The sequence below is a fragment of the Sphingomonas sp. Leaf198 genome (genome assembly GCF_001424005.1).
Taxonomy (GTDB): Bacteria; Pseudomonadota; Alphaproteobacteria; order Sphingomonadales; family Sphingomonadaceae; genus Sphingomonas.
In genome coordinates this window covers 461,374-519,044 of record NZ_LMPX01000001.1, presented here as the reverse complement: position 1 = coordinate 519,044, position 57,671 = coordinate 461,374, and the positions used below count along the sequence as shown (strand labels likewise).

Here is a 57,671-nt window from a genome sequence, read left to right as displayed (position 1 = left end):
AGACAGATCCGGACGTCTGCGCCCGCCGGCGCGCGGCTTGGCTGACCGATATCGAGGCCGATGCGGAATCGATCTCAGATCGCACCGCCCTAGTGCTCCACGATGTGATCGACATCGACCTGCGCGTCCTGGCGCACTGGATCGCCATCGCGGAGGCCCGGACGCTCGCCGCCGACCGATCAGCCGGCGCTGAGGACCTCGCGGAATGATCTCCCGCCGCACGATCCATGCGGTCGCCTCCATGCTGGCGGGAATCGCGATCGCGTTCTTCGTCACCAGCCACCCGGCCGCCGCCGGGATCGTGATCTCGATGGCCGTGATCCTGCTCGTCTGGAGCGTCGAGTCGATCCGTAACACTGCCACCACCCATCCGGAGAAGCGCCCATGAGCATCCGTTCGCCCCAGCCGGCCATTGGTTCGCTGAAGATCCAGCGCTCATACACGCCGCCCGCTCCGTACGTCGTCCAGATCCACGAGCACGACTGCAATTGCGCGGCATGCGCGCCGTATGTTGGACGCCGTGCGGATACGCTTTCTGCCGCCACGATCGGCAAGCTCATGATCGCCGGCATCGTCTGCGGCTTGGCGATAATCCTGACGATCGACCCGAACGGCGCGGTAGCCGCGTTGCGCGCGACGGTCGGGCTGATGTGATGAACGAGCGCCAGATCGACGTGTGCTTTTGGATCCTCGTTGGCTTTGCCGGCGGGCTTGTCGCTATCTGCTTGCTCCTGCTCGCGCTCTTCGCGTTCCTAAATTGGCAGCGCAAGGCAGTCTTCGCGGCGCAAGAGCGTCGATCGCCAGCCGACCGCCATTCTAGCGACGTCATGCCCTCGTGAAGCTGCCGCTCGTCGCTGGCAGGGGGAACGTATGACGTCGGCCGCCGCCCCCGAGCGCGTCGGCATCGCTGACGCCGTATTGATCACTGGCATGTCCCGCCGCACCCTGCAGGACCTCGCGCCATCAATCCCCGGCGCGAGCAAGCCGGCAGGGCGCTGGCTCTTCGCCGTCGCCGAACTCCGCGCTTGGGTCACACGTACAACGAAGAGGCCTTCATGCCGAAAAATCTATACGTCCGCGCGGGCATCTACTGGGCGCGCTTCAAGGTCCGCGGTGTCGAATACCGAGAAAGCCTACGAACGCGTTCTGAGCGGGTCGCGGTGAAGAGACTGGCGCTCTTACGTGAGCAGGTGGAGGACGAGTCCGTCTTCGGCGTCGCCGGCCCTGTAAGCTGGGCTGATGCCGTGGTGAGCTGGAGCCAGCGCATTTCCACAGCCGTCGGTGCTCAAACCTACACCCGCTACCTATGCAGCTTGCGCCAGGTCCGCGGGCACTTCGACCAGTTGTCAGTGCAGCAGATCTCGGCTGACATCTTGAAGGACCTCATCAAGGCGCGTCGACGTGCCGGGGTGAAGAACGCGACGATACGCCGCGATCTTACGGCGGTTTCAAGCGTGCTCGACAACGCGGCCGACGAGGGCTGGATCTCTGATAATCCGGCGGTCGGATTGAACCGACGTCGAATCGTGCCGGAGCGGATCGAGCGGATCGTCCTGCCTCAGGACGCCTCGATCGCGATGGTGTTCCCGCGCCTGGTCCCGCGTGTGCGTGACCTGTGCGAATTCACGCGCGAGACCGGCCTGCGCCTCGACGAGGTCACCGGTCTGCGCCACGCGTCGATCGACCGCAATGAGCGGACAATCACGGTTGAAAAGGGCAAGGGCGATAAGCTGCGCGTCGTGCCGCTGACGAAAATCGCCGAGGCAATCATCGATCGGCAGCCGCGTTACATCGGCAAGCCGTGGGTGTTCTGGAAGGACAAGGGACAGCGTCTGACGGAGGTATCGTCGCGCCTCGGCGATCTGACACGGCGAGTGGCACAGAAAGCGGCACGCGAAGAGGTGGAGTTCCACCGCTTCAGCCACCATGACTTTCGTCACCTGTTCGCCGTCGAATATCTTCGGTCGGGACGCGGCTCGATCTACGACCTACAGGGCGAGCTAGGCCACAGCACGATCACCGTGACCGAGCGCTATCTCGCGTTCCTGACACCTGACCAGGTGAAGAGCGCCAAGTCGGTGATGGCACAGCGCGGGGCACACTCCCCACGGTTCGAGGCCGCGAACGCTTGATGAAATCGCGCGTTTCTGCCCTTTTTGCGTCTTTCCCGGGAGTGGCACGCTACGTCTTCCTAAACCGTAGGCCGCGTGTTCAAATCTCGCCGGGGGCACCAGCTTTTCCGCGACCGTCATGTCCTTGCCGTCAAAGATGTTTATCCGGCTCTCGCATGCGTGCATGGAGGCGGGATGCTTTCGACCGTGATGCTCGCCGATGCCGTCACTCTGCAACCCGACTTCGTCGTCATCGACGTCGAGACCGCGTGTTCGCGGGTCAGCAGCATCTGCCAGATCGGCATCGTCGGATTCCGCGACGGCCGCGAGATATTCGACTACGAGACGCTGGTCGACCCGCGCGACGAATTCCACCGGTTCAACACGCGGATACACGGCATCGCCGAGCATCATGTCGTCGGCCAGCCGAGCTTCGCCGACGTCCATGCCATCGTCGATCGTCATCTGAGCGGCCGCACGACGGTTGCGCACTCGTATTTCGACAAGGGCGCGCTCGCAGCCGCCTGCCGGGTTCATGACCGCCCAGCGATCGAGACGGTATGGCTCGACAGCGTCCGCGTCGCCAAGCGCGCCTGGCCCGATCTGGAAAGCCACCGCCTCGGCCTGCTCGCGCAATATCTCGGCATCGCGCACAAGCATCACGACGCGCTCAGCGATGCGCGCGCGGCCGGCTGGGTGATCGTCAAGGCGATCGACCACACCGGAATCGCGCTCGACGAATGGCTCGCCCCGCCGCGCAAGCCCGGCCCCGCCCCCCGTCCAGCGCCGTCCGGACCGCTCGCTGGCGAGCGCATCGCGCTCCTCGGCGCGCCGCGCGACGGGGCGTCGGCGGAGCGGATCGCGGCGCTCGGCGGCCGGATCGTGTCTGCGGTCGGCAACACGACGACGCTGCTCGTGATCGCGGGGCGTGCGCCGTTCAGCTACTCGGTGCGCAACAGCGGTGCATATCGCCGGGCGGAACATTATCGGCGGCTCGGCGGCGCGATCCGGATCGTCTCCGACTTCGAACTCGGCGTTGCGGACGGGGTTGCCGGACCGACCGGCGCCTGACGATACACCATCGTCCCCAACAGGGAGATTGCTGCGCGGATGGCCCTTTACCTTGGCAACGTCCCGGCAACCTGCGACCGTCGCTCCAAACCAAAATGGAGGATGACATGCGGGCAGCGATGATGGCCATGGCAGGCGGAGCGGCGCTGGCGAGCGGCATGCTGGCGATACCGGCGTTCGCGCAACAGGCGCGCGTTGCGGAGGGCATGCTCGGCGGCACGCGTCTGGCGACTTCCCCGGCGGCGGCGGCGCCCCCCGTCGACGCATATCTCGGCATCCCCTACGCCACGCCGCCGATTGGTGCGCTCCGGTGGCAACCGCCCAAGCCCGCCGCCCATTGGAGCGGCGTGCGCAAGGCCGACGCGTTTGGCCCGCGCTGCATGCAACAGCCCCTGTTCGCCGACATGAAGTTTCGCTCGCCGCGGATCGATGAGGATTGCCTGACGCTCAACGTCTGGACGCCCGCCGGTACCAAGCCGGGCGCGAAGCTTCCCGTGCTGTTCTACATCCACGGCGGCGGCGCGATCGCCGGCGACGGCTCCGAACTGCGCTACGACGGTGCGGCGATGGCGCGTCAGGGGATCGTCGTCGTCACGATCAACTATCGCCTTGGCGTGTTCGGCTTCCTCGCGACCGGCGAGATGGCGGCGGAATCCCCGGCGCATGCCGCCGGAAATTACGGATTGCTCGATCAGGCGGCAGCGCTCGAATGGGTCCGGCGCAACGCCGCCGCGTTCGGCGGCGATCCCGCACGGATCACGATCGGCGGCGAAAGCGCAGGCTCGATGTCGGTCAGCGTGCTGATGACGTCGCCGCTGACCCGGACACGGTTCGCGCGCGCGATCGGCGAAAGCGGGGGCGTCCTGCCGCCGACGTTCCGACCGAAATCGCTCGCGACCGCCACGACGCAGGGCGAGGCGTTTGCGCGCGCTGCCGGAGCCCCCTCGCTAGCCGCGCTCCGTGCGATGCCCGCGGCGGATCTGCTCAAGGCGCAGGACCAGACGCACGCGGGTGCGGACTTCATCGTCGACGGGCTGTTCCTCACCGAACCGCCGATCGATACCTATACCGCTGGTCGTGCCGCCCGCGTGCCGTTGCTGGTCGGTTCGAATTCGCAGGAGGGTGCGTGGACCAGCATCCTGCGCGGTCAGGCGCCCACCGTCGCCAATTACCGCGCCGCGATCGGCACGCTCTACTCGGACCCGGACGCGCTGTTCGCGCTGTATCCGGCAGCATCCGACGCCGCGGTTCCCGCCGCCGCGACCGCGCTGGCGAGCGACGCGTTTCTCGGCGCATCGACGTGGCAATGGTTCGACCTGCATCGCCGCTCGCGACAGCCGACCTATTATTATTATTTCGCGCACCCGCGGCCGCGGGCGCTGCCGCCGCTGACCAATCCCGACGTCGCACCGCTGGGCGCGGTGCACAGCGCGGAGATCGAATATGCGCTGGGCAATCTCGATACCAACCCGGCCTATGCCTGGACTGCGGACGATCGCCGGATCTCCGCGGTCTTCCAGGGCTATTTCACCGCCTTCATCAAGACGGGCAATCCCAACGCCGCCGGGTTGCCACGCTGGTCGCCGGCCGTACCCGGCGCAGGACCGATCCAGCGGCAGACGATCGACGTGACCACCAGGTCGACGCCGTTCGAGGCGCAGGCGCGCTACGAGGCTGCGGTGCCGCTGCTCGAACGCCGCGCGCGCTGACCGGTCAGAGCCGGCCGAGGAAGACCGCACCCGGTACGGCGAGCTGCTGCCCGGTAGCGGACAGCCTGCCGTCCGGACCGATCGCGAAGATCGCCAGCGTCGCCGATCGTTCGTTGGCGACCACCATCCGCCGCGCGTCGTCGAGCAACAGGAAGAAACGCGGCCAGTCGCCACCGCTGGCGATGTGCTGGAGCAACGTCGGTACGCCCGCCGCATCGAGCGCGAACACGGCGATGCCATTCTGTCCGCGGTTCGAGACGTAGAGCCGCCGGCCGGTCGGGTCGATCGCGATATGCGCAGCCTGCGACGCGCCACGATAGCCCGCCGGCAGCGTCGACAGCCGTGACCGCGTGACGAAGCGGCCGTCCGCGCCCGCATCGAGCGTCATCAGCGTGTTGGACAGCTCACACACCACATAGGCGCGCGGCAATCTGGGGTGATGGACGAGGTGACGTGGCCCTGCGCCTGGATCCGCATGCCAGGCCGCGACCGGGCGAGCCAGCGTCCGCGCGGTCGGATCGAAGCGATAGGCGTAGAGCGTGTCCGTCCCCAGATCGATCGAGTGGAGCCACCGCCGGTCCGGGCTGAACCCGACCCAATGCGCGTGCGGCCCTTCCTGACGTGCCGTGTTGGGCCCCTTGCCGACATGGTCGAACAGCACCGGGTCGCCGGGCACGCCGGTCCGCGGATCGAGCCGATGGAATGCCACGCCGCCGCTGGAATAATTTGCGACCGCAAGGCAGCCGCTGGCGCGGTCGAACGCGATATAGCACGGGTCCGCACCCTTGGTGGGCGCGGTCCCGCGTTTCGCCCAGCCCGGCGCATACGCCGAAATCTCGCCCTGCGTCTGTTCGCGTACGAGAAAATAGGCACCGCCGGGGCCGCCTCCCACGCCGAACGACGCGTCGTCGATCCCGGGGATCGGCGCCTCGACCTGCCACCGGTCGCGATCGGGATCGTAGGCGATCGGGTAGAGGCCCTTGCCGCCCTCGCGCGCGTAGGTTCCTGCGATCAGCCGTATCGAGCGCTTCGCCGCCGCGGGTACCGCGATCGTCGCCGCCATCGCGGTCAGCGCGGATCGTCGCGTCATCGTCCAGTCGGTCATCGCAAACCCCTCACAGTCACCTGAACCCGAGCCAGTACAGCAAGCCGATGTTGACCGCGAGCAGCGGCAGTGCAGTCGGCACCTGCGCGCGGATGACGGCGTTCCTGTCCTTCAGTTCCAGCAACGCGGCGGGGACCAGATTGAAGTTCGCCGCCATCGGCGTCATCAGCGTGCCGCAGAACCCGCTGAGCATGCCGATCGCCGCGACCACCGCGGGGTCGCCGCCGTAATGCCGCACGAGCAGCGGGATGCCGATCGCCGCCGCCATCACCGGGAACGCCGCGAACGCGTTGCCCATGATCATCGTGAACAGCGCCATGCCGAGCGTATAGGCAAGCACCGCACCGATCAGACTCCCCTCGGGGATCGCGTGGCCGGCGAGACCGCCAACGACATCGCCGACGCCGGCAAGCGCAAACACCGCGCCAAGGCTCGCCAGCATCTGCGGGAGGACCGCAGCCCAGCCGATCGCGTCCATCAGCCTGACGCCCTCAGCAAGCGGTGTCGCGACGCGCGGGCGGAACCAGAGGTGCATCGCGACCAGCGCGATCAGGACGCCGCAGGTCAGCGCGACGAGCGTTGCCTGCTTCGGGTCGACGAGGCTCGGGACTGCGCGGAACAGGACCGTGCCGCCGAGTGCGGCAGCCGGGATGATCAGGGCGGGCAGAAATATCCGATTGCCGAGCCGGGCCGCCTCGGCACGCCGTTGGTCGAGCGTGGTGGTGGCCCGCCCGCCCCGCCCCATCGCACCCGAGCCGGCGATCGCGACGAGCGCCAGGACGATAACGCCGTTGCCGATATCGCCCAGCCGCCCGCCGAGCAGGAAGCTGATCGCGAGCACCGCATAGAACGCTGCGTTGCCGAACCGCTTCGAGTTGGCGCGATCGGTCGCGCTGAGGACACCGAACGCCGCGAACATCAGGCCGGCGACGCCGTAGATGACGCCCGTACCAATCACCGCGCGCGCACCAGTCGGCGGTCGAGAAGCCACAAGCGGAAGCCGTGGATCAGGAATGCGGCAATCGCGGTGGGTATAGCCCACATCGAGAGATGGAGCGGCTGGATGACGATGCCATAGCCCTCCAGCACGCCCTTCATCAGCAGGATCGAGCCGATCGCGATGAAGATATCCTCGCCGAAGAAAAGCCCGATATTATCCGTTGCCGCCGCCATCGCCGGAATGCGGTCGCCGCCGGGCGCGACACCCTGCGCTTCGGCGGCGGCTTCGGCCATCGGTGCGACCAGCGGGCGGACGCTCTGCGCCGGGCCGGCGATCGAGGTCAGGCCGAGCGCTGCGGTAAGCTGGCGGAACAGCAGGTACCCGATCAGCAGCCGCCCGACCGTCGCACCACGCAGCTTGCCGATCGCCAGCCTCGCGCGTTCCTGCAATCCGTGGCGTTCGAGCATCCCGATCACCGGGAGCACGATGTAGATCACGGTGACGTAGCGGTTCTCGTTGAACGCCTTCCCGAACGCGGCGAGGATCGCGAGCGGGGCGAGTCCAGCGGCAAGCCCGGTGACGAGCGCGGACACCGCGACGACGAGCAGCGGATTGAACCGCAGCAGGAAGCCGGCGACGATCACCGCGATGCCACACAGGACCAGCATCGTCGCTCAGTGCGCCTGCTTGGCGAGGTCGGCGTCGAACGCGGTCCGCGCCTTCGTGACGATCTTCGGCAACAGCGTCGGATCGACGAACGCGGCCGCATCGCCCGACTTACGGCGCTTGCCGCGCGCGATCACGTCGGCGAGTTCGGGATGCGACGGCAGGACGATATCGGCGTGCAGCGTGCCGAGCATCGCGATGCTGCGGCGGTAATCGCCGACGATCCCAGGATAGGCGCGGTTGCCGATCAGGCGGTTGCCCGCAACGCTGACGCTGCATGGGAAAACCACGTCGAGCGCGCGCGGCGTGGCGGGTAACCGCATCGTCCAGGTCGTGCAGCCGGGCGTGTGCCCCGGCGTAGCGCGTGCGGTCAGCGTGACGTTGCCGAGCGTGACCGTGTCGCCGTCACGCACGCCGCCGTCGACGTGCACCTTTGGAAAGCGAATGACCCCGTAGCTGGTCTCGCCCGGTGGGATTCCGGTTTCGAGCGCGCGGACATCGCGAGCGCCGGCGACGACGCGAGCACCGGTCGCACGCTTGAGCGCGGCCACACCGGCGGCGTGATCGAAATGCGCGTGGGTGACGAGGATCAGCTTTACATCCCGGAGACGGACGCCGGTCGCGGCGATGTTATGCGCAATCATGCCGGCATTTTCGGCGAGCGTGCCGTCGATCAGGATCGCGCCCGCATTCGTCTTGATCAGGTAGGCGGCGATCCCTTCGCTGCCGACATAGGTGATCGGCCCGGCGATCGGAAACGGCGCCTGGGGTCGCGTCCAGGCCGGGGGATCCGCTGCGCCGAGCAATAGCGGCGCAGCAATGATGACCGGAAGCACTACGGCCAGTGATCGGAACCAGTCGAATTTCATTCGAGTCCGCCCAACGTGGAACGCACGGCTACGGTTAGCAGCATGGTCGGACATCCGCTCGCGACGCCAGTGCCGCGCCGGTGCGATATCGAAAAACACGGCACCTTCGCATCTGTCGCCCGTACCCAAGTTTACCCATCGCAGAGTTGGATAGAGCGGATACTTCCGATTGGCCATCGCAACCGGCACGAGAAGACGGCAACGGACCTGTTGCCGGTACTTGAAAAGGCATTGCCGACCCGGCGACCCGGGCCGGCAATGCTAGAGCAATTAGGCCGCTTCGAGCGTTTTCTCAGGGTGCGCTTCCACCTGCTCGGCGGACCGCACCGCATCGATCTCGATCCGGCGCGGCTTCATCGCCTCGGGCACCACGCGCTGGAGATCGAGGCTGAGCAGCCCATCCTGGAACCGGGCGGTCCCGACCTCGATGAAGTCGGCGAGCTGGAACCGCCGCTCGAACGACCGCGCGGCGATGCCCCGATGCAGATACTGGGCCCCGTCCTTCTCGTCGGCCTTGCGTCCGGTGACGACGAGCTGGTTCTGCTGCGCGACGATCTCGATCTCGTCGGGACGGAACCCGGCGACGGCGAGAGTGATCCGATACCGGTCCTCGCCGTCGCGGATGATGTCGAATGGCGGATACCCTTCATCCTCGCGAAGCCCGGTTTCGAGCAGGTTGAACAGTCGGTCGAAGCCAACGGTCGACCGCCGATAGGGTGCGAAGTCAAACGTGTTTCTCATTTCCAAATCCTCCTGATGAAGCAATTTGGGCATGAGAAGCGTCGGAGGAGAGCCGACGCCCTCAATGTCCCGCCGGACCCGTTCGGCGTCCGGCAGCGGCAAAATATTTCGTACGAAATCGCGTTTCAAGAGGTTCGAGAACCAAAAAAAACGATCGATCCCGGTTCAGAAGAAAGGGGCGCTAATATTCCGGACGCGCAACCGCGGCATCATGAACCTGCGCGGGGTTACGGCGCCCCTCCTTATTCCCACTCGATCGTGCCGGGCGGCTTCGAGGTGTAGTCGTAGGTCACGCGGTTGATGCCCTTGACCTCGTTGATGATCCGGGTCGCGACGCGCGGCAGGAAGTCGCCGGGGAACTGGAACGCCTGCGCGGTCATGCCGTCGGTCGAGGTGACCGCGCGCAACGCCAGCACGTTGTCGTAGGTGCGGCCGTCGCCCATCACGCCGACGCTGCGGACCGGGAGCAGTACCGCGAACGCCTGCCAGATCGTGTCGTAGAGCCCCGCCGCGCGGATCTCCTCGAGATAGATCGCGTCGGCCTTGCGCAGGATGTCGCAGCGTTCCTTGGTGACTTCGCCCGGGATGCGGATCGCGAGGCCGGGTCCGGGGAACGGGTGACGGCCGACGAAAATCTCGGGGAGCCCGAGTTCGCGGCCGAGCACGCGGACCTCGTCCTTGAACAGTTCGCGCAACGGCTCGACGAGCTTCATGTTCATGCGCTCGGGCAGGCCACCGACATTGTGGTGGCTCTTGATCGTCACCGACGGGCCGCCGGTGAAGCTGACGCTCTCGATCACGTCCGGGTACAGCGTGCCCTGCGCGAGGAACTCCGCGCCGCCGAGCTTTTTCGCCTCGGTGTCGAACACGTCGATGAAGGTCTTGCCGATGAACTTGCGCTTCAGCTCGGGGTCGGTGATCCCGGCGAGGCCGCTGAGGAACAGCTCCTCGACGTTCACGTGGATCAGCGGGATGTTGTAGGCGCCGCGGAACAGGCTGACGACCTGCTCGCTCTCGCCGGCGCGCATCAGACCGTGGTCGACATAGACGCAGGTGAGCTGCTCGCCGATCGCCTCGTGGATCAGCACCGCGGCCACCGCCGAGTCCACGCCGCCGGACAGGCCACAGATGACGCGGCCCTTGCCGACCTGCCCGCGGATCTCGGCGATCTTGGTCTCGCGGAACTCGGCCATCGTCCAGTCGCCGCTGAGCCCGCAGACGTGGCGCGCGAAGTTGGCGATCAGCTTGCCGCCATCGGGGGTATGAACGACTTCCGGATGGAACTGGACGCCGTAGAAGCGCCGCGCCTCGTCGGCGACGATCGCATAGGGTGCGCCGGTCGAGGTGGCGACCGGGGTGAAACCGGGCGGGATCGCGTCGACCTTGTCGCCGTGGCTCATCCAGACCTGATGGCGCTCGCCCTCGGCCCAGAGGCCGTCGAACAGCGCGCAGTTGGACTTGACCTCGATGAAGGCGCTGCCGAACTCGCCGCCATCGCCCGAAACGATCACGTTGCCGCCGAGCTGCGCGGACATGACCTGCTGGCCGTAGCAGATGCCGAGGATCGGGATGCCCGCCTCGAAAAAGCGCTGCGGCACGCGCGGGGAATTCTCGGTGGTGACCGAGGCGGGGCCGCCGGAGAGGATGATGCCCTTGGGCTGCATCCGGTCGAACGCGGCCTCGGCGGACTGGAAGGGGGCGATCTCGCTATAGACGCCAGCCTCGCGCACGCGGCGGGCGATCAGCTGGGTTACCTGGCTGCCGAAATCGACGATGAGAATGCTGTCTGGGTGCTCCATGTCGGGCGCATAGCCGGATGAGCCCCGTAACGAAAGAGGCCGCGCCTCCCGGATGGGAAACGCGGCCTGCAATTCGACTAGTACGAGGCGAGGATTATGCCGCTTCGTTGTAATCCTCGTCGGACATCACCGGACCCGAATCCTGGCCCTTCGCCGAGACGTCGCGGTCGACGAACTCGATGACGGCCATCGGCGAGGCGTCCGACATGCGGATACCGGCCTTGATGACGCGCGTGTAGCCGCCATTGCGATCCGCATAACGGGTCGCGAGCGTGTCGAACAGCTTGATCAGCTGCGCATCGTCGAGCAGCTTGCCGTGCGCGAGACGACGGTTGGACAGGCCGCCCTTCTTCGCGAGCGTGATCAGCTTTTCGACGTAGGGACGCAGTTCCTTCGCCTTGGCGACGGTGGTGGTGATCTGCTCGTGCTTGATGAGCGCGGCGCTCATGTTGCGGAAGAGAGCAAGACGGTGGGCCGAGGTCCGCTGAAGCTTACGGCCGCCTACGCGATGGCGCATGTTTAATACCTTTTCGTTCGTTCAGGGGCCGTGTGAGGTACCCGGGAGCTGGTCGCCGTCGAGGCCGCGACCGATCGCCTTTCGTTCAAAGGTTAGGATAAGGTTACGCCTAGGACGCTTCCTTTGCCCTTCCCTTCATCTCCAGCCGGGTGGCGACCCGGCAAAGCCGTGTCGTCGAACGGGTCGGCCAAAACCGACCCGCCGGCCGGGCTGTTTGGTCTCCGGTGCAGCAGCGCTGCTCCGGTGCCAAATCAGCCCATGATTTCCTGCTCGAGCTTCTTGGCCATCTCTTCGATGTTCTCAGGTGGCCAGCCGGGGATTTCCATGCCCAGGCGAAGACCCATCGACGACAGCACTTCCTTGATCTCGTTCAAGGACTTGCGGCCGAAGTTAGGCGTACGCAGCATCTCGGCTTCGGTCTTGCCGACCAGATCGCCGATGTAGATGATGTTGTCGTTCTTGAGGCAGTTCGCAGACCGCACCGACAGTTCCAACTCGTCGACCTTCTTGAGAAGGTAACGGTTGATCTGCTGGGTATCGCCTGCGGGCTCCGCACCACCGGCAGCGGGGGCTGCCTGGCCGATCGGGGCCGACGAACGCGTGACCGACGAGTCGTCGAAGTGGACGAACAGCGCGAGCTGGTCCTGGAGGATGCGACCGGCATAGCCGACTGCATCTTCCGGGGTGATCGTGCCGTCGGTTTCGATCGTCAGCGTCAGCTTGTCGTAATCCAGGTCCTGACCGACGCGGGTCGGGTCGACCTTGTACGACACCTGACGTACCGGCGAGTACAGCGCATCGACCGGGATCAGACCGATCGGCGCATCGGCCGGGCGGTTTGCGGTCGCGGGCACATAACCCTTACCGATGTCGGCGGTCAGCTCCATGTTGAGCGTCGCACCCTCATCGAGGTGGCAGATCACAAGATCCTTGTTCATGATCTCGATGTCGCCCGAGACGGCGATGTCGCCGGCCTTGACTTCACCCGGACCCGTTGCCGAGAGCTGGAGGCGCTTCGGCCCCTCGCCCTGCATGCGGATCGCGATCTGCTTCACGTTGAGGACGATGTCGGTCACGTCCTCGCGGACGCCGGCCAGAGACGAGAACTCATGCAGCACGTTCTCGATCTTGATCGAGGTGACGGCCGCGCCCTGCAGCGACGAGAGCAACACGCGACGCAGCGCGTTGCCGAGCGTCAGGCCGAAGCCACGCTCGAGCGGCTCGGCGATGAAGGTCGCCTTGCGCTTGGTGTCGCCACCGGCCTTTTTCTCTAGGCCGCTGGGCTTCTTGAGTTCCTGCCAGTTCTTTGCGTTGACAGACACATGCTTCCCCTAATTTGGGGGCCGGCGAACGGGTGTGTCCGCCGACCAATAAAATACACCCGTGCGGCGCGATCAACCGCGCACGGGAGGCGGAGAATCAGACGCGACGACGCTTCGAAGGGCGCACGCCGTTGTGCGGGATCGAGGTCACGTCGCGGATCGACGTGATCTGGAAACCGACTGCCTGAAGCGCGCGCAGTGCCGATTCGCGACCCGAGCCGGGGCCCTTGACCTCGACTTCGATCGTGCGGACGCCGTGCTCGGCGGCCTTCTTGCCGGCGTCTTCCGCTGCGACCTGGGCCGCGTAAGGAGTCGACTTGCGCGAGCCCTTGAAGCCCATTGCGCCGGCCGACGACCACGAGATCGCGTTGCCCTGGGCATCGGTGATCGTGATCATGGTGTTGTTGAAGCTGGCATTCACGTGAGCGACGCCAGAGGTGATGTTCTTGCGCTCGCGCCGCTTAATGCGCTGAGGTTCGCGTGCCATGGTGTATTTCCTGACCTGTATCTGCGTGACGCCGGGCGGCCCGTTGGGACCAGCGCCGGCGGAGTAATCCATTGAAAAAGTGGATTACTTCTTCTTGCCGGCGATCGGCTTGGCCTTGCCCTTGCGGGTGCGCGCATTTGTATGCGTGCGCTGGCCGCGGACCGGGAGGCCCTTGCGATGACGCAGGCCGCGATAGCAGGCGAGATCCATCAGGCGCTTGATGTTCATCGAGGTCTGGCGGCGCAGATCGCCCTCGACGGTGTGATCGGCGTCGATCGTCTCGCGGATGTGCAGGACTTCCTGGTCGGTCAGGTCCTGGACGCGGGCGGTATCAGCGATGCCGAGCTTCGCGACGATTTCCTTGGCCTTGGTCGAACCGATGCCGTGAATATAGGTCAGCGCGATCACCACGCGCTTGTTGGTCGGGATATTAACACCCGCGATACGTGCCATGAACTTGGTTCTCCTGCTCCACGAGGTCCGGCATGGCTGCACAGACCCCATCTCTTAGCGATGAACCGAAACGCACGATAGCGACGAACGCAAACAAGCGCCGCCGGAACCGTCGTGTCGGGGAGAGTTCGAATAGGCGCGGGCGAACGCAGTGTCAAGCGAGCGGTTCCACGGCGGACGGTGCAGCGTGGCGCATCTTGAGCCAACGGCGGAACGACACGACCGTCCAGATCAGCTCGACCACGCCGAACGGCCACGCGCCCTGGAGGAAGCCGTAGATCGAACCGAGCACGCACCCGAATGCGAAGCCTAGCGTCCACCAGTGCGAACCGGCTTCCTTGGCGTAGCATAGCAGCGTGAAGGATACCGCGGCTAGGCCGAATAGGGAGAGGGAGTCCATTCGCAGCCTTGTGCCCGGAATGGGGCGACAATGCCAACGCCACGCCTGATCTTATGGCGACTCTTCGCACACCACTCTCCACGTACAACTGCCCAAGCACATCTAGCCGCCGCTCCATTGCTCAAACCCATCTGATGGGTTATTGGACGTGATGGTTGTAGTTCACCGTGCCCTTGGCTTTCGGTTCGTGATCTATACCCTGGATCACGAACCCGCGCATGTTCACATCACCGGCGCAGGACAGGCCAAGATCAATCTGCTCGGCGCGGATGGCAGGCCGGAGATGATCCAGAGCATCGGCATCAAGCGCGCCGACATCCGTCACCTGATGGCGGAGGCGACAGAGCATCAGGCGCGCTTTCTCGCGGAATGGGAGAAGATACATGGCTCAGAAGACTGACCCGAAGCTCGAAGCCCAGTTCGACGCGGCGGAAGCGCGCGGGCAGGACTTGATGACAACCGCGGTGCGGGCAGCAGAAGCCCGCTATGACCGCGCAACCGGTCGCGTGACGATCGATCTGACCAATGGTTGCGCCTATGCCTTTCCATCTCGGCTCGTCCAGGATCTGAACGGCGCGACCGACGATCAGCTTGCCGACGTCGAAGTCGATGGCCTTGGGTTCAATCTCCATTGGCCTGCGCTCGACGCCGACCTCTACGTGCCGGCGCTGGTGTCTGGCCTGTTCGGTACGCGGGACTGGATGACGCGCGAATTGGCGCGTCACGCGGGTCAGGCAACGTCGCCGGCCAAGGCAGCGGCGGCGCGGGCGAATGGCGCGAAGGGCGGACGCCCCCGCAAGGCCGCATAGAGCCTCGTTACTTCCGCCCGAACAGTTTCTCGATGTCGCCGTGCGCGAGCTTCACCCAGGTGGGGCGGCCGTGGTTGCATTGACCCGAGTGCGGGGTGACTTCCATTTCTCGGAGCAGCGCGTTCATTTCGGGGACCGACAGGACACGGCCGGCGCGGACGGAGCCGTGGCAGGCCATCGTGCCGGCTACCGCGTCGAGGCGCTCCTTTAGGGAGAGCGCTTCGTCGAACGCGGCGAGTTCGTCGGCTAGGTCTGTGACGAGGCCTTTGGGATCGCTTTGGCCGAGGAGTGCGGGGGTGGCGCGGACCAGCATTGCGTGTGGGCCGAAGCGTTCGAGGTCGAGGCCGAATTCGGAGAGTTCTTCGGCACGGGACTCGAGGCGGTCGCAGGCGGATTCGTCGAGTTCTACGACTTCGGGGATCAGCAGGGCTTGGCTGGCGATCGTGCCGCCGATCAGGGCTGCGCGCATGCGTTCGAGGACGAGGCGTTCGTGCGCTGCGTGCTGGTCGACCAAGACGAGACCGTCTTCGGCTTCGGCTACTATGTAGGTTTTTGCGACTTGGCCTCTTGCTACGCCCATCGGGAAAGCCGCGGTTTGCGGTGGGGGTGTCCATGCGGGTTCTGCGCGCGCCTGCGGGGGGGCGGCGAAGAAGGTGGGGCGGGCTTCGTTGACGGTGCTGTAGCTTCGGCTTTCCAGCGGGAGCGTGTGGGGCGTGCCCTCACCTTCCCATCCGCTTTGCGGACGGGCCCCTTCCTCCCCCCCCGGGGGAGAAGAGATGTTTTCCGGTTGCCACATCGACAAGGCGGACTCGCTGGCGCGTTGACTTCTGTGGCCGGCGGCGTCGAGCGCGCGGCGGAGGCCCGAGACGATGAGGCCTCTTACCATCGCGGGGTCGCGAAAGCGGACTTCGGTCTTGGCGGGGTGGACGTTGACGTCGACCTGGTCGGTGGGGATGTCGAGGAACAGCGCCACCACCGCGTGGCGGTCGCGCGGAAGCATCTCGGCATAGGCGCCGCGGATCGCACCCATCAGCAGGCGGTCCTTTACGGGCCGTCCGTTGACGAAAAGATACTGGTGGTCGGCGATTCCGCGATTGTAGGTCGGCAGGCTCGCGACGCCGCCGAGCACGAGCCCTTCGCGTTCCAGGTCGATCGCGACCGAATTGTCGGCGAGCGCGCGGTCGGTGAGCGTCGCCACCCTGCCCGGCCGGTCCTCGACCTGCATCGCCGACAGCGCGCGGCGGCCGTCATGTTCCAGCGTAAAGCCGATATCGGGCCGCGCCATCGCGAGCCGGCGGACGACGTCGAGGCAGGCGGCGTATTCGGCGCGAGGGGAGCGGAGGAACTTGCGGCGGGCGGGGACCCGCGCGAACAGGTCCTCGACCACCACGCGCGTGCCGGGCGGAAGCGCGGCGGGGCCTTCGCGCTCGACGCGGCCATTGTCGACGGTGCGCGCCCAGCCTTCGGCGCCGCGGATGCGACTTTCGATCGTCAGCCTCGCGACGCTCGCGATCGAGGGCAGCGCCTCGCCGCGAAAACCGAGCGTCACCACCGATTCGATGAACTCGTCGGGGAGCTTGGAGGTGGCGTGCCGTTCGAGTGCCAAGGCCATGTCGGCGGGGGTCATACCGCAGCCGTCGTCGGCGACTTCGATCCGCGACGTGCCGCCTTCCACGAGGAGAATCGCGATGCGCCCTGCCCCGGCGTCGATGGCGTTTTCGACTAACTCCTTCAACGCGCTGGCGGGTCTTTCCACCACTTCACCGGCGGCGATGCGATTGACCAGATGCTCGGGGAGACGCCGTATTGACATGGGTTTGCGTCTAGACCAAGCGACGGCATCCCGCGACCCGCAAACGCCACTTAAATAGTATAGGCACCCGGTGCTCGAAACCACCGGCGGGCTCCGCGAGATGATGTGTGTGCGCATGTTTTTGCTGGCGGTTCGCCCGTCCGGCGGACTGGATACGGGACCCTGATTGAATGGCCTTCTACTCGCGTTTCTTCAAGTTCATGTCGCACGACATGGCGATCGACCTCGGCACCGCGAACACCGTCGTCTACGTCCGTGGCCGCGGCATCGTCCTGAACGAGCCGTCGGTGGTCGCGGTCGAGACGATCAACGGGATCAAGCGCGTCAAGGCGGTCGGCGACGACGCCAAGATGATGATGGGCAAGACGCCGGGCAATATCGAGGCGATCCGGCCTTTGCGGGACGGCGTGATCGCGGACATCGACGTCGCCGAGCAGATGATCAAGTATTTCATCCAGAAGGTCCACGGCCCGCGCAAATTCGCGCGCTGGCCCGAGATCGTGATCTGCGTGCCGTCGGGCTCGACCAAGGTCGAGCGCCGCGCGATCCGCGATGCCGCGTCGAACGCGGGCGCATCACAGGTATGGCTGATCGAGGAGCCGATGGCGGCGGCGATCGGCGCGGACATGCCGGTCACCGAGCCGATCGGTTCGATGGTCGTCGACATCGGCGGCGGCACGACCGAAGTCGCGGTGCTGTCGCTGCGTGGTCTCGCCTACACCACCTCGGTACGCGTCGGCGGCGACAAGATGGACGAGGCGATCGTCTCGTACGTCCGCCGCAACCATAACCTGCTGATCGGCGAAGCGACCGCGGAGCGGATCAAGAAGGAGGTCGGGATCGCCAAGCCGCCGGTTGACGGCATCGGCATGATCATCCAGATCAAGGGCCGCGATCTCGTCAACGGCGTGCCCAAGGAGATCCAGATCAACCAGGGCCAGATCGCCGAAGCTCTGAGCGAGCCGGTCGCGACGATCGTCGAGGGCGTCCGCGTCGCGCTCGAGAACACTGCGCCCGAACTGGCCGCGGATATCGTCGACCAGGGCATCGTGCTGACCGGTGGCGGCGCGTTGCTCCAGGGGCTGGACGAAGTGCTGCGCGACGAGACCGGGCTGCCGGTGACGGTCGCCGAGGACCCGCTGACCTGCGTCGCGCTCGGCACCGGTCGCGCGCTCGAGGATCCGTTGTTCCGCGGCGTGCTGATGAGCGGTTAACGATCTGTTTTTGCTTTAAGACACGCGGACACGAAATCGCGTCGTCCGAGTCGCGGGGGATCTGGCCCTCGCGGTTCGGCGGCGCCCGAGACAGGGGGACAGGCGCATGGCGCCAGCCCGCGACCGGCGCACGGGGTTTTCCCGGCGTCGGCAATATGGTGTGTTCATGGGCTATGTGCTCGCCGTCGCCGGTGCGGTGGTGGGCCTGGTGCTGCTCGTCGCGTCGACGTTCAATCCGCCCGCGTTTTCCGCGCTGCGGATGGGCGTCGCGGGGGTGACGACGCCGGTCTCGACCGGGCTCGCCACGGTCGGCTCGTCGGTCTCGGGTATCCCCGATGCGGTCGGCAACTATTTCTTCGTGAAGCAGGAGAACGTCGCACTCCGCGCCGATCGCGAGCGGACGCGGGCGCTGCTGATGCGCGCGCGGACCATCGCGTATGACAATCGCCGGTTGCGCTCGTTGCTGGCGATCCGCGATCGCTCGCCCGATCCGGTCGTGACCGCACGGCTGGTGAGTTCGAGCGCGTCGAGCGGGCGGCGCTTCGCACTGCTCAACGCCGGCCGCTGGAGCGGCGTGCTGCCCGGCATGCCGGTGCGCGGTCCCGATGGCCTGATCGGGCGCGTCGTCGAGACCGGGCCGAATGCGGCGCGCGTCCTGTTGCTCAGCGACGGCGACAGCATCGTGCCCGTCCGCCGCACGCGCGACGGGATGCCCGCAATCGCGGCGGGGCGCGGCGACGGGATGATCGACATCCGCTCGGTCAACGCCACCAACGTCCGGTTCAACGCGGGCGACCTGTTCGTGACGACCGGCACCGGCGGCATCTACGCGCCCGGCGTGCCCGTCGCACGCGTGATGAAGGCGGGGTCGGATTCGGTGATGGCGCGGACGTTCGCCGACCCCGACACGCTCGACTTCGCCTTGGTCGAGCGGATGTTCATGCCGGTGCCGCCGCCCCGTCCGGTAGCACCGCAATGATGCCGCCGCGCGTCGTCGACAGCGTCGACTACAAGCCGTTCGCGACTAAGCTCCCGGCGGGTCGCGCGCGCGCGATCCCCTGGGCGACCGTCATGGCCGGGTCGCTGATCACGATCATCCCGGTGGTCGCGACGATCCCGCTGCTGCCGCCGTTCGGGTTCGTCATGCTGCTCGCCTGGCGCCTGCTCGCGAGGTTCGCGTTCCGGCCCTGGGCCGCAGCCCCGCTCGGCTTCTTCGACGACCTCGTCAGCGGCCAGCCGCTTGGCAGCGCGGTGCTGATGTGGTCGCTCGCGTTCGTCGCGATCGACATGATCGAGCAGCGCCTCGCCTTCCGCGACCATTGGCAGGACTGGCTGATCGCCGGCGGGCTGATCGCGGCGTGCATCCTGGTCGGCCGCTTCATCGCGGTGCCGGTCGGCGCGCATGTCGACACCATCCTGATCGCGCAGATCGCGGTCACGATCCTGATGTTCCCGCTGGCCGCGCGGATCGTCGCGACGATCCAGAACAAGCGCGGTGCCGAGTGAGAAATACGCGCATCGTCACCGAGATGTCGCAGGCGTACAGCTTCTCGCGGCGCGCCTGGATGCTGGGCGCGGCGCAAGGCGGTGTCGGGCTGTTGCTCGCCGGGCGGATGGCGTGGCTGTCGATCGCGCAGAACGAGCGCTACACGCAAATGTCGGAGAGCAACCGCGTCAACATGACGTTGCTGCCGCCCCGCCGCGGCTGGATCGTTGATCGCCACGGCGTGCCGATCGCCAACAACCGCACCGATTTCCGCGTCGACATCATCCCCGACCGCCTCCGCGACAAGGAGCGCGTGCTGCCGCTGCTCGGCCGCATCCTCCAATTGCCGCCCGAGGAAGTCGAGCGGATCGCGATCGATCTCGAACACGCCGCCGGTTTCCAGCCCGTCCAGGTCGCGGAGAATCTCGACTGGGAGCGGTTCGCGGCGGTCAGCGTCCGCCTCCCCGAACTGCCCGGCGTCGCGCCGACGCGCGGGTTCGCGCGCAGCTATCCGGCGGGCGCGGCGGTCGCGCACCTGACGGGCTATGTCGGCGTGCCCAACGCCGAGCAGTATAAGAAGACGCACGACCCGCTCCTCGTCACGCCCGGCTTCAAGCTCGGCAAGGACGGGCTCGAGAAGATGCTCGAGGCCGAGCTCCGCGGCGTCGCCGGCGCCAAGCGCGTGGAAGTCACCGCGCGCGGCAAGCTGGTCGCCGAGCTCGCCACCAAGCCCGACGTCCCCGGCAAGACCGCGCGGCTGACGATCGACGCGGGCCTCCAGGAATATGCCGCGCGCCGCCTCGGCACCAATTCCGGATCGGTCGTCGTGCTCGACACCCGCACCGGCGAGATGCTCGCGATGGTGTCGATGCCCGCCTATGATCCGAACAGCTTTTCGGACGGGATCAGCCATCTCGAATGGCAGATGCTGAGCGACGACGATCACGTGCCGCTGATGAACAAGGTCACGCAGGGGCTGTATCCGCCGGGCTCGACCGTCAAGCCGATGAACGGCCTCGCGCTGATGAATGCGGGCGTCGATCCGACGACGCGCGTCAATTGCTCGGGGGCGATGCGGCTTGGGACCAGCGTGTTCCATTGCCACAAGAAAAGCGGTCACGGTCCGCTCGATCTCAAGAACGCGATCATGCAGAGCTGCGACATCTATTTCTACGAGATGGCGCGGCGGGTCGGCTACAACGCGATCGCGCCGATCGCACGCACGTTGGGGATGGGCCAGAAGTTCGACCTGCCCTTCTCGACGCAGCGCTACGGAACGGTCCCCGACCCGGCGTGGAAGCTGAAGAAATACAAGCACGACTGGACCGTCGCGGATTCCCTCAACGCGTCGATCGGCCAGGGCTATGTGCTGGCCAACCCGTTGCAGCTCGCGGTGATGGCTGCGCGGCTGGCCTCGGGGCGCGCGTTGCAGCCAAGCATCCTCGCGAGCCATGTCCACCGCGACTCCCCTGCCCTCGCGATCGATTCCGAGCATCTCGCGCGTGTCCGCGACGCGATGTTCGGGGTGATCAACCAGGGCGGCACCGGCGGCGCGGCCAAGCTACTCATTCCTGGCGTCGCGATCGCAGGCAAGACCGGCACGGCGCAGGTCCGTCGCATCACGATGGCCGAACGGCGGTCGGGCGTGCTCAAGAACGGCCAGTTGCCGTTCAAGATGCGCGACCACGCGCTCTTCATCGGCTTCGCGCCCGCCGATAACCCGCGCTATGCGCTCGCGGTCGTGCTCGAGCATAACGGCCATACCGTGCGCAATCTCGACACGCCGATGATCGGCCGCGACATCATGACCTACATGCTCGACCGGGAGCGCGCGCTGAAGTCGCTCGCCGAGGTCGAACCGACCTGGGGCGGCGACATCCGCACGCGCATGGCGGCGACCGCGGAGACCTACCGCAAGGCGCAGTCGGCACCCCCGGCGGCGATCGCCACCAAGACCGACGCGATCGTCCCCAGCGACGCCCCCGCGGTCGAGAATGCGACCGACATGGCCAACGCGACGCAAGAAGCGCTGACGGCACCGGGCGCGACCGTGGCAGAGGACGATTCGCGGGACCGCCAGCAATGATCACATCCACGCCATGCCCATGAACCGTATCGTCCCCGAGCCGCTCGCCAAGCTGCCGTGGCGCGTCCTCCTGCTGGTGGTCGCGATCGGCTGTTTCGGCCAGGTCGTGCTGTATTCCGCGGCCGGCGGCTCGCTCAAGCCCTGGGCGCTGTCGCAGGGCATCCGCTTCTTCGTCCTGCTCGGCGGTGCGATCGCTTTGTCCTATGTCCCCGAGCGGACGTGGAAGGCGGGATCGCTGCCGGCCTATGCACTGATCGTCGTGTCGCTGGTCGCGGTCGAGATCCTCGGCAAGGTCTCGGGCGGGTCGCAGCGCTGGCTCGACCTCGGCTTCATCCGCCTCCAGCCCTCCGAGTTCATGAAGCCCGCGATCGTGCTCGCCTGCGCCAAATTCTACGACATGCTCCCGCCCGGCGAGACGCGACGGTTCAGCGCGGTATGGCCCGCCGCGCTGCTGATCGGCGTCCCCGCGGCGATCGTCATGAAGCAGCCCGATCTCGGCACCGCGCTGATGATCTGCGCGGGCGGCGCGACGGTGATGTTCCTCGCCGGCATCCCGCTGCGGCTGTTCGCGGGCGGCGCGATCACCGCCGCGGTGGCGATCCCGCTCGCGATCAATTTCGCGCTGCACGATTACCAGCGCAACCGCATCCTCATCTTCCTCGATCCCGAGAGCGACCCGCTCGGCACCGGCTATCACATCAGCCAGTCGAAGATCGCGATCGGCTCGGGCGGGATCTGGGGCAAGGGCTTCCTCCAGGGCACGCAGAGCCACCTCGACTACCTCCCCGAGGGGCATACCGACTTCGTCTTCGCGACGATGGCGGAAGAATGGGGCTTGGTCGGCGGCTGCCTGCTGATCCTCGCCTTCCTGCTGGTGATCCGCTGGGGAATCGAGGTCGGCCAGCGCGCGCAGACCCGCTTCGGCCGGCTGACCGCCGCCGGGCTGTCGACGACGATCTTCTTCTACGTCGCGATCAACCTCATGATGGTGATGGGCCTCGCCCCCGTCGTCGGCATCCCGTTGCCGCTGGTCAGCTTCGGCAGCTCGGCGCAGATGACCGTGTTGCTGTGCCTCGGCATCCTGATGTCGATCGACCGCCAGAACCGCAAGACGGTCGGTTGGTGAGCCGAAAACCGGTTTAATGCGCGAAAAAGCGGCCTGATCGACCAAAACGGACTCGGATCGACGAAAAGGGGGTTGCGGCCCCCGATGAGTCTGCTAACAGCGCGCCTCCAGCAGCGGGGCGCCACACCAGGGCGCCACTCAAAACCGCCCCGGAATGGACGCATAGCTCAGTTGGTAGAGCAGCTGACTCTTAATCAGCGGGTCCTTGGTTCGAGCCCAAGTGCGTCCACCAGAATTTCCAACGGCTTCGCAGCGATGCGAGGCCGTTTTGCTTTGGGCTTGCCGCAGTGGCTGCTCGACGTCGGCCCGGCGCTTGTTCGAGAGCTCCGGGCAGGTCGGTTCGAGCGCGCACTCGACGTTCGGCACAATCCTTTCGGTCGTGGGTTCCTCCGCTATGACATTCCCCGACTTCGACAGCAGCACGACGACCACCGATGACGGTTCGGTCGAGCCGGCCTATCGCCACGCCCCCTTGCGGATCGCCGTCATCGCCCATCTGCGGCATCCGATCGCGATGCCGTTCATGGGTGGCATGGAAGCACATTGCCATCAGCTCGTCACCGCGCTGGTGGCGCGCGGGCACGACGTCACGCTGTTCGCCAGCGGCGACAGCGACCCTGCGCTGCCCCTGCACCCGATCGCCGAGCGCCACTATGAAGCGGTCCTGCCCTGGGCGCAGTGGCACGGCACGCCGCAACTGACCGCGTTCCAGGATGCGGCGTTCGCGCGGGCATGGGAGGCGATCGGCGCGGGCGCGTACGACATCGTCCACAACAACACGATGCACCCGACGCTGCATGCCCTGGCGAAGCGCGACCGCACGGCGATGGTGACGTCGCTCCACGTCCCCCCGTTTGCCGGCCTGGCGAACGCGGTCGCGGATACCAGCGCGGACTGGTTGCGGCAGACCGTGACATCGCACGCGCATCTCGCGACATGGTGGACGACGCCGCCGGCCACGGTTTCGGTGGTCCACAACGGCATCGATACGGCCCGGTGGCGGTTTCACGCCGTCGGCGATGGCCGGGCGATCTGGGCGGGCCGCATCACCCCGAACAAGGGCACCGCGGTCGCGCTCGAAGCGGCTACTCTGGCCGGGATCGAGCTGGACGTGGTCGGGCCGATCGACTGCATGGATTATTTCACCGACCGGGTGGCACCGCTGCTCGATAACGCCCGTGTCTATCGCGGCCATCTCGGCGGCGACGCGCTGGTCGAGGCGATCGGCACGGCATCGGTATTGCTATCGACGCCGATGTGGGACGAGCCATTCGGACTGATCGCCGCCGAAGCGCTGGCGTGCGGCGTGCCCGTCGCCGCGCTCGACCGCGGCGCGATGCGCGAGGTGGTGGGCGATTGCGGCGTGCTTGCGACCGACGCCGCCTCGCTCGCGCAGGCGATCGACCGTGCTGCCGCGATCCCGCGCGCCGCATGCCGCGACCGGGTGACCCGGCTGTTCTCGCTGACGGCGATGGTCGAGGGCTATGAACGCGCCTATGCGGCCGCGATCGCTGGCGCCCGCGCCTCGAGTTGCGCCAGCACCACGGAGGTACTCGCATAGGGCTGGTCGACCTGTTGCCGGGTCAGCGCTAGATCCTCCTCGGACACGGTGCGCAACCGCACATGCTCGCCTTCGCGCAGCGTTATCAATCCCATGAGCGTGAAGGCCTTCAGCCAATGCTCCATGGTGAAATGCCCCCATTTGTCGCGAAAGCGCGCGGCATTTGCGATCACGCTGTCGACATGATGGACCGGGGGCATGTGGTGCGGATGATATTGGTGATAGACGCGCGCGCCGCGTACCCAGTGGATGGGGATGCCCGCGGTCATCGCGACCCGCCCGAAATCGGTATCCTCGCCGCCATAGCCGACATACCGCTCGTCGAACCCGCCGAGTGCGAGAAACGTCGCGCGCCGCATCGCGAAGTTGAGCGACCAGAAACAGCGATAGTCGGTGCAGTCGCCCAGGGCCTCGACGGGGGGCCCTGCCCGCTCGGAATGCTTGACGCCGAGCGCCGCGAACCGCGCGAAATCGAGCCCCTCCGCGGTCGCGCCCGATGGCAGGTACAGCACCTCGCCCATCAGCACCGCGTCGACCGCCCCCAGCTGCGCCAGATAGTCCGCGACGAGCGATGGCGCGGGGATGCAGTCGACATCGAGGAAGATCAGCTGTTCGCCCTGCGCCGCCCGCGCCGCCGCATTGCGTGCCGCGGCCAGCGGAATACCGTCGGCGCCGATCATGATCTGCCGGATCGGAAACCGCGTCTCGGGCAGGTCGTACGCGTCGGCCTGCATCACTGCGATCACGAGTTCGTCGGGTGCCCTAGTCTGCATGTCGAGCGCACGGACGACATTGGCGAGGTGGGCCGCACGGCCATGCGCGAGGGTGCAGATCGAGACGGTCATGTCAGGCTTTCGCATGGTGGGTAGAGGGTGCAAGTTGGGTCAAAGCAGGTGCAGGGTCGGACGGTAGCGCGACGACCGGCTGCGCCCAGGCATCGTCCGCGACCTTGGCAAGCCACGATGCCGCGTCCCGCGCGGCATCGGCGGCATACAGCGCGTGTTGACGGGACAGGTCGAGCGTCGCGGCGCGGGTCCAGGCGTCCATCCACGCGCCGGCATGCGACGGCCAATGCTCGAGCATGGTCGCCGCCCCGGCTTGGTCGAGCGTTCGCGCCTTCCAGAGCTGTTCGTCGAAATAGCGCCATTCGGGAACGACGATCCATGGCCGGCCGATCGCCGCGATCATGTGCACCGTCGTATTGCCCGCCGACGATACGATCCGGTCCGCCGCCGCGATATACAGCGCCGGGGTGTCGACCCAGCCCAAATGCCGCAGGTTGCCGGGCGCAGTCGCGTGCCACTCCTGCTCGACCGCGCCGATCGTCAGCCAGAGCGCGTCCGGTTCGGCGCGCGCACCCAGCGTGAGCGGAGTCGCGGGCGTACCATTGCCACCACCGCCAGCGACGACGACGACGATCTCGGCGTCGAGCGGCAAGCCAAGCGCGGTCCGTGCCGCGCTCCGGTCGATCGAGTCGATCTCCACCCCGACGCCGGGGGCGTAATGCGTCTTGGCGAGCATCCAGTCCGGCCGCCCCGGCTGCTCCAGCGATGCCGAATAGGGCGCCAATATGCCCAGCGCGGATTCATACGCCGCCATGTGCCCGGCATCACTGCGGTCGCCGTGCTGGAGGACGCTGACGCACGGGACCGATGCGATCCGTGCCAACAGCGCGAGTTCCGCCGAGACGTCGGTGACGAACAGCGCAGGACGGGCCGCGTCGAACCAGGTCGCGATCGTCGCAACCGCATGCGTGATGCTCTTCCACCCGAGCGGCGCGCAGTGAAGACTGGACGGCGTGCGGACATTCGCCAACCCGATCGGTTCGTCGCCCGTCACTTCGAACAGCGACGGGATCGTGCGGATCGTCACGTTCGACGCGAGCGGCGGAAAGATGTCCGCACGCGCCGAGAACAGCACCACCGGCCGGTCGGTAGGCAACGCGTTGACGATCGCCGCTGCGCGCTCGGCGTGGCCGCGTCCCTGATGATGGACGAAATACCCGATCGGCCGCGTCATGCCGCGCGTTCCATCGCGAAGGCGCGCATTCCCTCGACGATACCTGCTGCATGCGCACCGCGCGCCAGATAGATGGTGGGGCGTCCGACCAACCCGGCAAGCTCGCTGCTGTGATTGGCGACGAGAATGCCGTTGCGGCAGATCGAGAGCATGTCGAGATCGTTGCCGCTGTCGCCCGCGGCATAGACATGATCGCGCGCGATCCCCAGCTTGCCCGCGACCCACGTCATCGCCGCGCCTTTGCCCGCGCGCTCGGGGACGATGTCGAGCAGACGGCCATGACTGTGGATGACGCGTACCGGAAGGTCGGCCACCGCCGCGCGGATGGCGGCGACCACCGCGGGCTCTTCGGCGAAATAGCTGCGCTTGTGACGCCGCTGCTCGACCGCCGGCTGGCGCTCGACACCCGCCAACCCGCAGACCAACCCGTCAACCGCATCGGCATTCCAGCCTGCATCGATATGCACGCTATACTCGGCATCGGCGATCAGCCGCGCACCGTCACGCCAATAGATCTCGGCACCGACCGACGTGACGAGAACCTCGGGCGCAGGCTGCCCCCATTCCCCGAGCAACCGCTCCGCTTCCTGCAAGGACCGTCCGGTCGCGACCCCGAAGGCGAGGTTCGGCTGCGTCTTCAGATACGTCGCCATGCTGAGCGCGCCGACCGTGCATCCGGTCAACGTGTTGTCGATATCGCACAACAACAGCCGCGACGGGCGCGGCTTCACCGTCCGGATCGCCCGAAGACCCTCGACGATCGCGACGAAGCGCGCGGCATAGCCGTTCCAGTCGAGCATCCGGGCATTGACGCGCCCGGCGCGGGAGGCCCGCTTCCAGGCGATCCGATCGTCGAGCAGCGCGTTGATCGCAGCGGCAAACCCGGCGTGATCGCGCGGGTCCGCGACCGACCCGTGCCCCAGTCGAGCGACGATGTCCGCGGGGCCGCCATGGCAGGTCGCGACGACCGGCAGACCGTGCAACGCGGCTTCGGTCAGCGTCAGACCATAGGGTTCGGTCAACGCGGGATTGACGAAGACGCCACCGGTTTCCTGCGCGAGCGCATAGAGCGAGGCAACATCGCCCGCGGTATGGCGCTTGGGCAAGGCGAGCGTCCCGTAGAGGTCGTGCTTGTCGAGCCCCGCCAGCAGACCCCCGATGACCGCCCGCTGTTCGTCCTCACCGGTATCGGGCCCGTCGCGCAGCCCGGCGACGATGACGAGATTGGCGCGATCGCGCAGCCGCGGGTCGGACGCGAACAGATCGATCAGCCCGACCAGGTTCTTCTTGGCGACGGGACGCGCGATGGCGAGGATGATCGGCTTGTCGGGTGTCCGCAGGAACGGCGCGATCAAGGCCCTCGCTCTGGTCGGGTCTGCCGGTGCGCTATCCGCGAGGCCCGCGCCCGGCGGCACGCAGTGGATCTTCGCCGGACACGCCGATGGATACAGCATCAACTGCCGCTCGGCCTCGTCGCGCGAGGACGCGATGATCGCGTCGGCGGCGGCGATCGCGCGATCCTCTTCGGCGATCCGCGGCGCCAGCGTCCCGTTCGAGCCTGACGAACACCCCGCTTTCTCGATGCCGAGCGAATGCGCGGTATAGATGAAGGGGATGCCGAACCGCTCGCGGACCAGCGCGGCAACGTCCGCAGCGTCGGCAAAATGCGCGTGGATCACATCGGGCCGCCGCTCGAGCGTCTCGATATGGTCGATCAACGCCTGCGCGAAGGCCGGGCGATCGGCAGCGCCGGTCCCCTTGCCGAGATAGCGACGGTTCGCGGTCGCGATGCGCCGAATCCCGAGCTTCGCCGACACCGGCTCATACGGCACGGCATAGGCGCCGCCGAGGTCATCGTCTTCGATCAGCCGCGTGACGATCTCCACCGAGTCGACATCATCGCGCGCCGCCAACGCCAGCGCCGCACCCAGCGCGTAGGTGATATGTCCGCCGGTGTCCTCGGTAAGGCCAAACTCGATCGGCGGCCCCTTCAAACATCCACCGAGGGCGATCGCCATAATAAACAATAGAAACCAACCCCAATGCCAATGTCTTCAAGATAGCCCGATATCGTCCGCTGTTAACGCATCGTTCAGTTTGAAGGTTGCGCAGGCCGACACCATTTGCCCAGTAAATCATCTTAACCGAAATTAGGTCGTTTTCCGGCCGGGGCGCCGTCTCGCTTTTTGCAATCGTGACAGCAGCAATGTCCGGGTATCGGCGGGAACGCGCGGCTTGCTGGTCAGGTCATAAGTGACTGCGCCGATGATCTTTGCCTGCGACTTCGGTTTTCCAATCGCTCCGGGCGACACCTCCTTAACGTGCGGCAAAGCGGCTCGCCGTATTACCGATGCCCCTCGCAGGCTCGCGGTCGGGTATTTGAACGTGTCAGCCGCCGTTATGATCGCGTGGACCGGTGCGCTGCGCTATGCGGCGCGGGTCCGCGGAGACTCGGCGCTCGCCGGGCTCGACCTGATGATGGAGCCACGATGATCGACCATCCCACCCGCCGGACGCTGATCGGCGCCGGGCTTGCCGCCGCCACGACGGGCGTGCTGCCCGGTACCGTCTCGAGCGCGATCGGGCGGGCGCTCGCGATCCCCGCCGATGTCCGCACCGGCACGATCGCCGATGTCGATCATGTCGTGATCCTGATGCAGGAAAATCGCGGCTTCGATCATTATTTCGGCACCTTGCGCGGTGTCCGCGGCTTTGCCGATCCACTACCCATTCCGCTGCCGGAGAACCGTGACATCTGGTCTCAGGAAACGGCGGACGGCCGCCACGTCGCCCCGTTCCATCTGTCGACCGACGAGCATTTCGCGCTGATGCGGATGGCGGGCACGCCGCATACCTGGCCCGACGCGCAGGCGGCGTGGGATCACGGCCGGATGGCGCGCTGGCCCGCGGCGAAAACCGAACGCTCGCTCGGCCATTACGCGCGCGCCGACCTGCCCTTCCAGTTCGCGCTCACCGAGGCGTTCACGATCTGCGACGCCTATCACGCCGCAATCCAGACCGGCACCAACACCAACCGCATCATGCTGTGGACCGGCACCAACGATCCCGCCGGTACGCACGGTGGCCCCGCGATCGGCAATTCGCACGACAGCCTGCCCGGCGATGGCGGCTGGCCCGAGGGGTATCGCTGGACCACCTATCCCGAGCGATTGCAGGCTGCCGGCATCGACTGGCGGATCTATCAGGACATGGCGGACAATTTCACCGACAACCCGCTGGCCGGGTTCGCCGCCTATCGCGGCGCGGTGCCCGGCTCGGCGCTGCACGATCGCGCGATGACCACGTACGGGCTCGACCGGTTGCACGCCGATGTCGTCGGCAGGACGTTGCCGCAGGTCTCGTGGATCATCGCGAATGCGGCCGGGTCCGAGCATCCCGGCCCGTCGAGCCCGGCGCAGGGTGCCGCCTATACCGCCGCGGTGCTCGATGCGCTGACCGCCGATCCGAAAATCTGGGCACGGACCGCCCTGTTCGTGATGTTCGACGAGAATGACGGTTTCTTCGATCACGTGCCGCCGCCCGCCCCGCCCTCGCCCGACGCTGGCGCGCCGGGCGGTTTCGCGGGCGCATCGAGCATCGCCACCGCCGCCGACTATCATCATGTCGCCAGCCCCGGCGAGGCGAAGTCGGATACGCCCGAATGTCGCGGCCGGCCTTATGGTCTGGGCCCGCGCGTACCATGCTACGTCGTCTCCCCGTGGAGCCGCGGCGGCTGGGTGAATTCCCAGGTCTTCGATCATACCTCGGTGATCCGCTTCCTGGAAACGCGCTTCGGCGTGGCCGAACCCAACATTTCGGCCTGGCGCCGCGCGGTGTGCGGCGACCTGACCTCCGCGTTCGACTTCGCGCGCGCCAACGGCGCAGCCCCTGCCCCGCTACCCGACCCGCGCGCGACGGCCGCACGCGCCGCCGCCCTGAAGGGGCAACCCGATCCGCGCGCGCCCGCGGCCGGTGCGCGCCCGCCGCAGGAACCCGGTATCCGACCCTCGCGCGCGCTCCCCTACGACCTGGACGTGACGGTCGCGCGGATCGGCGCGGCGGGGATTACGCTCGACCTTGCCTGTCGCGGTGCGCCGGCGGTCGTCCACGTCTATGATCGCCACCGGCTCGATCGTATCCCACGGCGCTACACGCTCGCCGCCGGTGATCGCATCGCGGCGACATGGCCGCTCGACGACGAAGCGCGCTACGATCTATGGCTGCTCGGCCCGAACGGCTTTCATCGCCACTTCGCGGGGCAAAAGACCGCCAAGGCCGTGTCGTGGCGGCTCGAGCCGGTGCGCGAAACGCTTTCGGTGACGGTGCCGCCGGGCCTGAAGGCGGTGTCGCTGCGCCATACCCAGGCGCATCGCGGCTGGCGTGGCGACGGGCGGCCTCATCCGTTGTCGCTCGCCGAGACCGGCGGCTGGTACGATATCCTCGTCACTGATCCCGCCGATCCCGCCTTCCGCCGCCGTATCGCCGGAAGACTGGAAACCGGACGCTCGTCATGGTCCGAACCACCACTCGCACGCGCAGGATGACCGCGACGCGCGACGCGTGGCGATCGCAGGCAGGTTGCTGGCGTGGAACGGTCGTGTTCGCGGACCGCGTTCGATTTCGCCACACCCCCGGCGCCGTCGCCGACAGTCTCGCGGTCACCGGACGATCGGGCCGGGTCGAGCGGGCTCAGGCAAGGCGTTCCGGATCGACGGGCGTATAGTGCGGTACGAGCAGATGGATCACCAGCAGCGCGACGAAATAGGCGCAGCCGGCGACCACGAAGATCGGGCCATAGCTGCCGACACCTGCCAGGATCGTGCCCGCGAACTTCGCCATCAGCATCCCGCCGCACGCCCCCGCCAGCCCGCCGAGACCGATCACCGATCCGCCCATGCCGCGTGGGAACAGGTCGCCGGGGATCGCATATACGTTGGCGGAGAAGCCCTGGTGGCATGCGCACGCCAGGCCGATCGCCGCGACCGCCCACCACAATCCCGGCGCCTGCGCGGCGAAGATGATCGGTAGCGCGAACAGCGCGCACACGAACAGTGCGGTCTTCCGCGCACGGTTGGGCGTCTGGCCGCGCGCCAGCAGCCGCGACGAGAACCAGCCGCCCGCGACCGATCCGACATCGGCCAGCACGTACACGGCCACCAGCGGCGGCCCGAAATCGAGCATCTTCACGCCGTATTGCCGGTTGAAGAAATCGGGCAGCCAGAACAGGAAGGTCCACCACACCGGATCGATCAGGAACCGACCGAGCATATATGCCCAGGTCTGTCGCAACCGCAGCAGGGTGCGCCAGCGAACCGGCTTGGCGGCGGGCACCGGGTCGGCCTCGATCCACGCCAGTTCCTCGGGCGTGATGCGCGGATGCTTGCGCGGCGATCGGTAGAAGGCGAGCCACGCCACCAGCCAGATCACGGTCAGCGCGCCGGTCGCGATGAACGCCATCCGCCAGCCGAACGTCACCGCGATCACCGGCACGATCAACGGCGTGAGAATCGCGCCGACGTTCGAACCCGCGTTGAAGATACCGATCGCCAGCGCACGCTCGCGTTGCGGGAACCACTCGTTCGCCGCCGCCAGTGCCGCGGGGAATGCACCCGCCTCGCCGATCGCGAGCGGGATGCGTGCGAAGATCATCATGCCGGCGCTCGTGAACAGCGCATGCGCGACATGACCGATCGTCCACAGCGTCACCGCGACCGCATAGCCGATCTTCGCGCCGACCCGGTCGACGAACCGCCCGAACAGAACATAGGCGATGCCGTATGCGGCCTGGAACGCGATCGCGAGATCGGCATAGCCCTGCTCGCTCCAATTGTAGCGCGCCTGGAGTTCGGGTTTCAGCACCGGCAGCACGAGCCGGTCGATATAGCTGAGCGCTACCGCCGCGAAGAGCAGCGCACAGACGATCCACCGCACTTTGCCGCGCGGTTTCTCGCTCGCAATGGCGGCGCCGTTCACCAGTTGCACAGCGTGCCATCCTCGAGACGCGCGACGGGGAGGTAGGCGCGCTTGTAATCGTAGGTCGCGGCGAGCTCCTCGTCGATGTCGACACCGAGCCCTGGCGCCTCCCCCGGATGCATCATGCCGTCGTCGAAACTGTACGCATGCGGGAATATCGCATCGGTCTCGTCGGTGTGCGGCATATGCTCCTGCACGCCGAAATTGGGCACCGACAGCCCAAAGTGCAGCGCCGCCGCCATCGCCACCGGCGACAGGTCGGTCGCGCCGTGACAGCCGGTCCGCACCTGGTACAGGTCGGCGAGCGACGCGATCCGGCGCAGGTGCGTGATACCGCCGGCATGGACGACGGTCGCGCGGATATAGTCGATCAGCTGGTTCTGGATCAGGTCCTTCGCGTCCCAGATCGAATTGAACACCTCACCCACCGCGATCGGCGTCGTCGTGTGGTGGCGGATCAGCGTGAACGCCTCCTGGTTCTCGGCCGGCGTCGGATCCTCGAGCCAGAACAGATTGTACGGCTCGAGCGCCTTGCCGAGCCGCCCCGCCTCGATCGGCGTCAGGCGGTGGTGAATATCGTGGAGCAGGTGCACGTCCCAGCCGATCGCCTCGCGCGCGGCCTTGAACAGTTCGGGGACGACGCGGAGGTATTTCTCGGTCGACCACACGCTCTCGCTCGGCAGGTCGGCATCGGCGGGTTCGTAGCGCGCGCCATGCTTGGCGACGCCGTAGGTCGAGGCGAGCCCCGGCACGCCGCACTGCAGCCGGATCGCCTTATAGCCCTTCGCCTGCTCCGCCTTCGCGACGGCGATCGTGTCCTCGATCGTGGTGCCGTTGGCGTGCGCGTAGACCATGCACGCATCGCGCGCCGCGCCGCCCAGCAACTGGTACACCGGCATGCCCGCAAGCTTGCCCTTGATGTCCCAGAGCGCCGTATCGACCGCAGCGATGGCTGCCATCGTCACCGGGCCGCGGCGCCAGTACGCGCCCTTGTAGAGATACTGCCAGACGTCCTCGATCCGGTGCGCGTCACGACCGATCAGACACGGCACGACATGATCGGTCAGGTAGCTGGCGACGCTCAACTCGCGGCCGTTGAGCGTGGCGTCGCCGAGCCCGGTGGTACCGTCGTCGCATTCGATCTTCAGCGTGACGAAATTACGCCCCGGACAGGTAACGATGACTCGGGCGGAAACGATTTTTGGCATCGATGGTCCTTCAGGGACTTTCGGTAAGGATGTTCGGGCATCATGCGGTTGCGCTGGCCTTAGGGGCCGAGGGCGACGTCGCCGGCGCGACCTCATGCCCGATCGTCGCAGGCGTCAGGGTGTTGCCGCGGTCCCCCTGTGGCGTGGCGGCAGGGCCAAGGCCGTGCGCGATCGCTTCGATCTGATGCCGGACACCGTGATCTCCTATCGTAAACGCGACAATCTTCCGAGCCGCCGCTGATAGCGATACCATGACGGACCGCCCGCAATCATGTCAAACCAAAAGCTAGGTGGACGGCTGACCAGTGCGATCGCTCCGATAGGCGGCGTATCGATCGCAACGCCCCCTGACCGCAGCGATGCTGCCCCGCTATCGCCGAGGCATCACCGCCGTCCATCAGACCGCCGCTTTGCCGTACGCCAGGCCCAGCTCCAACCCGCGCAGTTCCGCGAGCCCGCGAAGCCGTCCGATCAACGAATAGCCGGGATTGGTCCGCTTGTTCAGATCGTCGGCCATCTGGTGGCCATGATCGGGACGCATCGGCAGGCTGCGGCCCGTCCGTTCCTGCAAGGCCGCCAGCTCGGTCAGGATCGCCGGCATGTTCGCATCGCCCGCCAGATGCGCAGCCTCGTGAAAGGCACCGTCGGGCTCGCGTTGTACCGACCGCAGATGGACGAAGCCGATGCGGTCGCCGAGCCGCCGGACGATGCCCGGTAAGTCGTTGTCCGCGCGCGCGCCGAACGAGCCGCTGCAAAAGCACAGCCCGTTCGCGACCGAAGGCACCGCTGTCACCAGCGCGCGCACATCCGCCTCGGTACTGACCACGCGCGGCAAGCCGAAGATCGGAAACGGCGGATCGTCGGGATGCACCACCAGCCGGATGCCTTCCGCCTCGGCAACCGGACACACCGCCTCCAGGAACGCGATATGGTTCGCCCGCAGCGCCGCAGCGTCGACCTCGGCATAGGTCTCGATCTGCTCGAGCAGTTGCGCCGAACTGAAGCTCTCCTCGCTGCCCGGCAGACCGGCGATGATCGTCCGCTCGAGCGTATCGCGCGCGGCGGCGTCCATCGTCGCGAACCGCTCGGCGGCGCTGGCAACCAGGTCGGACGCGTAATCCCGGTCGGCATTCGGGCGACGCAGGATATGGATATCGTAGGTGGCAAGCGCCTGAAGCTCGAACCGCAACGCCCGGGCGCCGTCAGGCAACGCCCAGCTCAGATCGGTCCGAGTCCAGTCGAGCAACGGCATGAAATTATAGGTCACCACCTCGACGCCCTGCCCCGCGAGATTGCGCAAGCTAGCGATATAGGCAGCGATCAGCCGGTCCCAGTCGCCTGTGCGCCTCTTCAGATCTTCGGCGACGGGCAGGCTTTCGACCACCTTCCACTCGAGGCCAGCCTCTTCGATCAGGATCCGGCGTGCGGCAATCGCGTCCGTCGTCCAGACATCGCCATTGGCAACCTCGTGCAATGCCGTGACGATTCCGGTCGCACCGGCCTGCCGGATGGCCTGGAGCGGCACCGGATCGCGCGGGCCAAACCAGCGCATGGTCTGGGTCATCATCATTCGCCGATCATCCCGTCCTGTCCACGCTACGCTGGCGTGCCCCATCGTAATAGCAGCTATCTAATTGGTCTGACAACTTGCAAGCGCCGGCTTGTGCGCGTTTCACTATCTGGCGCTGCCGCCATAGCGTTGCCGGGTGCCCGCAAGCGCGAGCCGTGCCTGTTCCATCGCCATTTCCTCGGTCTGGAACAGCAGGTGATCCATGACCGATGTCAGATGCCCGCGCATCGCCGCGCGCGCGCCGACGGCATCGTGCGCGCGCAAAGCATCAACGATCGCAATGTGTTCGGCGATGACGGGGCGCACCTTGGCGTTGCGCGCCTTGGCGTGAAGAAGCGCGCATTCGGGCGATGTCGATCGCAGATGCCACAGATCCTCGATCGTCCGGACGACACCGGCATTTCGGGTCGCCTTCGCGATCGCCATATGAAAGTCGCGATCGGCGATCTCGGTCACTTCGACGCGCGTATTTTCGGTCGTCATCGCCTCGACCAGACGGTCGAGCACATCCAACTCCGCATCGGTGATCTGCGCGGCGGCGAGCGCTGCGGCCTCACCCTCGAACATGATCCGGGCCTCGGTCAGTTCGAACGCGGTGATCGCAAATCCCGGCTCCTCTCCCTGCCCCGGCAACCGACAGACATAGGCGCCGGAGCCAACGCGAACTTCGATAAAGCCCTGCACTTCCAACGCGATGAGCGCTTCCCGCACGGCCGGCCGGCTTGCGCCGTATTCGATAGCGAGTTCCCGTTCCGCGGGCAGCCGATCGCCGATCGCATAGGTCCCGGCAATCAACTCGTCGACCAGGCGCCGCGCGATACGCTGATAGAGGCGATCGTTGGCCGGGACGTCGTATGCCCCAGCCCTTACCGGTCCATTGCGGGATACAGATTTCGCCATCGGACTTACCAATTCCCTTGTTTGTCGGAATGTCTACAGCGACCCGCGAAGAAAGCGAGCGCCGCCGCATCGATGCTGGTCGGAAGCCCGGTCCGCGGATCAATGTCCCGGGCTAGTGCTGCGACACTAAACGTGACTGCGGGAAGCGTTGCAAATGCGTCAGCGCTCATCGAGGCACGACGCGATACGGCCTGCGCCTTCGGATCCCCTCCTTCATCCTTCGTTCTTCACCACCGAGCAGTTGGTTCGTGCTGTGATTTGCCCATCACGATGCCCGAGCTGCTGCGAGCGATGCATTGTCGAGCTCGGCATGAATCCGGAGATGCCGGACCGTGTGCTGCGGGGGCGATGTTTCGTGCCGCCGCCACGGGCTCTTCGTGGAGCCGCAACGGCGGCTTAACACCTCGTCGCCAAACTCGCCCTGCACCCTGCGCCAATTCACCGGGTTCACGACCAATACGCCCGCTAACACCACGGCGATATGCCGATCTTCCGCGACAGATCGATTGCTCCGCAGATCGCGCCCGGTCGCTATCCGGGATTACCGGCGCATCGGCGATTCCGGGAAGACGGGCGGTCATCCTGACGACGGTTGCGACCACACCCCGCCAAACGAGCGGCGGGGCGGCCGCATCGCGATCGCCCCGCTCACCGACTAGAAGGTCCCGCGCAGGCCGACCAGGAACTGACGCCCCGGCTTGTATTGCGTGAAAGTCGCGTTCTCGAACTGGAAGTACGACCGCAGCGTCGCGTTCGTGAAGTTCGCCACGTTGACGGTCAGCTGCGGTGCGTTCTTCAGGCCGAAGATCTTGTCGAGATCGAACGACGACGAGAAGTCGTACGTCGTATAGTCCGTACCGAACAACGCCGCTGCCGGAATGCCGTTCTGCGCCGCGCCGCTGTTCTGCGAACCCTCGCGCGAGGTCGTCGACACGCGCAGCATCACGCCGTGCTTCTCGTAATAGCCGGTGATGTTGTAGGTGAACGGCGCCACGCCGAACGCGGTCGCCGGACCATCGCTGCGCTGGTCGACCACCGTCGCATTGGCGTTGAAGCCGAACCCGGTCACGCCGATGTGCTTGGTAATGAAGTCGAGCGGCTGGACCCACTGGAATTCGAGGCCGTTGATCGTCAGCTTGTTGGGCACGTTGACCTGCGACGTGACCTGCACCTGCGCGGCGCTTGGTCCGCCACGCGAGTTGAGCGCGATCTGCTGCGTCGGATTCAGCGTGTCGTAGGTGATCCCGTACTGCGACAGATTCGAGAACGGCACCGTGCTGATGAAGGTGTTGGTGAAGCCCTCGATCGACTTGCGGAACGCGTTGAAGCTGACGACACCCTCGCGGCCGGTATAATATTCGAAGCCGAGGTCGAGATTGGTCGAGAGGTAGGGCTTCAGCGCGGGGTTGCCGATCGTTGCCTGATCCGCCGATGGTGCACCGAAATTGACGCCCGGCAACTGTGCGGACGGATCGGGGCGGGTCATCGTCCGCGAGCCCGCGACGCGGACCACGGCGTGCTCGCTCACGTCGTAGGCGAAGGTGGCCGCAGGCAGCCATTTCGCATATTCGTTGCGCGTCGACACGTTGGTGACGAGGTTCGGATAGCGGCTGCCGTCGGGCAGTGCGGCACCGGTCGCCGTCGTGTTACGCGGGTCGGGCAACGATACCCGCCCGGAGATCGTCTGGATCGTGTTGACGTAGCGCAAGCCGACGTTGAACCGCAGCATGTTGCCGCCCAGTTCCTGCTCGCCGTTCACGGTTGCGAACGCCGACTTCACGACTTCGCGGATCGTGCCGCCGCTTGCCCCGGTGTTGGCAGCACCGGTCTCCGGCGCGTTGTCGTGAAACTGGTCATAGTTGCTGGCGGCCGCGAACTTAGGCCAATCGACCGTAACGAACCCGGCTGGGCCCGGCTTCAGATAGGTCGGCGCTGCCGAGTTGGGGATCAGCGAACCACCATAGGTCACCGGACCTGCCATGCCCGCCGTCGATCCGGTGCCGTAGCCCGGATAGGAGGGATAACCCGCCGGGATCACGCCGGGCGCGTTCAACCCTTCGCAGGGCGGCTGCGAATTGGGCGAGGGGACGAAGATGCTGGGATTGTTGCCGCAGACGGCGTTCTGATACGCCTGGCTGTTGTCGAAGCCCTGGATACGACGCGAAACATCGTCGAACGCGCCACCAACCTTCAGGTTGAGCGCCTTGCCGCCCCAGGTCAGGTCGCCGCGGGCGCCCTTGTTGGTGTTGAGACGACGCTCGTCCTGGATGTTCACGCGGCTGCCCGCGTTCCAGCCGAAATTGGCGGGGTCGTTGAGATCGAGCGCGCTCTGGATCGACGGGACACCGCCGGTATTCGTGTAGGTGACGGTGTTGCCGACGCCCAGCGGCGTGGTCAGGCCCACCGACGGGCTTTCGCGGTGGAACGTCGAGCGTGCGTAATTGCCCTGAAGGTTGAGCTTCAGCGTGTCCGAAATCTCCCACTCGCCGCCGGGATTGACGCTGAACAGTTTGGTCGTCTCGGTATACGGGCGGAATTCGTTGAAGAACTGCGCGTTGGCGAACGTGCCACCGGTGACGACGCAACCGATCGTGCAATCCGCCTTGTCGAACGTCAGGTTGGTCGGGATCACAGCGCCGTTGCGGACGATCCACGCCACGTTCTCACGGATCAGGTCGTTCTTCTTGTAGCCGTACAGCCCGTCGACATAAAGGTGCAGCGTGTCGGTCGGCTGCCACTCGGCGCTGACGATCGCGTTGAACCGATCACGCGGACCACGGATGCTGGTCGAGCGGCCGAGACGCGGCAGCAGCGCGTTGTCGATCTGCTGGATCGATGCGCCCGGGTTGTTCGCGAGCAGGAACGCGCTGTTGATCGGCGTCCCCGCTACCAGACCCGCACCGGCGCCGGTCGGTACCACCGCGGGAATCGTCCAGTTGCCGCCACCGGTCGTGTTGCACCCCGATGTCGCGCCGCACTGCGCGGCGGTCAGCGCGGGATTGGTATAGCCAATCGTTTCGAACCCGCGGGTGTCGGTGAACAGCCGCTGCGCCGAGACGCCGGCGAGGATACCGAACTTGTCGTTGCGCCAGCTGCCGATTAGCGAGCCACGCGCACCGATCCGATCCTCAGGCGACTGCTTGGTGCCCTGGACGTTATACGCGAGGAACGAGGTCGCGCGATCGAACGGCCGTGCCGAACGAAGGTCGATATTGCCGGCCGCGCCGCCTTCGAGAAGGTCGGCGGTGTAGCTCTTGTTGACCGTCAGCTTGGTGAACAGGTCGGTCGGGAAGAAGCTCAGATCGACCGAGCGATCGGTGCCCTGCGCATCGGTCGCGCCCGACGACGCCACCGCGATCGTCGCGCCGTTGAGCGTCACGTTCGTGAAGTTCGACCCCAGCCCGCGGATCGCGACGTTGGTGCCCTCACCCGTCACGTCGCGCGTGATCGTGATGCCGGGAATGCGATTGAAGGATTCGGCGATGTTCGTATCGGGAAACTTGCCGATATCCTCCGCGAAGATCGAATCGGTAAACCCGGTCGCCGCACGCTTGGCGTTGGTCGACTTGGCGAGACTGGAGCGATAGCCAGTGACGACGATATCGGCGCTGTTCGCTGCATCGATCGCGCCCGGAGTCTGATCGGAACCCGGCAGGGTCGCGGCCGGCGCGGGCGCCGATGCCGGGGCAACAGGCTCTGCTGCGGCCGGCGCTGCGCCTTGCGCTGCGGGCGGCGACGGATCCTGCGTCGGCGGTATGGTCTGCGCTGCGGCCATGGTCGCGGACACTGCGGCCATCGTCGTCGCGCCCAGCAACGCCGCGCGCGTCAGACGCGATACCATTTTAAAAGGGGTCATGATCAGAATCCTCTCTGAAGCCTCGCCGACGTTGCGGCGAGAACGCGTTTATGGTCGGTGGAAGTCTGGACGCGCGTCAGTCGGCGCGGAGCGTCGATTGCTCCGGCGTGCTGATTGCAGCAAATGAAGCGCGAAACCCATCCAACCCCCGATCATGCCTGTCTTGAGCAGGCTATTGATAGCGGTACCTTTAGGTCGACTGGTGACCGAGTCAAGGCCCACCGGCATGGCCAATCCGGACGCGCAGGCGGCCGGGCGGGGAGATAATCGAAAAAATATTGCGCTTCTGTATGACCAATTCGCGGAGTGACCCCAGCGTCAGTCACGCTGCTTCCCGTCACCGCCCTTCTTCGCCGATGGCGCTGGCGAGCATGAAAAATGAAAAGGTACCGCTCCCGCGGCCTAAGCCCCCGCTAACCTTCGAGTAGCGCGGATTGCGGAACGTCATTCATCGGTGGGGTAAATCGTCGCTGCCAGCTTTGACATCCCGCCGAATACCAATACTCTGACAAAAAATCGATTTGGAGAGAGATGTTGGCGGATGGATGTTGCACGGGCAGGTCCCGTCGAGATTTTCTCGTGGGGACAGGGACGGCGGCGCTGACGGGGGGAGCGCTGCTGGCCGCTACACGGTCCGCCGTCGCAGCTCCGGCACCGATCTCGGCGTCAGGACCGGCAGCGACGGTGATGCCGTTCGATCTCGGCGACGTCACATTGGGCGACGGTCCCTTCCTGCAGGCACAGCGCAAGACCGAGGCGTATCTGCTGACGTTGCAGCCGGACCGGATGCTCCACAATTTTCGCGTGAATGCAGGGCTCAAGCCCAAGGCGCCCGTCTATGGCGGATGGGAATCCGATCCGACCTGGGCGGACATCAACTGCCACGGCCATACGCTCGGCCATTACCTGTCCGCGTGTGCGCTCGCGTACCGGTCGACGGGCAATGCTGCGTACAAGCGCCGGGTCGACTATATCGCGCGCGAACTGGCTGCGTGTCAGAAGGCGGCGGACAGCGGCTTGATCTGTGCATTCCCCGACGGGGCGAAACTGGTCGCGGCGCATCTTCGCGGCGAGCCGATCACGGGCGTACCCTGGTATACCCTGCACAAGGTCTATGCCGGGCTGCGTGACGGGGCGGTGCTGGCGGACAGCGCAGCATCACGCGCGGTGCTGCTGAAATTTACCGATTGGGCGGTGATCGCGACGCGTCCGCTGAGCGACGCGCAGTTCGAGAAGATGCTCGAAACCGAGCATGGCGGCATGAGCGAGGTCTTCGCCGACCTGTTCGCGATGACCGGCAACGCCGACTACAAGGCGACGGCGGAGCGGTTCGCGCAGAAGGCGATCATGGCGCCGCTCGCCAAGCGCCGCGACATGCTCGACGGGATGCACGCCAACACGCAACTGCCCAAGATCATCGGCTATCAACGGGTGTGGGAGATCACCGGCAACCCCGACTACCATGTCGCGGCCGCGTTCTTCTGGCAGACGGTGGCGCGGACCCGGTCGTTCGCCTCCGGCGGGCACGGCGACAACGAACACTTCTTCCCGATGGCCGATTTCGCGGACCACGTCTTCTCGGCCAAGGGGTCCGAGACCTGCTGCCAGCACAACATGCTGAAGCTGACGCGGGCGCTGTTCCTGCACGATCCGCAGGCAGGCTATGCCGATTATTACGAGCGCACGCTCTACAACGGCATCCTCGCGTCGCAGGATCCCGACAGCGGGATGGCGACCTATTTCCAGGGCGCACGCCCCGGCTACATGAAGCTGTATCACACTCCGGAGCACTCGTTCTGGTGCTGCACCGGCACTGGCATGGAGAACCACGTCAAATACCGCGATTCGATCTATTTCCACGATGCCGACGTCCTCTACGTGAACCTCTTCCTGCCGTCGTCGGTGCGGTGGCGCGACAAGGACGCGGTCGTCACGCAGACCACGAATTTCCCCGAGACACCGACCACGACGTTGCGCTGGAGTTCGAAGCGCCCGACCAGCGCGACGCTGAAACTGCGGCATCCGCACTGGAGCGACACCGCGGTCGTGCTGGTCAACGGCGTCGAGACCGCGCGATCGACCATGCCCGGCAGCTATGTCGACGTCGCGCGGACGTGGCGCGACGGCGACCGGATCGAACTGCAACTGACGATGGAAGTCGCGGTCCAACGTGCGCCCGCCGCACCCGACATCGTCGCCTTCACCTACGGCCCGCTGGTACTCGCGGGTGCACTCGGGCGCGAAGGACTGGCGCCGGGATCGGACATCATCGTCAGCGAACGCAAATACGGCGAGTATAACGCCGCGCCGTTCACCGCGCCCGACCTAGCCGGCGATCCCGACACGCTCGCTGCGACGGTAAAGCCCGGCTCGAGCCCGCTCGAGTTCACGACGGTATCGGCCGAGGGGCAGCCGATCCGCTTGATCCCGTATCACCGGATCGCACACGAGCGGTACGCGACCTATTGGAAGGTCGCGCGCGGGGCGGCCTGACGCGCCAACCGGCATCGCGGCGGTTCGGTGTTCGATTCGGTTCGCGCGTCGCCGCTTGCGGGTTGAGGTGGACGCGGTAAGCATGGCGACACCTTGCCGTCTGCCGGAGCTTTCGATGCGCCTGACCCTTGCCGTTGCCCTTCTCGCCGCCACGTCGCCCGCCTCCGCCCAGACGCTGCATCAATATGGCGGTCTGGCGTTGTCAGCGGCGGGCGATCGGATGGCGACGATCGAGGGCAATGGCGGTCACAATGTCGTGACGATCCGCGCCGCCGCCGATGGCCATGTGGTGCGGACGATCGATCCGTGCCCGACATGCAGCTATGCCGGACTGACGTTCGCCCCGAACGGCGATCTGGTGTTCCTCGCCCGCGATACCACCGCAGGTACGGTGCGCCTCACCTATGCCGATGCAAAGACGACGCGCACCATCGCGACGATCGGCGGCATCGCGCAGACCCCGCGGGTATCGCCCGACGGCAAGCGGATCGCGTTGCTGGTGACGCTGGGCGCCGCCAAGGAATCGGGCGCGACGCAGGCGGGCGTGCGGATGATCGGCGAGATCGGCGAGAAGAACGACGAGCAACGCCTCGCCGTGTTCGACATCACGCGCACCAACGAGGCGGTAAAGCCGCTGTCGCCGGCCGGCCGCTATGTCTACGAATATGACTGGACGCCCGACGGACGCGGCTTCGTCGCGACCACCGCGCTCGGCAATGGCGACAATAACTGGTGGGTCGCGACTCTCGATGCGATCGATGCGCAGAGCGGCGCGGTGCGGTCGATCGCCAAGCCGGGGATGCAGATCAACCAGCCGCGCGTTTCGCCGGACGGGCGGACGGTCGCCTATATCGGGGGGCTGATGAGCGACTTCGGATCGATCGGCGGCGACGTCTACACGGTCGGGCTCGGCGGCGGGACACCGCGCAACATCACGCAAGGTGCCAAGTCCACCGTGACGACGATCGACTGGACCCGAGCGGGCCTGCGCGTCGTCACGCTCGCGGGCGACCAGGTCCAGTTTGGCACGCTGACACCCGGCCAGCCGGTCATCCCCGGCTTCGCGAAACCCGTGAGTACAGCCGCAGGCGACGGTCGCGCTGCGTTTTCCGCGGATGGCCGGATCGCCGCCGCGGTGGTGCAGGACTACGAACGCGCGCCGGCGATCTTTGCGGGCTCGATCGTCGCCCCCGGTGCCGGGGTGAAGCAGGTCACGCATGACAACGACTCCGCCCCAGCCCTCGCTGCCGCGCGCAGCATCAGCTGGAAGAACGACGGCTACGACGTGCAGGGCTGGCTGCTCGCCCCCCGCGTCGCACCGACCGGCAAGGCGCCGATGATCACGATCGTCCACGGCGGTCCGTCGGCGGCGTCCACGCCGAACTATCTGTACCCGACCTCGCTCAACGCGGCGCTGGTGAAGGCCGGCTATTACGTGTTCCTGCCCAATCCGCGCGGCAGCTACGGCCAGGGCGAGGCGTTCACCGCCGCCAACAAGCGCGATTTCGGCGGCGGCGATCTGCGCGATATCCTTGCGGGCATCGACGCGGTCGAGCGTGTCGCACCCGTCGACGACAAGCGCCTTGGTCTGGGCGGGTGCAGCTATGGCGGGTTCATGGCGATGTGGGCGAATACGCAGACCGATCGCTTCAAGGGCATCGTCGCGGGCGCCGGGCTGTCGAACTGGGTCAGTTATTACGGCACCAACGGCATCGACCAGTGGCTGCTGCCGTTCTTCGGCAAATCGATGTACGACGACATGAAGGCGTATGAGGACGTCTCGGCGATCTACCAGGCCAAGCGCGCGAAGACGCCGACCTTCATCTATGTCGGCGAGCGCGACATCGAGGTGCCGCCGACGCAGTCGATCGAATGGTGGCACGCGCTGAAGGACCGCAACGTGCCGGTCAGCCTGGTGATCTACCCCGATGCCGGGCATTGCGTGACCGGGCCCGAACAGTCGGCGGACGTGCGCCAGCGCGCGATCGCGTGGTTCGACCGCTATGTGAAGGCCGCGCGCTAGAGGCTTCGGGGGAGGATTTGGGACGGCTCGACATTCATTGTTTGCGCGCGCCGATCCTAAATTCATTCCGTCACCCCGGATTGGTTCGGCGCTTATCCGGATCGCATGTATAAACCTTGTTTCCCCGCGAAGGCGGGGACCCAGACTGGGCTCCCGCCTTCGCGGGAGAACAAGGCAGCGGGAGTGGCTGGGTTGGACAGCGCGTCCATGCCGGAGCGGCCTACTGGACCCGAAGTAAGCTGTCCCGCACGCTAGATTGTATTGAATTTACGCCACCGTAAATACCGGAACCCGCCGGGCATGACGGAAGATGAGCGGATCTCGCGCATCACACCGATTGTCGGTCACCCCTAGTCCGCCACGCCCCGCACGCGGGTTCGCCGGACTCAAGGCACGGTCGTCGCGTGGATCGGCAGCAGCGCGGCGCCGATCGTCGCGGCGGCGCCTTCGAGCGTAGACACCGAGATTCTCGGCGGCGTGGCGACGTGATCGCCGATGTGCATCGCCGCGAAATCGATATGCTCGACCAGCGCGGTCAGGATGCGATTGGGCAACGGGCTGGAAATCACGAACTCACCGGGGTCGATCCAGGCGATGCCCCAGTTGACGATCACCGCGATCTGGCTGGCGGCGCGGCGCACCCAGCGATCGACGACGTCCTCGTACCCCGCGATCGCCGCGTCGAAATCGACCAGCGAATGGATCGCGCACCCCGCCGCGCGCAGCGTCACCAGCAGATCGAGCGTCGATGGTCGCGCGTCGGTACTGGGATAGAGGCAGCCGATCTCGCCCGCGCTCGCCATCGCGCCCCGCAGGATACGCCCTTCGATGATGACGCCGGCACCGATCCCGTGGCCGAGCAGGATCACCACCGCGGTCGAACAGCGCCGCATCAGGCCGCCGATATAATATTCCGCCAGCGCCGCAGCGTTGGCGTCGTTCTCGATCCAGACCGGGTGGCCGATATGCTCCTCGAACAGCGCCTTGAGATCGATGCCGCGCCAGACCGCCAGGCTGTCCACCGTCCAGCGCTTGTTCCCCTCGGGCGACGTCGAAGATCCGGGGACGCCGATCCCGACCCCCAGAAGCCGCCGGCCCAACAGGCGGTTCGCGATCGCCAGCTCGTGCATCGTCGCGGTCACGCACGCGGCGAACACGCGCGGGTCGGGATCGTCGAACGGTTGCGAGCTGTGCGCGATCACGCCGCCGGCATAATCGACCAGCGCCACCTCGATCAGCCCACGGTGCAGCATCGCGCCGACCGCATAGCCCGCCTGCGGCGATATCCGCAGCGGGACGGCCGGGCGCCCTGGCGTGACGGCATCCGCGGTCGCGCACTCCTCGATCAGGCCATGCGCCAGCAGGTTGCTCGACAGCCGGGTAAGCTTCGATGCGCTCATGGCGAGATCGACCGCCAGCTGCTTGCGCGACCGGGAGCCCGTCGATCGCAGAACCTGCATGATCCGGCGCTCGTCGTCGTCCAGCCTGAGCCTCATGTGTGACACCTCCGCACCCTTTTCCCGACAATCGGCTACACCATTAGTTTATTTCGTGAAATTAATTAAAATTGTCACATTGCGCGCCCAGCGGCAGCGTCAGGACACAGGGTGGGAACCAATTGATGACGAAGACTCGCTTGCGCGGTGGCTGCGCGCTGATCGCACTCGGCATGATGGCGTACACGCCGGCCTGGGCCCAATCCGCTTCGACGACGCCTGCACCGACGACCGCGTCGACCGACTACGCGTCCGCAACGCAGGCCCCGTCCGCACCTGCACCGGACGCGACGACGCCCGAGACCGGCAGCGATATCATCGTCACCGGCTCCGCGCGCCAGCAGCGCCGCTTCGACGTATCCTACGCGGTAAATTCGCTCAGCAACGCCGACATCCAGAAGCTCGCACCGATCAACTTCGCCGACCTGCTCGGCAAACTGCCTGGGTTCGCGGTCGAGAATACCGGCGGCGAGGTCCAGAACATCATCCGCCTGCGCGGCCTGCCGAGCGACGGCGGCCTGGTCACGTTCCAGCAGGACGGCCTGCCGCTGTTCCACGAGAATGACGGCAATTTCTTCCGCGGCGACAGCATCAACCGGTTCGACCTGATGACGCAGCGCGTCGAGGTCGTGCGTGGCGGCCCTGCCCCGGTCTATGCGAGCTATGCCGCCGCGATCGTCAACAACATCACCGTGTCGGGCACCGATACGACGCGCGGCAAGGCGCAGGTCACGCTCGGCGACACCGGCCTCTACCGCCTCGACGCGTATCAAGCGGGGCCGATCGACGATTCGACCTATTACGCGATCGGCGGGTTCATCCGTCATCACGACGGCTACCGCGACAACGGCTTCCCCAATGATCGCGGAGGCCAGATCCGCGGCAATATCAAACACGACTTCAGCAACGGTTCGCTGCGGATCTCGGGCAATTACCTGAACGACCACAACGTGTTCTACCTGCCGATCCCCACCGCCGACCCGCGCGATCCGACCAAGTCGCTCAACCAGTATATCGACTTCTTCAGCGGCACGATGAACTCGCCCGCGTTGCGCAACGCCGATATCCGCTTCCGCGAGGCCGACGGCACGACGCGCAACGTCAATGCCGATCTCGGCAATGGTCGCCACACGCAGTTCGGCAATGTTGGGGTGCAGTACGACGCGGATTACGACGGCTGGAAAGTCGCGGCAAAGGGCGGCGTCAGCGTCGGCAAGCTGCATTTCGACGCGCTCTATTCGACCAGCAACCCGTCGGACGCCAACGCCTTTGCCGCCAGCAACCTGACTGCGGCAAGGACAGCATTCGGCGCGGGCGTGACGCGACTCGGATACGCAATCGCCGGCACCAACGGCGCCGAGGTCTATGATCCAAACGCCGCGTCCGGGCTCGTCGTGCCGGCGCAGTTCCGGGACGTCGTCTCGAAATATTATTCGACGCAGGGCGATCTCAGCGTCACCCGCTCGATCACGACCGGGTTCGGCACGCATGACCTGCGCGTCGGCGTGTATGGCAGCCTGTACGGGGAAACCAACGAGGTCGCGTATCAGGACTATCTGCTCGAGGTGAAGGGCAAGCCGCGCACGCTCGACCTTATCGCCTACAACGCCGCGGGCCAAGCGGTCGGTTCGATCACCGACAACGGCGTGCTGCGCTATACGACCACGCTCAACCGCGGCAACACCGACGCCTCGATGTACGCGCTCTACGCCAACGACACGTGGGAACTGGTCAAGGGCCTGACGCTGGACGGCGGCATCCGCCATGAGCGCTACAGCTTCAAGGGCTCTGCGTTCGCGACGACGTCCGCCAATCTCGGCGACCCGAACACGCTGGCCGACAATGCGGTGCGCGCGTTCACCGGCCAGATCATCAACTCCAAGCTGAGCCCGAGCATCACCAACTGGACGGGCGGCGTCAACTACGACGTCACGCAGCATCTCGGCGCCTATGCGCGCGCCTCGCATCTCGAAACGCCGCCATCGACGCAGGTGACGTATCAGATCAATCCGACGATCATCACCTCGAAGGCGAACCAGTACGAGGTCGGGCTGAAGGCGGCATTCGGCCGGTCGTACCTATACCTGATCGGCTTCTACACGCGTTACAATCCGCTCAATGCATCGTTCGTCGCGCTCGACCCGGTGACCGGCCGCAACGACCAGTCGGTGCCGTTCATCGGCAAGGCCGAGATCAAGGGCATCGAGATCGACGGCAACCTCGCGCTGCCGCACGGCTTTGCGCTGACGGGTGCGCTGACGATCAGCGATCCGCAGTATAAGAGCCTGACCAACGCCAATGGCGCAAGCGCCGGCGCCGTCGAAGGCAACCAGATCGTCCGGGAGCCCAAGGTCTATGGCAACATCCGCCCGTCGGTCGACTTCGACGTCGCGGGCAATTCGGTGCAAATCTACGGCCGCTACGAATATACCGGCAAACGCTATGTCGACTTCTTCAACAACACCGCGCTGCCCTCGTACCAGACGGTCGGTGCGGGTATGACGCTGACCCACGACACGTGGCAGATGCAGGTGGTCGGCGACAATCTGTTCAACGCGAAGGGCCTGACCGAAGGCAATACCCGCACCGACCAGCTGAGCGGCCAGGGCACCGCTGACGCGATCTATGGCCGCCCGATCTTCGGCCGCAACGTCCGCCTCGTGGTCAGCAAGTCCTGGTGACGGGGCTGCGTATCGTATTGGCGGCGCTGGCGATGACGGCGGCCGCCCCGGTGTGGGCCGAGACTGCCGCTCCGGTAGCGGTGACGGATACCGTCGCCGATGGCCTGTCACAGCGGCTGTTCCCGATGCTAAGCGCGCTCGGCCGGTTGCCGGGCCTCGACACGCGGGCGCGGGCGGCGCGGATTGCCGCGTGTGGCGACGGTCCCGCGTGCGTGGTCGAGGCCATGATGTGGAGCGATCAGGACCGGACGGCGGTCGCGGCAGCGGTGGCGCGGCTGGGGAAGACCGGCGTGCGAAAGAATGCGGACCTGTCGGTGGCGGCGGGGGTCGACCAGGAGCTGGAAGCGCTGAACGTCGTCCTGCGGGTTTACGGACTGGGGCTGCCGGGACGCTATCCGAAGATCGACGGGCCGGTCTTTGCGACCGACACGCCTTTCTTTACCGACAGCGTGAAGGTCGCGATCGATACCGCGCGGGCGGCATCGCAGGCGCGGCCTGACACGATCGCCGCGAGCGTGCGGCTGGCGGTAGCGCTGCTCGACGCCAACGATGCGACCGCGGCGACGCGGTTCGACCCGCTCGACCAGCGCGAGAATGCGGGCGCGCAAGCGGTGGCGACGCGGACGAACTGGAGCGCGTACCGCTACTCGCTGCTGATCGTCCCCGGCGTCGGCCCCGAGGATAGCGCGACGGTGCTGAGCCCCCGCAGCAAGCTCCACGCGCTGCTCGCCGCGCAACGCTATCGCCAGGGTCTCGCACCGTTCATCCTGGTTTCGGGCAGCGCGGTCCACCCGCGCGGCACGCGGTTCGTCGAGGCGGTCGAGATCCGCCGCGCGCTGGTCGAGCGCTACGGCATCCCCGCCGACCGTGTGATCCTGGAGCCATATGCGCGGCATACGACGACCAACCTGCGCAACGCGACGCGGCGGATGGTCGCGCTCGGCATCCCGCTCGACCGACCGACGCTGATCGTGACCGACGCCGAGCAGAGCAAGTATATCGAGAGCCAGACGTTCACCGACCGCAATCGCGCGGAGCTTGGGTATCTGCCGGGTGCGGTGGGCCGGCGGCTGTCGGTGTACGATCTCGAATTCCGGCCGTCGCGGCTATCGCTGCGCCAGGATCCGCGCGATCCTCTCGATCCATGAGCAATTCTTTCGGGCGGTCAGTCTCCGTCAACACCCGCGGCACCACCCCGGCGAAGGCCGGGGCCCAATTGGGGGACGGCTGTAACAGAGAACCGCGCTCCATTACGCCGACCTTTCCAATTGGGCCCCGGCCTTCGCCGGGGTGGTCTAGGAAAGGGTGGCTGAGATACCCGCTCCTCCTCGGCCTTCTCCTCACCCCCACTACCCTCACCGCACAAGAAACCCCCGCAGACCTCGTCGACCCGTTCGTCGGCACGCTCGCCGACTTCGGCCAACTCTCCCCCGCCGCCGTCGCGCCATTCGGAATGATGCAACTCGGCCCCGACACCAGCCCGGCCAACCACGCGGGCTACGACCACGCGGCAACCACGGTCCTCGGCTTTTCGCATACCCGCGGCGTCGGGGTAGGCTGTGGCGGTGCGGGCGGCGACCTGATGGTCTCGCTGCGCTATGCTGGCAGCACGGGCGCCGCGCTGATCGACAAGGCGAGCGAGACGGCACGCGCCGGGACGTACCGCGTCCGCTACGACCGCGGCATCCTCGCCGAGATGGCGGCGACGCGCGGCGCAGGCGTGCTGCGTTTCACCCTGCCCCGCGCCGGTGCGGTCGATCTGCGGATCGACCCACGACACAGCTATTCGAAGCGGCTGGCAGCCAATTGGGCGAGCCTCGCCAGCGACGACCTCCGCACCGATCTGGTCGCGGGCACGGTCTGCGATCAGGGCGCCTATCACCTCCACACCGCCAGCCGGATCCTCGTCAACGGACGGCCGATCCACCAGACGCTGACCACCGGCGCGGGCGATCTAGCGACGCTCCACCTCACGGCCAAGGCCGGCGATGCGATCGAGATCCGCACCGGGCTTTCCACCGTCGACGGACGCGGCGCGGCATCGGTGCGCGAGACCGAACTCGGCGACCGCCCGCTTGCCACCGTCGCAGGCGAAACGCGCACTGCCTGGAACCGCATCCTCAGCCGCGTCACGCTGAGCGGCGCTCGAGACCAGCGCGCGCTGTTCTACACGTCGCTCTACCGCGTCATGGAAACCCCGGTCGCGATCGACGATCTCGACGGGCGCCACCGCGACAAGGACGGCACGATCCAGACCTCGCCGAAGGGCCGGACGCGCTACGCGAACTGGTCGCTATGGGACAATTACCGCACCCAGATGCCGTTGCTTGCGTTGCTCCAGCCCGAGCGCAGCGCCGATATCGCGCAGTCGCTGGTCGCACTCTACGCGGGCGGCAAGGCGCAATGGTCGACCCCGCACGAGCCGTTCCTGACGGTCCGCACCGAGCATGCCGGGATCGCGCTGCTCGACATGCATCGCAAGGGCATCGCGTTCGACGCGCACGCCGCGCTGGCGGGGATGGCTGCCGACAGCGACACGCTCAAGCGCGGCACGCCGGACGAACAGATCGAGGCGGCCTATGACGATTGGGCGACCGCCGAACTCGCGCGCGATCTCGGCCGCACCGACCTCGCGCGGACTTTCACCGCCAAGGCGCAAAGCTACCGCCCGATGTGGCGATCGGTGTTCCAGATACCGGGCGCGGACGGCGACGTCGTCAAGGCGCGCGGGCTGTATCAGGGCACGTTGTGGCAATATCGCTGGGCGCCGATCTTCGACCTGCCCTGGATGACCGCGACGGTCGGGCGCGAGCGGCTGCTCGGCGAACTGCATCATTTCTTCGATGCCGGGTTGTTCAACATGACCAACGAGCCCGACATCCAGGTGCCGTGGATGTTCGCCGCGCTCGGCCAGCCGCAGGCCACCGCCGACCTGATCCACACGATCCTGACCAAGCCGATCGCGCATCCCTATACCAACAGCGGCAAGCTGCCGGTGCCGTTCGTCGGTCGCAGCTTCGCGCTATCGCCGCAGGGGTTTGCCGACGGGATGGACGACGATGCCGGCGGGATGACCGCGTGGTACGTGTTCGCGACGCTCGGCCTCTATCCGCTGGTCCCGGGCGAGCCGTGGTACGTGGTCACGACCCCTGCGTTCGATCGCGCGCAGATCGATCTCGGCAACGGACGCAGATTGACGATCCGCCGCGACGGACCGGCGGACGGCACGATCGCACGCGCTAACCTGAACGGACGCTCACTGCCCGACTTCCGCGTCGACCATACCGCGTTGCTACGCGGCGGCACCCTCGCGATCACGACCCGCGCACGAGACGGACGAATTGTCCCGCAACTGCAAGACATCGGCGTTAAAGTCCCGGGCGATGGACACCGCCGCCCCCGCTAGACCGGATATCCCCGGCGATCGCACCCCGGTGCGACGCGTACAGATGCTCGGCTATGCCAGCGGCAATTTCGGCAAGAACGTCCTCGCCTCGACGATGGACTTCTTCCTGCTGTTCATCCTCACCGAGCGTTGGGGCATATCGCCCGCGGCGGCCGGGCTGGTGGTGATGACCGGCCTCGTCTGGGACGGCGTCTGCGATCCGCTGCTCGGTCGGCTGGTCGATCGGTCCGCCGATCGACTCGGCGCCTATCGTCGCATGCTGTTCGTCGGCGCACCGGTCGTCGGCATCTTCTTCGCGATCTTCTTCCTGCGGCCGGGTGCGCCGGGATCGCTCGGGCAACACGCGATCATGCTGTGGGCGATCACGATCGTGCTGCTGTTCCGCAGCGCCTATTCGGTCTGCGACGTCGCGCACAACGCGCTGATGATGCAGCTGACCCGGACGCCGGGCGCCGCGACGACGGTGTCCGGTCTGCGCTACATGTTCAGCTGCTGCGGTACGCTGGCGGTGGCGTATTGCGCGCCGGCGTTCGTCGATCCGGATCGCGACGGCGGCCACGCGCTGGCCATCGTCGCGGGTCTTGCCGCAGTCGCCTATGTCGTCACGCTGTGGCTGTCGGCCGCCGCCGCGCCCCGGTCGATGGCGGTGAGCGCGCACGCGCAGAACGGATCGTTCGCGTGGATCGTCGGCAACCGGCCGCTGCTCATGCTGCTCGCGCTGGCGTTGGCGCAGGCGCTGACGTTGCCGGTCCTGGCGCGATCGGTCGCCTATATCGGCAAGGGCGTGATCCACGACGCGGGCTGGACGGGCCATGCGCTGGCGACGTTGGCACTGGCGCAGCTCGTCACGCTGCCGGGCTGGATGGCGCTCGCCCGCCGCCGCGAACGCCGCGTGGTGCTCCGGTTCGCGCTGGTCGCGATTGCGATCGGCCTCGGCATATTCGCCGCAGGGCCGGCGACGATGATCGCGGGTATCGCGGTGTTCGGGGCGGGCAATGCCGGGTTGCAGATGATGATCTGGATTCTGCTCGCCGATGCGGTCGATCATGGCGAGCGCCGCACCGGCGTCCGGCTTGAGGGGTTGCCGGTCGCGTTGCTGCTGCTGACGTTGAAGGTCGGCGGCGGCCTAAGCGGCGCGTTGCTCGGTCGCGGGCTGTCGGCGATCGGCTGGACCGTCGGACAGCCGCTGGTTCAGGAAAGCCGCGACCTCCTGTTGACGATGGCGTGGTCGATTCCGCTGGTCGGCGCACTGGCGGGGCTCGCCATCGTGCTCGGGTCGACACCCGCGCGGCTCAACCGCCCCGCAGCAATCGCATGACGAGCGCCCGAATGCGGCCCTGATTCTCCTTCGTCGCGCCCAATGCGCCATGCCGCTCTGGCGGCAGGAACGCGAGCGGATGACCGTCGGGACGAAAGACGTAGTGATCGAACCACGCGCGCCACGCTGCGCGCTCGGCCGGCGGACGCTCGGCGATCGCGGTGAGCGCGAGCAGCATCGCGGTATAGGGTTGGTCCGGGCCGGCCGCGAACCCGTCCCACCAGAAATTGACGAGGACGTTGACGTCGCCCGTCGCCTCGACCTGGTGCCACCAGAGCTTCGGCACGTACAGCGCGTCGCCCGGCTCCAGATCGAACACGCGCGCGCGGTGTCTGGCCTGCTCGAAGCGGGGGAAGCGCCGGTCGCCCGGCGCGCTGCCGACCGCCAGCGCGATCGGCTGGCCCGCCAGCGTATGATCGATCGGCCCGACATAGAGATCGCCGATCGCGTCGGGCGGAAACAGCGTGAAGCGGCGTCGCCCGGCCGCGACGCACGCGACATTGTCCATCGTGTCGTAATGGCAGGCGACGGTCGAGGCATGGCCGATCCAGATCCGCGGCAGCACCTCGGGCGGGACGAACGGCAGCCGGGTCATCTGCTCGACGCCGGGAAAGAACGTCTCCGCGGTGAGCGAGCCCATATACATGCTGGCGTGCCCCGGCTCGCCCGCGGTGTCGAGTATCCGCATCAGCGCGTCGCGAAACGGCATCGTCGACCGGGTGAAGTTGAAGCCCGCCATCGTCGCGTCGTAATGATAGCGCGCACCGATCGCGGGTTCGCCGACGAAGACCTCGGCGGAGGCCCCCGTCTCCAGCCGCAGCAACTGGTCGGCGACTCCCTGCACCCCGTCCCCCGCCAGCAGCGGCCACGCGCGCGCCGCGCCCCGCATCAGCACCGGCTGGCCCGGCGTCATGACCTGCGCGCGAAACCGCTCGGGATCGGTCAGCGCCTCGGCGAGCGTATCGCTCACGCGCGTCCGTCCGACAGTCGCGCATTGCGGATCCGGCCAAGCGTGCGGATATGGCGAAGCGAGCCGGTCTGCGCATAGGCGAGTTGCAGATCGCCTGCGCGGAAGAGGTCGATCACCGCCGCATCGGGCAAGGCGTGGAGCGCGTCGAGACTGATCGTGTACAGTCCGTCGAGCCGCAGCCGGTTGCCGTCGTCGAAATCGAGCGTGACGTCGATGGGCTCCAACAGGCCGTGCCCCAGGAACCGCTTGATCGCGTCATCGGTCGCCGGGATGCCTTCCTGCAGCGTATGCAGCGCCTGCTGCACGCGCTTCAATGCCAGCGTTGGCTCTCCATCACTGTCGAACACTGCCTCACCCCGAGCGCCCGCGAAGACGGAATGCTCGCGGTCGATCACAATCTGGCCGTCGTTGACGAAGAACCCCTGGCGTTCGAGATCGGCAGGGCGGTAGTCCGGAAGCGCACCGTCGACCGTCAGCAGGTTGTCGCCCGGCTCCAGTCCCATCACTACCCCGGCATAAAACGCCCCGGTCTCGGGATGCTTGGTAAACAGGATCGGGTAATAGGGCGCGGCGCGCGGAAACTCGTCCGCGACGATCTGCGCGAAATGCCACGTTGCGTCGCAGGCGCGCGACACCCGCAGCGCCGCATGCTGTCCGCGGTTCAACATTTCCCATGTCGGCATCCGATCCTCCTGCGCGCGCGACTTTGGTTCGCGCATCTGCGGTCCGAACTCGCACACCCGAATACCCTTGCAAAGGGCCTTCGCATTCACTCCTACAAGAGCTTGCAATGGTTGCGACTTGGCGTATTGTGAGCGCTACCGTGATGGTGTGGCTAGGGCATCCGACTCCACGCATCGCGCAAGATATTGCCGGATAGCCCCTCGATAAGGGGCACGCGGCGTCGTTGAGGGGATGTTGAAATGACTCTGGATACCCGTTCGATACTCGGCGACCGCGGACGTGCGCGTCGGGCCCGTACGCTGGCGTGCGCGAGCAGCATGGCCGCGCTCGCTTGGGCATCGCCCGCGCTGGCGCAGGACCAGACCAATCTTCAGAATGCGACGACCGATCGCCCTGCCGCCGTGCAGCCTGCCGTACCCGCCACTGCTAACACGACGACTGCGACCGAAGCGGGCCAGCCGCAGGATCTCGCGACCGCGCAGGACGCATCGCAGGGTAACACCACGGGCGACGACATCGTCGTGGTCGGTCTGCGTGGATCGCTCCAGCGCAACCTCGACCTCAAGCGCACTTCGTCGGGCATTGTCGACGTCATCTCTGCCGAAGACATCGGCAAGTTCCCCGACTCGAACGTCGCCGCCTCGCTCCAGCGCCTGCCGGGCGTCTCGATCCAGCGCTCGGGATCGCGCGGCGAACCGACCGGGATCACGGTTCGCGGCTTCGGCGGCGATTTCAACACGACGCTGTACGACGGCCGCCGCATCTCGACCGCCACCGGCGGCCGGCAGATCGACTTCAGCACCGTCGGCGTCGATTTCATCGGCCAGCTTAGCGTGCTCAAGACCCCCGACGTCTCGCTAGCGTCGAGCTCGATCGGCGCGACCGTCAACATCGCCTTCCCGAATCCCTTCGACCACCCCGGTTTCCGCGTCGCGACAACCGCGTCGGGCTCGATCCAGGATCGCGCGAGCAGGATCGTGCCGACCGGCGGTCTGCTGGTCAGCACCACCACCGCCGACGGCAAGTTCGGCGTGTTGGCGGACGTGATCTACACCCGTCGTGATACCGATACCAATCGCGTCTATGTGTCGGGTTGGCCCGGTGGCAACTTTGCGGGCTGCCAGCTCGCGGGCGGCGCCGGCGCGTGCACGCCGACCAGCGACCCGAAGTCCGCGGCCTATGCCAACCCGGCCAACCGCCAGAACATCCCCGGCTGGTTCCCGCAGCAATATGGCGCCGAGCAGCAGCGCGTGCAGGACGAGCGCATCGATGCGCGCATCTCGCTGCAATATCATCCGTCCGACGATCTGATGGTGACGCTCGACAACAATTTCTCGCGCCAGACCATCAAGCAGGAGAATTACGCGTTCGGCGTCTGGTTCAACCAGGGCGATCTGCGCAATGTGACGCTCGACAAGAACGGTACCGCGACCGACTTTACGCAGGTCGGCACGCCAACCGACTTCACCGCCGCGCTCAACAAGCAGATCCTGCAGACCAACCAGACCGGCCTCAACGTCAAGTACGACGCGACCGAGAACCTCACGCTCGAAGCCGATGGCGCCTATGCCAAGAGCTGGCTGAACCCGGGCAACGTGATCGGTAGCCGCAACGGCGACATCGGGTATGGCGGTAATCTGGGCAATACGCTGCGCTTCAACGTCGATGGCGACAGCAAGAATTCCTTCCCGTCGATCAGCAATTTCGGTCCCGCCGGCGATGCCGCGAACTGGGCCAATCCCGCGCTGATCGGCTCGCACGTTACGGTCAACCAGACGCAGCACAATACCGATCAGCTGTTCCAGTTTCGTGGCAACGCCACCTGGAAGCAGGATAATCTGACGCTGAAGGCGGGTGGCCAATATTACCAGGACACCTTCAACTTCCGCAACCAGAGCACCTTCACGAACAATTTCTGGCAGGCCTATGCGGGCTATGGCGGGCCGTCGGGTCGCGATACCGGGATCTCGCCGCTGCCGGCCAATCTGTACAAGGGCTCGGTCAGCCTCAACAACTTCATCCCGGGGTTCAACGGCAGCCTGCCGCCGTCGGTCTTCGTGTTCAGCCCGGTCGCGTATCAGAATTACCTGAGCAGCCTCGGCAATCCGCAGACGCAGAACATCCCGGGCTATAACTATGCCGGCGTGAACGGCTTCACCGGCGCATTCGACGAAGCGGTCGATCCGGGCAGCGTCCTGCGCGTCCAAGAAAAGACGTGGTCGCTCTATGTCAGCGCCAACTTCAAGACCGAGGTCGGCGGCCTGCCGTTCACCTTCAACGCGGGCGTCCGCAACGAGGTAACTAATCTCAATGCGACTGGTCAGGGACGACTGCCGACCTCGATCGTCACGAGCGCGGCGGATCCGACGCTGCTGAGTATCCCGACCTACACCGAGATCCAGGCGGTCAATAACAAGAGCTCATATTCCTACCTGTTGCCGAGCGTCGACATGAAGCTCGAGTTGACCGACAAGCTGGTACTGCGGGCGGATGCGTCGCGAACGCTGACCCGTCCGGCGCTCAACCTGCTGACGCCGGTCCTCAACGTCGGCAACGGCCAGCGCGTCGGAGCCTTGTCGGCGGCGGGCGGCAACCCGAACTTGAAACCGTATCTCGCGGACAATTTCGATCTGGGCGCGGAATGGTATTATCGCCGCAACTCGTATCTGTCGGTCAACTTCTTCCTGAAGAACGTCAGCAACTTCATCATCGGCGGCGTGACGCGGCAGACGATCAACGGGGTGGTCGATCCGACCACCGGCCAACCCGCATCGTTCGCGGTATCGCAG

At 66.4% G+C, this 57,671-nt stretch carries 46 protein-coding genes and 1 tRNA gene (2 of these 47 only partly in view); 24 read left to right on the top strand and 23 right to left on the bottom strand.

The genetic code is table 11. The features are described 5' to 3' along the window. The 7 genes from ASG20_RS02325 to ASG20_RS02295 form a co-directional block, all read left to right on the top strand. A protein-coding gene (locus tag ASG20_RS02325; protein ID WP_056047972.1) for a hypothetical protein crosses the window boundary here: on the top strand, positions 1 to 209 show its end. It extends 244 nt beyond the left edge of the window; 209 of the gene's 453 nt are visible here — the last part of the coding sequence; the start codon falls outside the window, past its left edge; it ends in the stop codon at positions 207 to 209. After that, a complete protein-coding gene (locus ASG20_RS02320; RefSeq protein WP_056047968.1) occupies positions 206 to 388 on the top strand; it encodes a hypothetical protein in 183 nt (60 codons plus the stop codon). Before ASG20_RS02325 ends, ASG20_RS02320 begins: the two co-directional genes overlap by 4 nt. Next, on the top strand, positions 385 to 654 hold the full coding sequence (locus tag ASG20_RS02315) for a hypothetical protein (protein ID WP_056047966.1): 270 nt from the start codon (positions 385 to 387) through the stop codon (positions 652 to 654). Before ASG20_RS02320 ends, ASG20_RS02315 begins: the two co-directional genes overlap by 4 nt. Next, positions 654 to 839, top strand: coding sequence for a hypothetical protein (locus ASG20_RS02310; protein WP_056047963.1), 186 nt, complete (start codon positions 654 to 656; stop codon positions 837 to 839). Before ASG20_RS02315 ends, ASG20_RS02310 begins: the two co-directional genes overlap by 1 nt. A 216-nt stretch (positions 840 to 1,055) precedes the next feature. Continuing rightward, complete coding sequence (locus ASG20_RS02305) at positions 1,056 to 2,132, top strand: tyrosine-type recombinase/integrase (protein WP_156363993.1); 1,077 nt, start codon at positions 1,056 to 1,058, stop codon at positions 2,130 to 2,132. A 174-nt stretch (positions 2,133 to 2,306) separates the two neighbouring features. Then, positions 2,307 to 3,182, top strand: coding sequence for an exonuclease domain-containing protein (locus tag ASG20_RS02300; protein WP_231420334.1), 876 nt, complete (start codon positions 2,307 to 2,309; stop codon positions 3,180 to 3,182). Positions 3,183 to 3,289: 107 nt separating this feature from the next. Then, on the top strand, positions 3,290 to 4,891 hold the full coding sequence (locus ASG20_RS02295) for a carboxylesterase/lipase family protein (protein WP_056050302.1): 1,602 nt from the start codon (positions 3,290 to 3,292) through the stop codon (positions 4,889 to 4,891). A gap of 4 nt (positions 4,892 to 4,895) precedes the next feature. Here ASG20_RS02295 and ASG20_RS02290 read toward each other — a convergent pair whose 3' ends face one another. The 11 genes from ASG20_RS02290 to ASG20_RS02240 form a co-directional block, all read right to left on the bottom strand. Continuing rightward, positions 4,896 to 5,996, bottom strand: a complete 1,101-nt coding sequence (locus ASG20_RS02290) for a lactonase family protein (RefSeq protein ID WP_056047956.1) — start codon at positions 5,994 to 5,996, stop codon at positions 4,896 to 4,898. A 16-nt stretch (positions 5,997 to 6,012) separates the two neighbouring features. Then, a complete protein-coding gene (locus ASG20_RS02285; RefSeq protein ID WP_056047953.1) occupies positions 6,013 to 6,954 on the bottom strand; it encodes a DUF979 domain-containing protein in 942 nt (313 codons plus the stop codon). After that, positions 6,951 to 7,604, bottom strand: coding sequence for a DUF969 domain-containing protein (locus ASG20_RS02280; RefSeq protein ID WP_056047949.1), 654 nt, complete (start codon positions 7,602 to 7,604; stop codon positions 6,951 to 6,953). The genes ASG20_RS02285 and ASG20_RS02280 overlap by 4 nt, the downstream gene beginning before the upstream one ends. A 6-nt stretch (positions 7,605 to 7,610) precedes the next feature. Further along, positions 7,611 to 8,471 carry a subclass B3 metallo-beta-lactamase gene (bla, locus tag ASG20_RS02275; protein ID WP_056047947.1) on the bottom strand — a complete coding sequence of 287 codons (861 nt, stop codon included), beginning with the start codon at positions 8,469 to 8,471 and terminating at the stop codon, positions 7,611 to 7,613. Between the two features lie 270 nt (positions 8,472 to 8,741). After that, positions 8,742 to 9,212, bottom strand: coding sequence for an Hsp20 family protein (locus ASG20_RS02270; protein WP_056047944.1), 471 nt, complete (start codon positions 9,210 to 9,212; stop codon positions 8,742 to 8,744). A gap of 242 nt (positions 9,213 to 9,454) precedes the next feature. Continuing rightward, positions 9,455 to 11,011 (bottom strand): glutamine-hydrolyzing GMP synthase, encoded by a 1,557-nt coding sequence (gene guaA / locus ASG20_RS02265; protein ID WP_056047940.1) that lies wholly within the window; start codon positions 11,009 to 11,011, stop codon positions 9,455 to 9,457. A gap of 94 nt (positions 11,012 to 11,105) precedes the next feature. After that, the gene (gene rplQ / locus ASG20_RS02260) at positions 11,106 to 11,528 is read right to left on the bottom strand and encodes a 50S ribosomal protein L17 (protein WP_056047937.1); all 423 of its coding nucleotides are present in this window, start codon (positions 11,526 to 11,528) and stop codon (positions 11,106 to 11,108) included. A 251-nt stretch (positions 11,529 to 11,779) separates the two neighbouring features. Continuing rightward, the gene (locus ASG20_RS02255; RefSeq protein ID WP_031395236.1) at positions 11,780 to 12,850 is read right to left on the bottom strand and encodes a DNA-directed RNA polymerase subunit alpha; all 1,071 of its coding nucleotides are present in this window, start codon (positions 12,848 to 12,850) and stop codon (positions 11,780 to 11,782) included. Between the two features lie 97 nt (positions 12,851 to 12,947). Then, the gene (gene rpsK / locus ASG20_RS02250; protein ID WP_031395237.1) at positions 12,948 to 13,337 is read right to left on the bottom strand and encodes a 30S ribosomal protein S11; all 390 of its coding nucleotides are present in this window, start codon (positions 13,335 to 13,337) and stop codon (positions 12,948 to 12,950) included. A gap of 84 nt (positions 13,338 to 13,421) precedes the next feature. Beyond that, positions 13,422 to 13,790 (bottom strand): 30S ribosomal protein S13, encoded by a 369-nt coding sequence (rpsM, locus tag ASG20_RS02245; RefSeq protein ID WP_056015521.1) that lies wholly within the window; start codon positions 13,788 to 13,790, stop codon positions 13,422 to 13,424. 154 nt (positions 13,791 to 13,944) lie between these two features. Next, the gene (locus ASG20_RS02240) at positions 13,945 to 14,190 is read right to left on the bottom strand and encodes a hypothetical protein (protein ID WP_056047934.1); all 246 of its coding nucleotides are present in this window, start codon (positions 14,188 to 14,190) and stop codon (positions 13,945 to 13,947) included. Between the two features lie 187 nt (positions 14,191 to 14,377). On the opposite strand from ASG20_RS02240, the gene ASG20_RS18860 reads away from it, so the two are divergent. Both ASG20_RS18860 and ASG20_RS02230 read left to right on the top strand, forming a co-directional pair. Further along, positions 14,378 to 14,590 (top strand): DUF4160 domain-containing protein, encoded by a 213-nt coding sequence (locus ASG20_RS18860; RefSeq protein WP_231420335.1) that lies wholly within the window; start codon positions 14,378 to 14,380, stop codon positions 14,588 to 14,590. After that, positions 14,574 to 14,999, top strand: a complete 426-nt coding sequence (locus ASG20_RS02230) for a DUF2442 domain-containing protein (RefSeq protein WP_056047928.1) — start codon at positions 14,574 to 14,576, stop codon at positions 14,997 to 14,999. The genes ASG20_RS18860 and ASG20_RS02230 overlap by 17 nt, the downstream gene beginning before the upstream one ends. Before the next feature lie 7 nt (positions 15,000 to 15,006). Here the strand turns inward: ASG20_RS02230 and mutL are convergent, their stop codons facing one another. Further along, positions 15,007 to 16,812 (bottom strand): DNA mismatch repair endonuclease MutL, encoded by a 1,806-nt coding sequence (mutL, locus tag ASG20_RS02225; protein WP_056047925.1) that lies wholly within the window; start codon positions 16,810 to 16,812, stop codon positions 15,007 to 15,009. Positions 16,813 to 16,982: 170 nt separating this feature from the next. On the opposite strand from mutL, the gene ASG20_RS02220 reads away from it, so the two are divergent. The 7 genes from ASG20_RS02220 to ASG20_RS02190 all read left to right on the top strand — a co-directional run bounded on the left by ASG20_RS02220 (position 16,983) and on the right by ASG20_RS02190 (position 24,285). After that, complete coding sequence (locus ASG20_RS02220) at positions 16,983 to 18,026, top strand: rod shape-determining protein (protein ID WP_055878614.1); 1,044 nt, start codon at positions 16,983 to 16,985, stop codon at positions 18,024 to 18,026. Between the two features lie 106 nt (positions 18,027 to 18,132). Then, complete coding sequence (gene mreC / locus ASG20_RS02215; protein WP_056047922.1) at positions 18,133 to 19,005, top strand: rod shape-determining protein MreC; 873 nt, start codon at positions 18,133 to 18,135, stop codon at positions 19,003 to 19,005. After that, complete coding sequence (gene mreD, locus ASG20_RS02210) at positions 19,002 to 19,532, top strand: rod shape-determining protein MreD (protein WP_310886151.1); 531 nt, start codon at positions 19,002 to 19,004, stop codon at positions 19,530 to 19,532. The genes mreC and mreD overlap by 4 nt, the downstream gene beginning before the upstream one ends. A gap of 23 nt (positions 19,533 to 19,555) precedes the next feature. Next, positions 19,556 to 21,598, top strand: coding sequence for a penicillin-binding protein 2 (gene mrdA / locus ASG20_RS02205; RefSeq protein ID WP_056050300.1), 2,043 nt, complete (start codon positions 19,556 to 19,558; stop codon positions 21,596 to 21,598). Positions 21,599 to 21,617: 19 nt separating this feature from the next. Further along, complete coding sequence (gene rodA, locus ASG20_RS02200) at positions 21,618 to 22,724, top strand: rod shape-determining protein RodA (protein WP_093397059.1); 1,107 nt, start codon at positions 21,618 to 21,620, stop codon at positions 22,722 to 22,724. Positions 22,725 to 22,880: 156 nt separating this feature from the next. Then, positions 22,881 to 22,956 (top strand) — tRNA-Lys (locus ASG20_RS02195). 162 nt (positions 22,957 to 23,118) lie between these two features. Continuing rightward, positions 23,119 to 24,285 (top strand): glycosyltransferase, encoded by a 1,167-nt coding sequence (locus ASG20_RS02190; RefSeq protein ID WP_201780661.1) that lies wholly within the window; start codon positions 23,119 to 23,121, stop codon positions 24,283 to 24,285. Here the strand turns inward: ASG20_RS02190 and ASG20_RS02185 are convergent. The 3 genes from ASG20_RS02185 to ASG20_RS02175 are packed head-to-tail and all read right to left on the bottom strand — an operon-like array spanning position 24,219 to position 28,322. Next, entirely contained in the window at positions 24,219 to 25,130 is a 912-nt protein-coding gene (locus ASG20_RS02185) for a glycosyltransferase family 2 protein (protein ID WP_056047910.1), read from the bottom strand. The genes ASG20_RS02190 and ASG20_RS02185 overlap by 67 nt on opposite strands. 1 nt (position 25,131) lies before the next feature. Continuing rightward, complete coding sequence (locus ASG20_RS02180) at positions 25,132 to 26,304, bottom strand: glycosyltransferase (protein WP_056047907.1); 1,173 nt, start codon at positions 26,302 to 26,304, stop codon at positions 25,132 to 25,134. After that, complete coding sequence (locus ASG20_RS02175; protein WP_082470696.1) at positions 26,301 to 28,322, bottom strand: HAD-IIB family hydrolase; 2,022 nt, start codon at positions 28,320 to 28,322, stop codon at positions 26,301 to 26,303. Before ASG20_RS02175 ends, ASG20_RS02180 begins: the two co-directional genes overlap by 4 nt. 471 nt (positions 28,323 to 28,793) lie before the next feature. On the opposite strand from ASG20_RS02175, the gene ASG20_RS02170 reads away from it, so the two are divergent. Then, positions 28,794 to 30,848, top strand: coding sequence for a phosphocholine-specific phospholipase C (locus ASG20_RS02170; RefSeq protein ID WP_056047901.1), 2,055 nt, complete (start codon positions 28,794 to 28,796; stop codon positions 30,846 to 30,848). 145 nt (positions 30,849 to 30,993) lie between these two features. Here ASG20_RS02170 and ASG20_RS02165 read toward each other — a convergent pair whose 3' ends face one another. The 5 genes from ASG20_RS02165 to ASG20_RS02145 form a co-directional block, all read right to left on the bottom strand. Next, positions 30,994 to 32,280, bottom strand: coding sequence for an MFS transporter (locus ASG20_RS02165; RefSeq protein ID WP_231420401.1), 1,287 nt, complete (start codon positions 32,278 to 32,280; stop codon positions 30,994 to 30,996). Then, positions 32,274 to 33,485 (bottom strand): D-mannonate dehydratase ManD, encoded by a 1,212-nt coding sequence (gene manD, locus ASG20_RS02160; protein ID WP_056047899.1) that lies wholly within the window; start codon positions 33,483 to 33,485, stop codon positions 32,274 to 32,276. The genes ASG20_RS02165 and manD overlap by 7 nt, the downstream gene beginning before the upstream one ends. Before the next feature lie 397 nt (positions 33,486 to 33,882). Continuing rightward, complete coding sequence (gene uxuA, locus ASG20_RS02155; protein WP_236698728.1) at positions 33,883 to 35,049, bottom strand: mannonate dehydratase; 1,167 nt, start codon at positions 35,047 to 35,049, stop codon at positions 33,883 to 33,885. A 111-nt stretch (positions 35,050 to 35,160) separates the two neighbouring features. Then, complete coding sequence (locus tag ASG20_RS02150; protein ID WP_056047893.1) at positions 35,161 to 35,955, bottom strand: FadR/GntR family transcriptional regulator; 795 nt, start codon at positions 35,953 to 35,955, stop codon at positions 35,161 to 35,163. Between the two features lie 655 nt (positions 35,956 to 36,610). Then, positions 36,611 to 39,811 carry a TonB-dependent receptor gene (locus ASG20_RS02145; protein ID WP_056047889.1) on the bottom strand — a complete coding sequence of 1,067 codons (3,201 nt, stop codon included), beginning with the start codon at positions 39,809 to 39,811 and terminating at the stop codon, positions 36,611 to 36,613. A gap of 531 nt (positions 39,812 to 40,342) precedes the next feature. Here ASG20_RS02145 and ASG20_RS02140 point away from each other — a divergent pair. Continuing rightward, a complete protein-coding gene (locus ASG20_RS02140) occupies positions 40,343 to 42,304 on the top strand; it encodes a glycoside hydrolase family 127 protein (protein ID WP_056047886.1) in 1,962 nt (653 codons plus the stop codon). Positions 42,305 to 42,419: 115 nt separating this feature from the next. After that, positions 42,420 to 44,327: a S9 family peptidase gene (locus ASG20_RS02135; protein ID WP_056047882.1), complete on the top strand. Its 1,908-nt coding sequence runs from the start codon at positions 42,420 to 42,422 to the stop codon at positions 44,325 to 44,327. 386 nt (positions 44,328 to 44,713) lie between these two features. Here ASG20_RS02135 and ASG20_RS02130 read toward each other — a convergent pair whose 3' ends face one another. Continuing rightward, positions 44,714 to 45,823: an ROK family transcriptional regulator gene (locus tag ASG20_RS02130; RefSeq protein ID WP_056047879.1), complete on the bottom strand. Its 1,110-nt coding sequence runs from the start codon at positions 45,821 to 45,823 to the stop codon at positions 44,714 to 44,716. A 125-nt stretch (positions 45,824 to 45,948) separates the two neighbouring features. Between ASG20_RS02130 and ASG20_RS02125 the strand changes: the two genes are divergently transcribed. The 4 genes from ASG20_RS02125 to ASG20_RS02110 all read left to right on the top strand — a co-directional run bounded on the left by ASG20_RS02125 (position 45,949) and on the right by ASG20_RS02110 (position 53,228). After that, a complete protein-coding gene (locus ASG20_RS02125) occupies positions 45,949 to 48,504 on the top strand; it encodes a TonB-dependent receptor (RefSeq protein WP_082470695.1) in 2,556 nt (851 codons plus the stop codon). Beyond that, on the top strand, positions 48,501 to 49,652 hold the full coding sequence (locus ASG20_RS02120; RefSeq protein ID WP_201780660.1) for a YdcF family protein: 1,152 nt from the start codon (positions 48,501 to 48,503) through the stop codon (positions 49,650 to 49,652). The genes ASG20_RS02125 and ASG20_RS02120 overlap by 4 nt, the downstream gene beginning before the upstream one ends. Positions 49,653 to 49,771: 119 nt before the next feature. After that, on the top strand, positions 49,772 to 51,910 hold the full coding sequence (locus ASG20_RS02115) for a glycoside hydrolase domain-containing protein (RefSeq protein ID WP_443025888.1): 2,139 nt from the start codon (positions 49,772 to 49,774) through the stop codon (positions 51,908 to 51,910). Further along, the gene (locus tag ASG20_RS02110) at positions 51,888 to 53,228 is read left to right on the top strand and encodes an MFS transporter (protein ID WP_082470693.1); all 1,341 of its coding nucleotides are present in this window, start codon (positions 51,888 to 51,890) and stop codon (positions 53,226 to 53,228) included. The genes ASG20_RS02115 and ASG20_RS02110 overlap by 23 nt, the downstream gene beginning before the upstream one ends. Here ASG20_RS02110 and ASG20_RS02105 read toward each other — a convergent pair. Beyond that, a complete protein-coding gene (locus tag ASG20_RS02105) occupies positions 53,203 to 54,198 on the bottom strand; it encodes a cupin-like domain-containing protein (protein ID WP_056047873.1) in 996 nt (331 codons plus the stop codon). The genes ASG20_RS02110 and ASG20_RS02105 overlap by 26 nt on opposite strands. Beyond that, a complete protein-coding gene (locus tag ASG20_RS02100; RefSeq protein ID WP_231420339.1) occupies positions 54,195 to 54,917 on the bottom strand; it encodes a SapC family protein in 723 nt (240 codons plus the stop codon). The genes ASG20_RS02105 and ASG20_RS02100 overlap by 4 nt, the downstream gene beginning before the upstream one ends. A 204-nt stretch (positions 54,918 to 55,121) precedes the next feature. Between ASG20_RS02100 and ASG20_RS02095 the strand changes: the two genes are divergently transcribed. Further along, on the top strand, positions 55,122 to 57,671 hold the 5' portion of the coding sequence (locus ASG20_RS02095; RefSeq protein ID WP_056047869.1) for a TonB-dependent receptor. 489 nt of this gene lie beyond the right edge of the window; only the first 2,550 of its 3,039 coding nucleotides appear in the window; its start codon is at positions 55,122 to 55,124; the stop codon falls past the right edge of the window.

Excerpts from the sequence above, each read along its gene's own strand:
- ASG20_RS02135 (WP_056047882.1), top strand. The coding sequence starts at position 42,420 with ATGCGCCTGACCCTTGCCGTTGCCCTTCTCGCCGCCACGTCGCCCGCC.
- ASG20_RS02290 (WP_056047956.1), bottom strand. The coding sequence starts at position 5,996 with ATGACCGACTGGACGATGACGCGACGATCCGCGCTGACCGCGATGGCG.
- guaA (WP_056047940.1), bottom strand. The coding sequence starts at position 11,011 with ATGGAGCACCCAGACAGCATTCTCATCGTCGATTTCGGCAGCCAGGTA.
- ASG20_RS02130 (WP_056047879.1), bottom strand. The coding sequence starts at position 45,823 with ATGAGGCTCAGGCTGGACGACGACGAGCGCCGGATCATGCAGGTTCTG.
- ASG20_RS02125 (WP_082470695.1), top strand. The coding sequence starts at position 45,949 with ATGACGAAGACTCGCTTGCGCGGTGGCTGCGCGCTGATCGCACTCGGC.
- ASG20_RS02280 (WP_056047949.1), bottom strand. The coding sequence starts at position 7,604 with ATGCTGGTCCTGTGTGGCATCGCGGTGATCGTCGCCGGCTTCCTGCTG.
- ASG20_RS02300 (WP_231420334.1), top strand. The coding sequence starts at position 2,307 with ATGCTTTCGACCGTGATGCTCGCCGATGCCGTCACTCTGCAACCCGAC.
- mreD (WP_310886151.1), top strand. The coding sequence starts at position 19,002 with ATGATGCCGCCGCGCGTCGTCGACAGCGTCGACTACAAGCCGTTCGCG.
- ASG20_RS02185 (WP_056047910.1), bottom strand. The coding sequence starts at position 25,130 with ATGACCGTCTCGATCTGCACCCTCGCGCATGGCCGTGCGGCCCACCTC.
- rodA (WP_093397059.1), top strand. The coding sequence starts at position 21,618 with ATGAACCGTATCGTCCCCGAGCCGCTCGCCAAGCTGCCGTGGCGCGTC.
- ASG20_RS02175 (WP_082470696.1), bottom strand. The coding sequence starts at position 28,322 with ATGGCGATCGCCCTCGGTGGATGTTTGAAGGGGCCGCCGATCGAGTTT.
- ASG20_RS02220 (WP_055878614.1), top strand. The coding sequence starts at position 16,983 with ATGGCCTTCTACTCGCGTTTCTTCAAGTTCATGTCGCACGACATGGCG.
- mreC (WP_056047922.1), top strand. The coding sequence starts at position 18,133 with ATGGCGCCAGCCCGCGACCGGCGCACGGGGTTTTCCCGGCGTCGGCAA.
- ASG20_RS02315 (WP_056047966.1), top strand. The coding sequence starts at position 385 with ATGAGCATCCGTTCGCCCCAGCCGGCCATTGGTTCGCTGAAGATCCAG.
- rpsK (WP_031395237.1), bottom strand. The coding sequence starts at position 13,337 with ATGGCACGCGAACCTCAGCGCATTAAGCGGCGCGAGCGCAAGAACATC.
- mutL (WP_056047925.1), bottom strand. The coding sequence starts at position 16,812 with ATGTCAATACGGCGTCTCCCCGAGCATCTGGTCAATCGCATCGCCGCC.
- bla (WP_056047947.1), bottom strand. The coding sequence starts at position 8,471 with ATGAAATTCGACTGGTTCCGATCACTGGCCGTAGTGCTTCCGGTCATC.
- ASG20_RS02170 (WP_056047901.1), top strand. The coding sequence starts at position 28,794 with ATGATCGACCATCCCACCCGCCGGACGCTGATCGGCGCCGGGCTTGCC.
- mrdA (WP_056050300.1), top strand. The coding sequence starts at position 19,556 with ATGTCGCAGGCGTACAGCTTCTCGCGGCGCGCCTGGATGCTGGGCGCG.
- ASG20_RS02110 (WP_082470693.1), top strand. The coding sequence starts at position 51,888 with ATGGACACCGCCGCCCCCGCTAGACCGGATATCCCCGGCGATCGCACC.
- ASG20_RS02230 (WP_056047928.1), top strand. The coding sequence starts at position 14,574 with ATGGCTCAGAAGACTGACCCGAAGCTCGAAGCCCAGTTCGACGCGGCG.
- ASG20_RS02150 (WP_056047893.1), bottom strand. The coding sequence starts at position 35,955 with ATGGCGAAATCTGTATCCCGCAATGGACCGGTAAGGGCTGGGGCATAC.
- ASG20_RS02305 (WP_156363993.1), top strand. The coding sequence starts at position 1,056 with ATGCCGAAAAATCTATACGTCCGCGCGGGCATCTACTGGGCGCGCTTC.
- ASG20_RS02310 (WP_056047963.1), top strand. The coding sequence starts at position 654 with ATGAACGAGCGCCAGATCGACGTGTGCTTTTGGATCCTCGTTGGCTTT.
- ASG20_RS02295 (WP_056050302.1), top strand. The coding sequence starts at position 3,290 with ATGCGGGCAGCGATGATGGCCATGGCAGGCGGAGCGGCGCTGGCGAGC.
- ASG20_RS02270 (WP_056047944.1), bottom strand. The coding sequence starts at position 9,212 with ATGAGAAACACGTTTGACTTCGCACCCTATCGGCGGTCGACCGTTGGC.
- ASG20_RS02140 (WP_056047886.1), top strand. The coding sequence starts at position 40,343 with ATGTTGGCGGATGGATGTTGCACGGGCAGGTCCCGTCGAGATTTTCTC.
- rplQ (WP_056047937.1), bottom strand. The coding sequence starts at position 11,528 with ATGCGCCATCGCGTAGGCGGCCGTAAGCTTCAGCGGACCTCGGCCCAC.
- ASG20_RS02320 (WP_056047968.1), top strand. The coding sequence starts at position 206 with ATGATCTCCCGCCGCACGATCCATGCGGTCGCCTCCATGCTGGCGGGA.
- ASG20_RS02190 (WP_201780661.1), top strand. The coding sequence starts at position 23,119 with ATGACATTCCCCGACTTCGACAGCAGCACGACGACCACCGATGACGGT.
- ASG20_RS02180 (WP_056047907.1), bottom strand. The coding sequence starts at position 26,304 with ATGACGCGGCCGATCGGGTATTTCGTCCATCATCAGGGACGCGGCCAC.
- manD (WP_056047899.1), bottom strand. The coding sequence starts at position 33,485 with ATGCCAAAAATCGTTTCCGCCCGAGTCATCGTTACCTGTCCGGGGCGT.
- ASG20_RS02240 (WP_056047934.1), bottom strand. The coding sequence starts at position 14,190 with ATGGACTCCCTCTCCCTATTCGGCCTAGCCGCGGTATCCTTCACGCTG.
- uxuA (WP_236698728.1), bottom strand. The coding sequence starts at position 35,049 with ATGACCCAGACCATGCGCTGGTTTGGCCCGCGCGATCCGGTGCCGCTC.
- rpsM (WP_056015521.1), bottom strand. The coding sequence starts at position 13,790 with ATGGCACGTATCGCGGGTGTTAATATCCCGACCAACAAGCGCGTGGTG.
- ASG20_RS02145 (WP_056047889.1), bottom strand. The coding sequence starts at position 39,811 with ATGACCCCTTTTAAAATGGTATCGCGTCTGACGCGCGCGGCGTTGCTG.
- ASG20_RS02100 (WP_231420339.1), bottom strand. The coding sequence starts at position 54,917 with ATGCGCGAACCAAAGTCGCGCGCGCAGGAGGATCGGATGCCGACATGG.